Below are 56345 nucleotides of genomic sequence, written 5' to 3' on the forward strand. Positions count from 1 at the left end.
TGCCCGGGGAGGTTGCGATCGTGGTGACACGTGATTGGATGATCTTGGTGTGAGGGAGGGCCTCTGGGTTCGGTGTGGATTGCGACGTCTACCCCGCCTCACGGAGGCCCTCGTGATCCACGCTAACGCACCCCTCACCCCAACCGGCAGACTGCGCCTGGCCCGTTGTGTGGTCGAGGACGGCTGGCCGCTACGACGGGCCGCGGAACGGTTCCAGGTGTCGGTCTCCACCGCCGCCCGCTGGGCCGGCCGCTACCGCGACCTCGGCGAAGCCGGCATGGCCGACCGGTCCAGCCGCCCCCGCACCAGTCCGGCCCGGACACCGACGCGGACCGAGCGGCGAGTCATCAAGGTCCGGGTGATCCGCCGGTGGGGACCCGCGCGGATCGCCTACCTGCTCGGCCTCAACCCCTCCACGGTGCACCGAATCCTGACCCGCTACCGGCTGGCCCGGCTGACACACCTCGACCGAGCCACCGCCACCCCGATCCGCCGCTACGAACACCCCGCCCCCGGCGACCTGGTCCACGTGGACATCAAGAAGCTGGGCAACATCCCCGACGGCGGCGGCCACCGCGCCCTCGGCCGCGCCGCCGGGCGCCGCAACAGCGGTCAACGCGGCCACGGCTACGCCTACCTGCACAACGCCGTCGACGACCACAGCAGGCTGGCCTACACCGAAATCCATGCCGACGAGACCACGGAAACCGCGGTCGCCTTCTGGGCCCGCGCCCAGGCGTTTTTCGCCGGCTACGGCATCACCATCCGGCGGGTGCTGACCGACAACGGCGCCTGCTACCGCTCACACCTGTGGCGCGACACGCTGCGCGACGCGGCGATCGCACCCAAACGCACCCGGCCCTACCGGCCGCAGACCAACGGCAAAGTCGAACGCTTCAACCGCACCCTGCTCGAAGAATGGGCCTACGCCCAGCCCTACCGAACCGAGACCGAACGACGCCGCGACCTGCCACACTGGCTGCACACCTACAACCATCACCGCGGACACACCGCACTCGCAGGCCACCCACCCGCCAGCCGCGTCCCCAACCTCACAGGTCAGTACATCTAGCCCTTCACTCCAGCCATTCGGTGCTGAAGTGGTCGCTTTCGTGGATGTGCACGGCCTCGTAGACCCCGGGGCCGAGCACGGCGAACTTGTGCGGTGTGCCGGCCGGGACGACGAGCACGTCCCCGGCGCCGCCGTCGCGCTGCTCGTCGCCGACGGTGAACCGCGCCCGCCCGCGGATGATGACGAACGTTTCGGTGTAGGGGTGCCGGTGCAGCCGCGGGCCGGAGCCGACGACGTCCGTGCTTTCGCGGATGACGGAGACTCCGGACCCGACGTCGCGTCCTTCGAAATTCTCGCTGTCGCTCACCCGGCCAGGGTAGCCCTCACGGGTTGGTCACGGCCTTGCGCAGCTGCCCCAGCGCCCGGTGCTGGGCCACGCGGACCGCGCCCGGCGTCGAGCCGACGGCGGCCGCGGTTTCCTCCGCCGACAGGCCGACGACCACCCGCAGCACGACGATCTCCCGTTGCCGGCGCGGCAGCACGCCCAGCAGGTTCGCCATCCGCTCGCGCAGTTCGCGTCGCAACGCGTGGTGCTCGGGCCCCAGCGAAGAGTCGGGTTCGTCGGGCAGCTCGGCGACCGGTTCGTCCTGCCGGGCGGCCGCCTTGCGCGCGGCCGCGACCTTCATCCGCGCGATCCCGCAGACGAAGTCGGGGAACGGCCGTTCCGGCGACCGCCGCGGCAGCGCCTTGAGCAGGGCGACGCAGACGTCCTGGACGACGTCGTCGGCCGAATCGGGGTCCAGCCGGGCGCGGCAGTAGCGCACCACGAGCGGCCTGGCTTCGGCCAGCAGGTGGTCCGAGATGGTGGTCATGGCTTCCCTCCGTGCGGGGGAACTACCCCCATTCCACGGAGACGGACCCGGGCGGCGCGGATTCCCGGCTATTTCCGGGAACACCGCGACCGCGGCGACGATCCCTTGGCCGACGGGCGAAATGACCTAGTCCTGCGCGGTCGGCCGCACGACGATCTCGTTGACGTCCACCTCCGCCGGCTGGTCGATGGCGAACGCGATCGCGCCGGCGATCGCCTCCGGCGGGATGGCGACCGCGTCGCGGCTCTCCACGAGCCGGTCGCGGACCTCCGCCTCCGGGATGCCGTCGATGAAATCCGTCGCGATCAAGCCCGGCGAAACGAGCGAGACGCGCAGGTCCGGGCCCGCTTCCTGGCGCAGGCCTTCGGAGATCGTGCGGACCGCCGTCTTCGTGGCCGCGTACACCGCCATCGTCGGCACCGTGCGGTACGCCGCCGTCGAGGCCGTGTGCACGAACTGGCCGAAGCCCTGCGCGCGGAACACCGGCAGGGCCGCCGCGATGCCGTGCAGGACGCCCTTGACGTTGACGTCGATCATCGTGTCCCAGTCGTCGACGCGCAGGGAGTCCAGCGGGGAGATCGGCCCCACCCCGGCGTTGCCGACCAGGACGTCCAGCCGGCCGTGCGTCTCCCGCGCCAGCCGCACCAGCGCGGCGACGTCTTCCGGGCGCCGGACGTCCGTCGGCAGGCTGATCGCGCCCAGCCGCCCGGCCAGCGCGTCCAGCCTGTCCTTGCGCCGCGCGCCGAGCACGACCTTCGCGCCGCGCTCGGCCAGCAGGGTGGCCGTCGCCGCGCCGATCCCGCTGCTCGCCCCGGTGATCACGACGACCTTGTTCTCGATCATGACGCTCCTCGAAAGTAAGTGGACAACTGTCCGCTTCAACGTTAGCGGACAGTTGTCCGGTTGGCCAGGCGTGCTCTACCGGCACTTCCCAGCCGGGAAGCGCTCCTGACCGCGGTGTACCGCCACGAGCTCGTCGAGGCGCCGGCACTGCTCGGCGAAGATGAACCCGCCGAGGCACTCCGCCGGTGATTCGAGCGCCTGGTGCGTACTACGGGCCGGTGGTCTTCACGGCTCCTGCCGCGACCGGAACGCGTCGAGCACGCGACGCTCCCTTTTGGTCGGCCGGCCCGTGCCGCGGTCGCGGCGGGCGACCGGGATCGCCGTCTCCGGGGGTGGCTTCGGGGTGCGGTCCACGTAGCACGTCGCCGCGTCGGGGGCGCCCACGCGCTTCTGGATCACGCGGACCACGTCGAAGATCTTCGTCGTCCCGCCGACGCGCAGGCGGACCTCGTCGCCCGGGACGACCGTGGTCGCCGGCTTGGCCGGTTTGTCGTTGACGCGCACGTGGCCGCCGCGGCAGGCCGCCGCCGCGTCCGGGCGGGTCTTCGTCAGCCGGACCGCCCAGAGCCAGCGGTCCACTCGGGTGGACTCCACAGTCGTCCATCATGGCCCATTCAGCGGCACCGGCCCCCGACGCGGCCAGGTTACTCGTGGGTATATGTCGACTTGTCTGTACCGCGCGGCTATAACTTGTTCTAAAATACCTCAACGGTGAGGACAACACATGAGTGGCGAACCCGTGTGGAGAACAACTTCTGCGTCCGTATCCCGTCGTCTCTTCATTGCTGGAACTGGTTCTATCTTGGCGAGTGCCGCGCTGGCCGGCCGAGCGACGGCGGCGCCGGCGCAGGCGGCCGCCGTCACCGACGGCGCCCGCGTGTCCGCGCTGGTGATCGGGTCGGGCTACGGCGGTTCGGTCGCCGCGCTGCGGCTCGCGCAGGCCGGCGTCGACGTGCAGCTGGTCGAAATGGGCATGGCCTGGGACACCCCCGGCTCGGACGGCAAGGTCTTCTGCACCATCACCAACCCCGACCAGCGCTCGTTCTGGTTGCGCACCAAGACGAAGCAGCCGTTGTCCAACTTCCTCGGGTTCCCCATCGACAAGGACATCCCGCGCTACACGGGCATCCTCGACGCCGAGGAGTTCAGCGGGATCACCGTGTACCAGGGCCGCGGCGTCGGCGGCGGCTCGCTCGTCAACGGCGGCATGGCCGTCACGCCGAAACGGGAGAACTTCGGCGCGATCCTCCCCACGGTCGACGCGAACGAGATGTACGACGTCTACTACCCGCGGGCCAACGCCGGCCTCGGGGTCGCGAACGTCCGCCCGGCCTGGTTCGACACCACCGACTGGTACCAGTTCGCCCGCGTCGGCCGGAAACAGGCCCAGCGGTCCGGGTTCCCGTTCGTGTTCGTGCCGGACGTGTACGACTGGGACTACATGGAGCGGGAGGCGGCGGGCACCGTCCCGAAGTCGGCGCTGGCCGCGGAAATCCTGTACGGCAACAACTACGGCAAGAAGTCGCTGCAGAAGACCTACCTGCCGAAGATCGCCGCGACCGGCCGGGTCACCATCTCGCCGCTGCACCGCGTGACCCAGGTGCTCCCCGCGTCCGGCGGCGGCTACACCGTGACCATCGAGCAGCTCACCACCGCCGGTGCGGTGTCCGCGATCAAGACCGTCACGGCGGACACGGTGTTCTTCGCCGCGGGCAGCGTCGGCACGAGCAAGCTGCTGGTGAAGCTCAAGGCGACCGGCGCGCTGCCGAACCTGAACGGCGAGGTCGGCAAGGGCTGGGGCGACAACGGGAACGTGATGTGCGGGCGCGCCAACCACATCTGGGATCCGACCGGGGCCTCCCAGTCGACCATCCCGTGCGGTGGCATCGACAACTGGGCCGCGGGCGGCGCGTTCGCCGAAGTGGCGCCGCTGCCGACCGGGATCGAGACGTGGGCGTCGTTCTACCTGTCGATCACGAAGAACCCGAACCGGGGCCAGTTCAGCTGGAACCCCTCGACCCGGACCGTGGACCTGAACTGGCAGACGGCGTGGAAGCAGCCGTCGATCGACATGGCGAAGACCATCTTCGACAAGATCAACGCGACCGAGGGCACGATCTACCGGACCGACCTGTTCGGCACGTACAAGATCTGGGGCGACCATCTCACCTACCACCCGCTCGGCGGCGCGGTGCTCGGCAAGGCGACCGACAACTACGGCAGGCTCGCCGGCTACCCGGGCCTGTACGCGATCGACGGCTCGCTGATCCCGGGCAACACCAGCGTCAACCCGTTCGTCACCATCACCGCGCTGGCGGAACGCAACATCGAGAAGATCATCGCGCAGGACTTCTGAGCCCGCGGTCGTGAGGGGCGCCCGCCCCTCACGACCGGTGGGAGGGCAGGACGCAGACGGTGTCGAGGCCGAGGACGTGATTCAGTCGTCCGAACGCCAGCCAGGCGCCGAGGCTCATGCTCAGCTCGACGATCTCCTGCTGGCTGTACGACGCGGACATCCGCTTCCAGAACTCGTCGTCGAGGTGGTGGTGGTCGGTCGCGTACCGCTCGGCGTACTCGGCCGCGAGCCGCGTCCGCTCGTCGAAGCGGTCCGTGGTGCGCCACTCGAGGACGGCGTCGGCGAACTCCGCTTCGACCTTCTGCCCGTCGCGTTCGGTGCGCCAGTCCAGGCAGAAGACGCAGCCGTTGATCTGCGCGATCCGCAGCCGCGCGGCCTCGAACTCCCGCAGTCCCAGTGTCGTGTGCTCGTACACCGCCAGCGAGAACTGCGACGCGGCGATCCCGATGCCGGGCACCAGTTCGCCCCAGACGTACCCGATCGGGTCCTTGCCCGCGGGGATGTCGATGTTCACGGACGGCTCCTTCCGAGCTTGCCCGCCGCCGGGCGCAGCGGGACGTCGAGTGCGTCGTAGAGGCCGGGTTCCGCCGCGGCCAGCCAGTCGATGGCGCCGACCAGGCGGCCGACGGCGGTGGCGTTGCCGCCCGCCGACCGGTTCTCGCCTTCGTCGGTCGCCTCGACGGTGACCTCGATGCGCGGCCGGCCCTCGATGATCACGCGGTGCGCGCCATCGCCGCTGGGCGGGGCCGGCCAGTCGGGCGCGCACGACGGGTGGATGCGCGTCACGTGCTCGATGACGATCCGCGGCTCGCCGCCGACGATGCCCTGCACTTCGAACCGCACCGCGCCCTGCGTGCCCTTCTCGAACTCGCCCATGGTCCGCGTGGTGACGGTCTCGTCCAGCGGACGCCGGTCCAGGGTCTCCCGCAGCTCGGTCACCTCGACGCCGAGGCCGCGCGCGATCAGCCGGACCTGCCCGCCCCACACCATCGACGGCACGCCGGTCATCAGCATCGGCGGGTCGTAGTCCATCGGCTGGCCCATCCCGACCAGGTACCGGACGGAGTCGGGCTGCTCGTAGGTCGAGTAGTCGAAGATCTCCTGGCAGCGGACGACGTCGACGTCCGTGCCGAGCCCGCTGAGCAGCAGCGGCAGCACGTCGTTGCCCCAGCCCGGGTCGACGCCGGAGACGAACAGCGAGCCGCCGCCGTCCTCGATGGCGGCCAGCACCGGGTCCCGCAGTTCCGGGGGCGCGTTCCGCTGGTCGTAGAGGGGGTAGAGGGCCGGCGTCACGACGACCGCGCCCGCCCGGACCGCCCGCACGATGTCGGCGAGCGCGTCGTCGAACCGGACGTCGCCCGAAGCGGCGTACACGACCGCCCGCGGGCTCGCCGCCAGCACGGCCTCGATGTCGTCGGTGGCGGCGACACCCAGCGAAGAACCGAGCCCGGCCAGCTCGCCCGCGTCCTTGCCGACCTTCGCCCGGTCGTGGACGAGCACCGCGGTGAGCTCCAGCGCCGGGTGGGCGTCGACGGCCCGGATTGCCGCACGGCCGACGTTGCCCGTGCCCCACACCACTGTGGCGATCATGGCCCGAGTTTTCGCCGGTTCGCGCGGGTGCGGGTAGGACTTCGTTCCGGCCAGCGGACCGCGCGAGCGTTGGTAACATGACCAGCGCCCGAACGTCGTATCGGAGGCCCGCGATGACGATCGACCCGAAGCCCCGCAGCCGCACGGTGACCGACGGGATCGAGGCCGCGCCCGCCAGAGGCATGCTGCGCGCGGTCGGGATGGGTGACGGCGACTGGACGAAACCGATCATCGGCGTCGCCAGCTCGTGGAACGAGATCACGCCGTGCAACCTGTCGCTGGACCGGCTGGCCCAGGCGTCGAAGGAAGGCGTGCACGCGGCCGGCGGCTACCCGCTGCAGTTCGGCACCATCTCGGTGTCCGACGGCATCTCCATGGGCCACGACGGCATGCACTTCTCGCTGGTCTCGCGCGAGGTCATCGCCGACTCGGTCGAGACGGTGATGCAGGCCGAGCGGCTCGACGGCTCGATCCTGCTGGCCGGCTGCGACAAGTCGCTGCCGGGCATGCTGATGGCCGCCGCGCGCCTCGACCTGGCGTCGGTGTTCCTCTACGCGGGCACGATCGCCCCCGGCTGGGTGAAGCTCACCGACGGCACGGAAAAGGACGTCAGCATCATCGACGCCTTCGAGGCGGTCGGCGCGTGCCGGGCCGGGCGGCTCGGGACCACCGACCTCGACCGCATCGAACGCGCCATCTGCCCCGGTGAAGGCGCCTGCGGCGGCATGTACACCGCGAACACGATGGCGTCGGCGGCCGAGGCGATGGGGATGAGCATGCCGGGGTCGGCGGCGCCGCCGTCCGCGGACCGCCGCCGCGATCACTACGCGCACCTGTCCGGGGAAGCCGTCGTCGGGCTGCTCGAACGCGGCATCACCGCGCGCGACATCCTCACGCGGGAGGCGTTCGAGAACGCCATCACCGTCGTGATGGCCCTCGGTGGTTCGACCAACGCCGTGCTGCACCTGCTGGCCATCGCGCACGAAGCCAAGGTCGAGCTGACGTTGGACGACTTCAACACCATCGGCGACCGCGTCCCGCACCTGGGGGACCTCAAGCCGTTCGGCAAGTACGTGATGCAGGACATCGACCGCCACGGCGGCATCCCGGTGCTGATGAAGGCCCTGCTGGACGAGGGCCTGATCCACGGCGACGCGCTCACCGTCACCGGGCGCACGGTGGCCGAGAACCTCGCCGAGCTGGACCCGGACCCGATCGACGGCGAGGTCCTGCGGCCCCTGGACAACCCGCTGCACCCGACCGGCGGCATCACCATCCTGCGCGGCTCGCTCGCCCCCGAAGGCGCGGTCGTGAAGTCCGCGGGCTTCGACACGGCCAGCTTCGAGGGCCCGGCGCGGGTGTTCGAGCGCGAGCAGGAGGCGATGGCGGCGCTGAACGAGGGCCGCATCGAGGCCGGCGACGTCATCGTCATCCGCTACGAAGGACCCAAGGGCGGCCCGGGGATGCGGGAGATGCTGGCGATCACCGCGGCCATCAAGGGCGCCGGGCTGGGCCGTGACGTCCTGCTGCTGACCGACGGCCGGTTCTCCGGCGGCACCACCGGCCTGTGCATCGGGCACGTCGCGCCGGAGGCGGTCGACGGCGGGCCGATCGCCTTCGTCCGCACCGGCGACCGGATCGCCGTGGACATCAAGGCGCGCAGCATGGACCTGCTGGTCGACGCGGCCGAGCTGGCCCGGCGCCGCGAGGGCTGGCAGCCGCTGCCGGCCAAGTACCCGGACGGAGTGCTCGGCAAGTACGTGAAGCTGGTGCGGTCGTCGTCCTACGGGGCCGTCACGAGCTGAACGAGGGCGCGCTTGTCCACCTTGCCGACGTCGGTGAGCGGCAGCGCGTCGACGAAGTCCACGGCCGCCGGGACGTAGTGCTCCTGGCCGAAGGCGTCCCGCGCGTGGGTTTTGAGGTCGTCTTCGGTCACTTCGCCGGAGGCGACCACGACGGCGTGCAGCAACCGGCCGTCCGGGCCCGGGACGCCGAAGACGGCCGCGTTCCGCACGGCCGGGTGCGTTTCCAGCGCGTGTTCGACGACGGTGGTGGGGACCTTCGTGCCGTGCTCGCCGGCCACGACGACGTCGTCCGCGCGGTCGAGCAGGTACAGGTAGCCCTCGTCGTCGAAGCGGCCGAGGTCGCCGGTGCGCAGCCAGCCCGCGCCGATGTCCGGGCCGCCGAGATAACCATCCATCATGGCCAGTCCGCGGACCTCGACCTCGCCGCCGGTGAGGCGCGCCTCCATGCCCGGCACGATCCGGCCGACCGAGCCCAGCCGCTCCGGCCGGTCGAGCAGCTCGGCGGCGGAGATGCTCGCGATCATCGGCGCCTCGGTGAGGCCGTAGCCCTGGCCGACGACCGGCCCGAAGACGTCGAGGGCCTGCGCGAGCCGGTGCGGCGGCAGCGGCGCGGCTCCCAGGGAGAGCGAGCGGACGCTGGTGAGGTCGGTTTCCGGGCGCCTCGGGTGGTCCAGGACGGCGGCCAGCCGCGGTGGCGTCAGTGACAGCGTGTCGATGCGGTGGTCCTGGATCGCGTCGAGGACCGCCGCCGCGTCGAAACCGTCGTGGACGACCACGGTGTCCCGGCGCAGCAGCGCGCCGAGCACGGTGGCGTTGCCGGTCATGTGCGTCATCGGGGCGACCAGCAGCGTGCGGCCCGGGCCGTTCGGTGACGGCGTGAAGAGGTGCGCCATGCCGTCGTAGATGCCGCTGTGCCGGATCAGTTTCGGGGTGCCGGTGGTGCCGCCGGTGGGGAAGAGCAGGCGGACCGTTTCCGGCGGGTCGAGTGGCGCCGGTTCGGCGTCGAGGTCGTCGAGGGTGCGGACGTCGCCCGCGGGCCAGTCGCGCGGCCGGTCGGTGACGACGGTGGCCCCGCTCGCCGCGGCGAGCCGGTCCCGGACCGGCGCGGAGGCCGGGACCATGAGCACGGTCGCGCCGCGCAGGAGCGCCGCGAGCTGGACGAGGACCGTCTCGGGCCGGTTGCGCAGATCGACGGCGACGGTTCCGGTGCCGCCCAGTCCGCCGTGGAGGCGGCGCAGCCGGTCGCGGGCCTGGTGGTAGGTGGTGACGCCGTCCTGGATGAAGAGGGGGTGCGCGCCGCCGTCGTCGAGGGCGGCGAGGACCTTCGTCAGGAAGAAGCTCACCCGGGGACGGTACTCAGTCCTGGTAGGAAAGCTTCGCGAGTTCCTCGTCGAAGTCGAACCAGTCGGTCTCGCTGCCGGCCGGGATGACGTCGTAGGTGCGGTCGAGGAAGGCCGCGATCTCCTTCGCGGGTGCTTCGAGCACCGCGGCGCCGTCGGGGGAGCTGAGCTCCACGACGACCAGCGCGGGGTCGCCGGCCGGGCCGATGCGCACGTCGCCGTCGCCGCAGCGGGCGAGGAGGCCGTCGGCCAGCAGGTCGCGGCCGAAGAGCCACCGGACCGCGCTGGGGCCGGCGTGCAGCACCACGGCGACCGCGTACGGATCGCGGGTGTCGTACTCCAGCTCGGCCGGCACCGGTCGCGGCTCCGCCCCGAAGGTACGCAGGGCGAAATCGATGCGGGCATTGGTCACGCTGTACGGGTCCGTCATGGGACCGCCTTTGCTACTCGTCGGTTAACTTCGTCTGGTTCCAGGGATAACCCATAGTCAGTTCAACGCCCAGCGTTCTGAAAAACTTTCACACGCGAGGGTGATCAAGAAGTGGCCGAGGTCACCGCCGGCGTGGCCGAACGGGCAACTCCATCACGCACGGTCACCGCCGGTAACTGAGCTCCAGCCCGGCGTCTTGACTGACTCGTTCCGGACCCAGGACGTCCCGAAAGAGTCCGCCGGAACGGTCTTTCGGAGCCGCGCCGCCGCCGGATGGGTCCCGGTGCCGGATTTGCGCCGTCCGGGTGGGATGGGTCACCGGGCACCAGTCCGGGCGGCCGCCCGGCCGCGAACCCCTGGCACAAGCAGGGGTGAAGCGGAGGGTGCCGGGCATGGGTGAGCGTGGGCGGTTGCGGCTGCAACCGGATGAGGCGCCGGCGACCGCGCCGAGCGCCGACGAACTGCTCCGGCGCGTCGCGGCAGGGGACGAGACGGCGTTCGCGTCACTCTACGACCTCGTCGCCGGTCCGGTGCTCGGCCTCGCGACGCGCGTGCTGCGCAATCACGCGCAGGCCGAGGAAGTGGCGCAGGAGGTACTGGTGGAAGTGTGGCGCAAGGCCACGAGGTACGAGCCGGAGCGCGGCAGCGCGCTGTCGTGGGTGCTGACCATCGCCCACCGGCGGGCCGTGGACCGCGTGCGCTCGCACCAGGCCGGTGCCGACCGCGAGGAACGGGCCGGGCTGATGGACGTGCGGCGGCCGTTCGACGAGGTCACCGAGTCCACTTTGGCCGGTCTGGAGCAGCAGCGGGTGCGGCAGTGCCTGGCCGCGCTCACCGACCTGCAACGCGAATCGATCGTGCTGGCCTACTACAACGGCTACACCTATCCCGAGGTCGCCGAGGTGCTGCAGGTCGCCCCGGGCACGGTCAAGACCCGCATCCGCGACGGCCTGATCCGGCTGCGCGACTGCCTGGGGGTGGACCGATGACCGCCGAGCTGCACACCCTGACCGGGGCGTACGCCCTGGACGCCGTGTCCGAAGCGGACCGTTCGGAGTTCGAGCGGCACCTCGGCGAATGCGCCGCCTGCCGCCAGGAAGTGGCGGAGCTGCGGGCGACCGGAGCCCGGCTCGCCGTGGCCGCCGCGATCGCCCCGCCGCCGTCGCTGAAGGCTCTGGTGCTCGCCGACGTGGCCCGCACCCGCCAGCTGCCGCCGAAGGTGCCGGTGGTCCGCCGGCTGAACCGGGCCAAGACGTGGCAGCTGCGCATCTCGCTCTTCGGCGCGGCCGCCGCGGCCGTGGTGGCGGTCGTGCTCGGCGTCGGCCGGGCCCCCGCGCCCGTGGACTCGGTGCTGAGCGCCCCGGACGCGGCCGCGGTCCAGGGCGACGGCGAAGGGCACGCCACGCTCGTCGTCTCGCGCAGCCGGAACCAGGCCGTGCTGCTCGCGTCGGACCTGCCCGCGCTCGACGCCGGCCACGTCTACCAGGTGTGGCTCATCGGCACCGGGGGCGCCCGGTCGGCCGGGGTCATGACGTCCGAGGCGTCGCAGCGGATGCTCGTGGCCGACCTCCCGCCGGACGTCGACCGGATCGGGATCACCGTCGAGCCCGCCGGTGGTTCGCCCGGCCCGACGACCCCCGCCGTCACCCGGATCGACCTCGCCTGACCTCCGGCCCTCGGACGAGCGCTCGACGGTGAAGCCGCCGGTGCATAAATACGTCGGAGGGCGTTTGAAACCGGTTATTCCGGAAAAGTGCGCGTCGCACCCGTTCTTCTGACGGGTGACCGACAGAAACGTTCACGACGCGGTGACCCGGATCACCCGAATGGGGGCAAACCGATTTCCCGGTAGGTCCGAATCAAGGGCAAGAAGCAGTTCTCAGCCGCTTATGGGAGTGATTTTCGTGACCAAGCTCCGTGTCGCCGGAATCGGCGCCGTCGCCGTCGCCGCCCTGTCGCTGACCGCGTGCAGCAGCAGCGACACCGCTTCGTCGGGCAGTTCCAGCAGCTCGATGCCGTCGTCGTCGGTGCCCGCGCCGGCCACCAGCATGGCGTCCGGCGCCGGCAACGGCGTGACCACCAACGCCGACGTGTTCGGGCCGGCGTGTTCGCAGCTGCCGCAGGGTTCCGCGCCCGGTTCGCTGGACTCGATGGGTCCGCAGCCGGTCGCTTCGGCCGCGTCGACCAACCCGCTGCTGACCAAGCTGGTGGCGGCGGTCAAGGCCACCAACCTGGTCGACACGCTCAACAGCCAGGAGGCCATCACGGTCTTCGCGCCGGCGGACCCGGCGTTCGCCGCCCTCGGTGACGCCAAGTTCAACGAGCTGGCCGGCAAGCCCGCCGAGTTGTCGCCGATTCTGCAGTACCACGTGGTCGGCAAGCGCTACGACGCCAAGGGCCTCGCCTCGGCCGGTTCGCTGGAGTCCCTGAACACCGCGGGCGGGCCGCTGAAGATCGAGGGCTCGGGCGAGAACATGACCGTCAACGGCGCGAAGATCCTGTGCGGCAACATTCCCACGAAGAACGCCACGGTCTTCGTGATCGACAAGGTGCTGACCCCGGGCACCAACAAGTAGTCAACGGCCCAGCAGCGGCCCCAGGCGTTCCGCGATGTCGGTGAGGATCTGCACGTAATCTTCGTGCTCGAAGGTGAACGGCAGGGCGAAAGCCACCTCGTCGACTTCGCGGAACGCCGCGTGTTCGTGCAGCCGTCCGGCGATTTCCGCGGACGTGCCGACGAAGTCGGGGGAGAACAGCATCCGCGCGGGGCCCTGCGGTTCCGCGGTGCGGGGCAGCCGTTTCTCCGCGTAGGCTTCGTATTTCGCGCGCTGTTCCGGCGTCGCGCTGTCGGTGGGGATCACGACCAGGCCCTGGGAGACGCGGCCGGCGGGGTGGTGCTCGAGGAAGGTCCGGATGTGCGAGAGCTGGATCTCGGCGAAGTCCGTGGATTCGCCTTCGGCCTTGACCACGCTGCTGGTCAGGAAGTTCATCCGGTGCTCGCCCGCCCACTCCGCCGAGCGCAGGCTCGCACCGCCGTACCAGAGCCGGTCGCCGAGCCCGGGCGACTGCGGCTGGACGCGGTCGGAGAACACCTCGAAGCCCGCGGTGCCGCTGAACCCCGTCGCCGGCTCGCCGCGCACGAAATCCAGGAACCGCCGGACGCGTTCGTAGGAGAAGTCCTCGACGTCGGCGGTGTCCGGGTAGAGGGCGTGCTTGACCTCGTCCCAGCGCATCGGCGGGCCGACGCTGAGGCCCGGGTTGAGCCGCCCGCCGGAGAGCAGGTCGACGGTGGCGAGGTCCTCGGCCAGCCGCAGCGGGTTCTCCCAGCCGAGCGGGATCACGGCGGTGCCCAGCTCGATCCGGCTGGTCCGCTGGGTCGCCGCGGCCAGCACGGCGACCGGCGAGGAGATGCCGTGCTGAAGGTGCCGGTGGCGCACCCAGGCGCTGTCGAACCCGAGCCGTTCGCCCAGCTCGATGATCTCCAGCGTCGATTCGTGGCCCCGGCGTGGGTCGGCCGCGTCGAACAGGCCGATGGTCAGGAAGCCGAGCTTCCGCAGTGGTCGTGACACGCAGCCGATTCTGCCCCCGGGCGCGGGGGTGTTCCACTGGGTGGGCCAACCCTCCCGCCGCCGGTCGAGGCCGTCGAGGGTGAGGTCCAGGCCGAACTCGTACTCGGCCTGGTCGTCGCACCAGCCCAGGGTCGAGTCCGGGTGGTCGTGGGCGATTTCGCAGGCGGCCACTCGGTGTTCGCCTGCCGCCGGGTGCTCTCGCGCGACGGCAGGTTCGCCGCCGTCGGCGGCCCGGCGGGGCGCTGGGTGCAGCCGGCCGGGCACGCCGAGGGCAAGGTCGTCGTGACCCTCGGCGTGCCCGGCCGATCCGCCTAGCCGTTGTGCGGGCAGTTGCCCCGGTAGTCCGAAATGGACAGGCTGGTGCTCGGGATCGGGCAGAGGAACTGCTCGTACCGGGTGTCGTTGTCGATGAACCGTTTGAGCCAGGACAGCGTGTACTTCGCGATCGTCGTGTTCTCGGTGTTCGGCGCGAAGTGGCTGGCCCCGCGCAGTTCGAGGTACGCGCGGTCCAGTGTGGACGGAAGGCTCGTGTAGAACGGGATCGAGTGCGACGCCACCGGCGCGATCGTGTCCGACTGCGCCCCGACGACGAGCGTCGGCACCCGCAGCGTCGACCAGTTCTTCGTCAGGTTCCAGCCGGTCAGTGGCACCGCGGCCTGCAGCGACGGCCGCGAACGCGCCGCTTCGAGGGTGCCGCCGCCGCCCATGGAGTGCCCGACGACGCCGAGCCGGCTGCTGTCGATGCGTGCGCGCACCGAGCTCTGCTGCGTCAGGTAGTCCAAGGAGGCCAGCAGCTGCCTGCCGCGGCTGTCGGGCTGGTCGGAGGTGGTCAGGGTGTCGATGGTGAACACCACGAAGCCCTGCGAGGCCAGCCGCGGGCCCAGCCACGCGATGCTCGACTGGGTGGCGGTGAAGCCGGGCGCGATCGAGATGGCGCCGAACGTGCCGGCGGTCGTGGTCGTCGGGTAGTAGATCGTGCCGCCGCCGAAGCCGGAGACGGCCAGCCGCGACACCGTGACGGTGCTCGTCGCGAACGAGCCGCGGCTGGCTTCGATGCTGGACGTGGTCGGGGCGGGGCCCCGCTCGTACGGGTTTTCGGCGGCGGGCGCCGGCGCGGCGACGGCCGTGGTCACCGCCAAGGCGGCCAGCACCACGCCGGCGGCCTTGCCCCGCCACCCACGGCGGCGGGAAATTTTCCCACTCGGGCCGGACGTCGTCGGCGGGCTGATGAGTGCAGACATGGATCGCTCTCTTTCCCCGGGCAGGCGAAAGTACGCCCGGACACAGACGGGCGGATCGGTGGATCGAGTGCACGGCAACGGAAACGGGTGCCGCGGGCGGGGTGCGGGGTAACCGCTTTCCCGAGGCCTATGAAACACCTTGGCGAAATGTTCCACATCCTCCGAATGGGGGAGTGGTCTGACGAACTGTGCGGTCGCTCAGTGAACCCGGACCGGGTCCAGGGCCCCGCGCACCAGGGTGTCGACGAGCGTCGTCGCCACGGTCAGGTCCACCGAGCGGGCGGCCAGGACGTCGGAGTACAGGAACGATTCACCGAGCCGGACCACCGCGAACGCCAGGTCCGGCAGCCCGACGAGCGGGGCCAGCCCGGCGGCGTCGGCGTCGGCGCGGAACAGCTCGACGTGCGCGTCGACCAGGCCGGGCTGGACGGCGCCGCGCGGATCGGTCAGCACGCGGAGGGCGACCGCCGACTCCGCTTCGATCAGCTTGCGCATGCCTTCGCTGGCGGCGACCTCGCGGCGGTACTCCTCCATGACCCACAGGCAGCGCAGCCGGCCGTCCGGCGTGCGGACCGCGTCGCCGTGCCGGGCGCGCCAGCCGTCGAGCGCGCGCTGCCAGGTCCGGTCCGACATCAGCCGCAGCCCGGCGCCCATCAGGTCGTCGCGGTTGCCGACGCGCCGGAAGAAGGTGGTGCGCGAGATCCCGAGCTCGGCCGCCATCCGGCCGAGGTCGAGGCGGGTCCCGGTCATCAGCAGCCGGGCCGCGTGCCGGACGATGTCGTCGGTCGAGACGGTCACCGGTTCACCCTAGTGCCCAGGTGGGCGCCGGTTACCTTGAAGTGCGCGCGGTCCGTTGGGCTAGCGTGGTTTTCGTGCGCGTAGACATCTGGTCCGATCTGGTCTGTCCCTGGTGCTATCTCGGCAAACGCCGCTTCGAACGGGCGGTGGCCGAAGCCGGCGTCGACGTCGACGTCGTGCACCACTCGTTCCAGCTGGATCCTTCGTTCCCGCGCGGCACTTCCCGGCCGACGCGCGAGGTGCTGGCCGAGAAGTACGGCCGGACGCTGGAAGAAGCCGACGCGATGGAAGCGCAGATGGAGCAGCGCGCGGCCGCCGACGGCCTCGAGTACCACCTCGACGGCGTCCACATGGGCAACACGGTCGACGGCCACCGCCTGGTCCATCTGGCGGCGGAGCACGGCATCGCCGACGCCGTCGTCGACCGGTTCTACGCGGCGCACTTCACCGAGCGGCGCTCGCTGTTCGACCACGATTCGCTGGTGTCGCTCGCCGCGGAAGCGGGACTGGACGCGTCCGAGGCGCGAGCCGTGCTGGAGTCCGACGCGTACGAAGCGGAAGTGGCGGCGGACGGCGAGCAGGCTCGCGCACTCGGCGCGTCCGGCGTCCCGTTCTTCGTGATCGACCGGCGGTACGGCGTGGCGGGAGCCCAGTCGCCGGAGGTGTTCGCGCAGGTGCTGAAGCGAGTCAGCGACGACGCCGCCGCCGGGTGAACCGCGACCGGTCGGTGGCGACACCGGCCAGGTGCAGGGCAACGCACAGAAGCCCGGCGGTGGTGAGCGTCCCGGTGGTGATCACCGGGCCCAGCCCGAACCCGGCCAGCTCCATGAGCAGGGCGAGCCCGAAGAGGACGGCGGCGAGAATGGCGAGCATGACGGCCTCGTTTCCGTGGGTGGAGCCGAATGGTCCACGCCACTGCGACGTTCGCGGTACCGGGACTTCCGGCTTGGTGGCCGGTAATTCCCCCGTGCCCGCGCCCTGAAACGCGCCATCTCCCCGTCTCGCCCCGCTTCGCTCGCGGCCCGCGCACCCACCCGGCCGGCTCGCGCCGCTGCCCAGCCCCGGGTACCGGCAAGCTCGGCTCGATCGGCACGGGCCACGACGAAGCCGGCTAAGCCCGCAGACCCGCGGGGGCGCCCCCCGTCTTCCACGCTACCGGCAAGCACCGACAAAACCGCTCCGCCGCCGCGTGCGCAAAGCGGCATCACCCGTGATTGGAACGCCATCACCCGTGATTGGAGAGGCATCATTCGTGACTGGAGGGGCATCACGCGTGATTGGAGGGGCATCGCGCTGATGCCTGCCCAGTCACGTGTGATGCCTGCCCAGTCACGTGTGATGCCTGCGCAGTCACGGGTGATGCCTGCCCAGTCACGGGTGATGCCTGCGCAGTCACGTGTGATGCCTGCGCGGACACGGGTGAGGGGCGGGCTTTAGGCGGGGGGTGGGGCGGTGCTGGAACGGATGACCAGTTCCGTTGGGAGCAGGACCGGTTCGCCGGCCTCCGTGCCCGTCTCGATCTCCGTCAGGAGGGCCTTCACCGCGTGGCGGCCGACCGCCTCGAACGACTGGCGGATCGTGGTGAGCGGGGGCCAGAAGTGGGCCGACTCCTCCATGTCGTCGAAGCCGACCACGCTCACCTCGGCCGGCACCCGCCTGCCCGTCTCGTGCAGTGCGCGCAGCAAGCCCAGCGCCATCTGGTCGTTGGCCGCGAACACCGCCGTCACCGCCGGGTCCGCCGCCAGGCGCAAGCCCGCCTGGTAGCCCGATTCCGGTGACCAGTCGCCGGTCAGCACCGGTGGTACCGCGCGGTCCGCGCGCTCCAAAGTGGCCTGCCACGACTTTCGGCGCCGCTCCGCGGAGTAGGACTGCGGCGGCCCCGCGATGTGCCAGACCGTGGCGTGCCCGAGCGAGAGCAGGTGGCTGGTCGCCCGGGCCGCGCCGTCGGCCTGGTCGTTGTCCACCACCGGGTAGTCGTAGCGGGCGCTCGAGTCGATCACCACCACCGGGAGCCCGTGGGGCAGCTCGATCTCGCTCTGGTCGAGCTGGTGCTGCTCGATGAGGATGATGACGCCGTCGACGGCCTGCTCGTTCAACGTGCTGAACGCGCCCGTCACCTCGCCCTGGGTCGGCCGCGTCACGGGCATCAGGATGATCGAGAACCCCTCCGGGACGACCGCCGCCGCGATGGCGTCGAGGGTGCGGCTGTTGCCGAACGTCGGCAGCGCCGAAATGATCACGCCGATGCTGCGGAACTGGCCGTTGCGCAGGGCGCGGGCCGCGCTGTTGGGCCGGTAGCCGACCCGGCGCATCGCGGCCAGGACCCGCTCGCGCGTGGCGTCGTCCACATTGGTCTTGCCGTTGGCCACCCGGGAGACCGTCTGGCCCGACACGCCCGCCTCGCGGGCCACGTCCGCCATCGACGGTCCCCGCCGCCGTCCGGCGCGACCGGAAGCGGACGGGGTCACTGAGTGGGGTGGCACGGTCACTCCTGGATGTCCTGGACATGTTTACGTCAACAAGTTACTCTGCGGCCGTCCATGTTGACGTAAACATGAGGCCGGGTCCAGCATCCGGCTCAGGTGACCACTCGGAGAGACGATGACGTCCACAGCGGCTCCGCCCGCGCCGGTGCCGGCGCGCCGGGCACCCGCGGCCCGCCGGCCGCGGCGGAAATGGCGGGGCTGGCTCTTCGTCGCCCCGTTCATGCTGGTGTTCGCGCTGACCTTCATCGCGCCGGTCGTGTACGCGTTCGTGCTGAGCCTCTTCCGCGACCAGGCCTTCTTCGGCGGCACCGTCTTCGTCGGCGCCGACAACTACGTGCAGGTCTTCGGCGACCCGAAGTTCTGGGAGGCCTTCCGGCGGGTGCTGGTGTTCCTCGCCGTGCAGGTGCCGATCATGCTGGTGCTCGCGCTGGTCGCGGCCCTGGCGATCGACAGCGCCCGGCTGCACGCCGCCGGGTTCTTCCGGATCGTGATCTTCCTGCCGTACGCGGTCCCCGCCGTGGTCGCCGCCCTGATGTGGGGCTTCATCTACGGTGACCACTTCGGGCTCGCCGCCGACCTGAACCACCTGCTCGGCACCGACTCCATCAAGCCGCTGTCGCCGAACTGGCTGCTCACGTCGATCGGGAACATCGTCACGTGGGAGTTCGTGGGCTACAACATGCTCATCTTCTACTCCGCGCTGAAGGTGATCCCCAAGGAACTGTTCGAGGCCGCCGCGATCGACGGCGCCGGCACGTTCCGCACGATCCTGTCCGTCAAGCTCCCCGCGATCCGGGGCGCCATCGTGGTCGCCACGATCTTCTCGATCATCGGCAGCTTCCAGCTGTTCAACGAGCCGAACATCATGCGCAACCTGGTGCCGAACACGATCGGGACGTTCTACACGCCGAACATGTACGCCTACAACCTCTCCTTCAACGGGCAGCAGTACAACTACTCCGCCACCGTCGCGATCGTGATGGGCGTGATCACCGCGGTCATCGCCTACGTCGTGCAGCTGCGCGGCTCCCGGAAGGAGATGTGACGTGGCTGCCTTTTCCGTGACCAAGCCCCGCAAGTCCCGTGTCCTCACCGGCTTCATGGCGCTGTACCTGATCTACACCCTGGTTCCCCTGGTGTGGCTGGTGATCAACGCGTCCAAGACCCAGCCGTCCCTGTTCTCGACCTCAGGGCTGTCCTTCGGCGACACGTTCGCGCTGTTCGACAACATCGGCCAGACGTTCACCTACAACGGCGGCATCTTCTTCCGCTGGCTCGGCAACACCCTGCTGTACGTCGTGGTCGGCGCCGGTGGCGCGACGATCCTCGCCACGGCGGCGGGCTACGGGCTGGCCAAGTACCGCTTCCCGGGCCGCCGCGCGGTGTTCGCCGTCGTCCTCGGGGCGGTGGCCGTGCCGCCGACGGCGCTGGCCGTGCCGACGTTCCTGATGTTCAGCAAGCTCGGGCTGACGAACACGCCGCTGGCGGTCATCATCCCGTCGCTGATCAGCCCGTTCGGCCTGTACCTGATCTGGGTCTACGCCGCCGACGCCATCCCCGACGAGCTGCTGGAAGCGGCGCGGATCGACGGCGCGGGCGAGCTCCGGATCTTCCTCACCGTGACCCTGCGCCAGCTGGTCCCCGGGATCATCACGGTCACGCTGTTCACGATGGTGCAGACGTGGAACAACTACTTCCTGCCGCTGATCATGCTCAGCGAACCGAAGTGGTACCCGCTGACCGTCGGGCTCAACCAGTGGAGCGCGCAGGCCAACGGGGCAGGCGCCCAGCCGATCTTCAACCTGGTCCTCACCGGGTCGTTGCTCACCATCATTCCCCTCGTCGTCGCTTTCCTGCTCATGCAACGGTTCTGGCAGTCCGGGCTGAGCGCCGGAAGCGTTAAGCAGTAACCCGCCGTCACACCGCCGTGAAGGGACACCCGATGTCAAGATTCCGCACCCGCGCCAAGGCGGCCGCCGCCGTCGCGCTGGCCGCCGCGCTCGCGGTCGGCTGCTCGTCCGGGGGCACGCCGTCCGCCCCCGCCGCCGCCACCGGCACCCAGGACTCCGTCGACGCCGCGCTGAAGGCCGGCGGCGAGATCACGTACTGGAGCTGGACGCCGTCGGCCAAGGACCAGGTGGCCGCGTTCCAGAAGGAATACCCGAACGTCAAGGTCAACTACGTCAACGCGGGCACGAACAAGGAGGAGTACACCAAGCTGCAGAACGCGATCAAGGCCGGCTCGGGTGCCCCCGACGTCGCCCAGATCGAGTACTACGCCCTCCCGCAGTTCGCGCTGACCGACTCGCTGGCCGACCTCAACCAGTTCGGGTTCGGTTCCTTCGAAAAGGACTACAGCGCCTCGACGTGGGCGCAGGTGAAGAACGGCAACGGGATCTACGGCCTGCCGCAGGACTCCGGCCCGATGGCCCTGTTCTACAACAAGGAGGTCTTCGACAAAAACGGCATCGCCGTGCCGAAGACCTGGGCCGAGTACGTCGACGCGGCCAAGAAGCTGCACACCGCCGACCCCACAAAGTACATCACCTCGGACACCGGTGACGCCGGGTTCGTGCTGAGCATGATCTGGCAGGCCGGTGGGCGCCCGTTCACCGTCGACGGCCGGAACGTGAAGGTCAACTTCGGCGACGCGGGCACCAAGAAGTGGACCGCGATGTGGGACCAGCTGATCCAGGGCAAGCTGCTCGCCCCGGTCAAGGAGTGGTCCGACGACTGGTTCCGCGCCCTCGGCGACGGCACCATCTCCTCCCTGGTCACCGGCGCCTGGATGCCGGGCAACTTCATCTCGTCGGTGCCCGGTGGCGCCGGCAAGTGGGCGGTGGCCCCGATGCCGACCTACGACGGCAAGCCGGTGACCGCGGAGAACGGCGGCAGCGCCCAGTCCGTGGTCAAGCAGAGCAAGAACCCGGCGCTGGCCGCGGGGTTCGTGCGCTGGCTCAACCACGCCGGCGGCGTGCAGCCCTTCATCAAGAGCGGCGGCTTCCCGTCCACCACGGCCGACCTGACCTCGCCCGCGTTCGTCGACGAGGCCGTGCCGTACTTCGCCGGCCAGAAGATCAACCAGGTGCTGACGAGTGCGTCGAAGGACGTCGCGCCGGGCTGGACCTACCTGCCGTACCAGACCTACGCCAACAGCGTCTTCAGCGACACCGCCGGCAAGGCCTACGTGAACGCCACCGGGCTCGACGCCGGGCTGGCGGCCTGGCAACAGGCCATCGTCGACTACGGCAACCAGCAGGGCTTCACGGTCAGCGCCGGATGACCGTCCACATCGAAGGCGACGTCGGTGACCCCGCCCAGGTCATCGGCCCGGTCCCGCGCCGCCTCTTCGGCTCCTTCGTCGAGCACATGGGCCGGTCCGTCTACACCGGGATCTACGAACCCGGACACTCCACAGCGGACGACCGCGGGTTCCGCGGCGACGTGCTCGAGCTGGTCCGCGAGCTCGGCCCGACCGTGCTCCGCTACCCCGGTGGCAACTTCGTCTCCGGCTACCGCTGGGAAGACGGCGTCGGACCGGCCGAAACCCGGCCGGTCCGGTTGGACCCGGCGTGGCACAGCGTCGAGTCCAACCGCTTCGGCCTGCACGAATTCGCCGCGTGGGCCGAAGCCGCGGGTGCCGAGGTGATGTACGCGGTCAACCTCGGCACCCGCGGCGTCCAGGAGGCCGCCGACGTCCTCGAGTACTGCAACCACGCCGGCGGCACGGAGCTCAGCGAGCGGCGGCGCGCCAACGGCGCCGACCGCCCGTTCGGCTTCAAGCTCTGGTGCCTGGGCAACGAGATGGACGGCCCGTGGCAGATCGGCCACAAGACGGCCGAGGAGTACGGCCGCCTGGCCGCGGAGACCGCCCGGCTCATGCGGATGATCGACCCGGACGTCGAGCTCGTCGTCGCGGGCAGCTCGCACGCCGACATGCCGACGTTCGGCTCGTGGGAGCGCACGGTGCTGCGCCACACGGCCGAGCTGGCCGACCACATCTCGCTGCACGCCTACTACCAGGAACTGCACGGCGACACCGACAGCTACCTGGCCAGCGCGGCCGCGCTGGACCGCTACATCACCACGACGGCCGGGGTCATCGACGAAACACTGGCGGAGCTGGGTCTCGACAAGACGATCGGGATCAGCGTCGACGAGTGGAACGTCTGGGACCTGCGCCGCTGGAACGAGGTCGACCAGGCGAAACTCGCCGAGGGCGGCTGGCGGCAGCACCCGCGGATCATCGAGGACACCTACACCGTCACCGACGCGGTCGTCGTCGGCTCGCTGCTGAGTTCCCTGCTGCGCAACGTCGACCGCGTCACCATGGCGAACCAGGCGCAGCTGGTGAACGTCATCGCGCCGATCCGCTCCGAGCCCGGCGGCCCGGCGTGGCGGCAGACGACGTTCCACCCGTTCCGGCAGGTCGCCGCGCTGGCCGGCGGGGCGAGCCTGCGCCTGGCCGTCGAAGGCGAGCGGCTTCGCACCGCCCAGCACGGCGAAGTCGACCTGGTCGACGCCGCCGCGACGGTCGAGGACGGCGGGCGCGGCGCGGTGTTCCTGACCAACCGCGCGACGGCGTCCCCGACCGAGGTCCGCATCCGCCTGCGTGGCGCCCGGTTCGGCGTGTACGCCGCCGAGACCCTGACCACGCCCGACGGCGAGACGCGGCACGCCGTCAACACCGCCGACGCACAACCGGTCCGGCCGGTGCCGCTGCCCGGCGCCGTCGCGACGTCCGATCCCGGGGGGACCACCATCACCGTGACACTGCCACCGTTGTCCTGGACCGTGCTGCAGCTGACCCCGCAGGCGGGCCCGGATGCCTGAGTTCGCCATCGGGGAGCACGACTTCCTGCTCGACGGCCGCCCGTTCCGCATCCTGTCCGGCGCCCTGCACTACTTCCGGGTGCACCCGGACCTGTGGGCCGACCGGATCGACAAGGCCCGGCGGATGGGGCTCAACACCATCGAGACGTACGTGGCGTGGAACGCGCACGCCCCCGAGCCCGGCGCGTTCGACCTGTCGGGCGGCCTCGACCTGGACCGCTTCCTGCGGCTCGTCGCCGAGGCCGGGATGTACGCGATCGTCCGGCCCGGCCCGTACATCTGCGCCGAGTGGGACAACGGCGGGCTGCCGGCGTGGCTGTTCCGCGACCCCTCGGTCGGGGTGCGCCGGTACGAGCCGAAGTACCTGGCCGCGGTCCGCGAGTACCTGACGAAGGTGTACGAGGTCGTCGTCCCGCACCAGATCGACCGCGGCGGTCCGGTGCTGCTGGTCCAGGTGGAGAACGAATACGGCGCGTTCGGCGACGACAAGCGCTACCTGGCGGCGCTCGCCGAGCACACGCGCGAATCCGGCGTCACCGTGCCACTGACCACAGTGGACCAGCCGACACCGGAGATGCTGGCCGCCGGCAGCCTCGACGGGCTGCACCGGACCGCGTCGTTCGGGTCCGGCGCCGAGGCGCGGCTGGCGATCCTGCGCGCGCACCAGCCGACCGGGCCGCTGATGTGCAGCGAGTTCTGGAACGGCTGGTTCGACCACTGGGGTGCCCACCACCACACGACGTCGGCCGCGGATTCGGCGGCGGAGCTCGACGCGCTGCTCGCCGCCGGCGCCTCGGTCAACCTGTACATGTTCCACGGCGGCACCAACTTCGGGCTCACCAGCGGTGCCAACGACAAGGGCGTCTACCAGCCGCTGATCACCTCCTACGACTACGACGCGCCGCTGGACGAAGCCGGCGACCCGACACCGAAGTACCACGCCTTCCGCGACGTGATCGCCCGCTACCACAAGGTGCCCGACACGGTCCCGCCGCCGGCCCGGCCCGCGCCGACGCCGCGGGGGATCCTGCGCGACCCCGTCCGGCTGCTCGACGCCCCGGACCGCTTCGGCACCTGGGAGTTCCACGAAGAGCTGCCCGCGTTCGACGACCTCACGCCGATGCCGCGGCTCGCCCTGCTGCGCACGTCGGTGGCGGGCGACCGGCCCGGCGTGCTGACCTTCGGCGAGGTCCGCGACCGCGCCACGGTGTTCTTCGACGGCAACCTCGTGGGCACGCTCTCCCGGGAGCACCACGACCGCGCGATCCCCCTGCCGCGCGCGGCAGGCGAACTGCTGGTGCTGGTCGAGGACCAGGGCCGCGTCGACTACGGCCCGCGCATCGGCGAGGCGAAGGGCATCATCGGCGGGGCGGAGCTGCACGGTGAGCCGCTGACCGGCTGGGACGTGCTGCCGCTCGACCTGGCCGCGGTGCCTTCGCTGCGTCCTTCGGCGCCCGAGTCCGTGTCGGGACCGGTGGCCGGTCCGGTGGTGCTGCGCGCCGACATCGATGTCGACGAGCCCGCCGACCTGTTCCTCGACACGGGGGAGTGGGGCAAGGGCGTCGCGTGGCTCAACGGGTTCCCGCTGGGCCGGTACTGGCGGCGCGGTCCGCAACGGACGCTGTACGTGCCGCGCCCGGTGGTCCGGGCCGGCGCCAACGAACTCGTCGTGCTCGAACTCGGCACGATGCTCGACCCCGCGGCCCGGTTCGTGCCGCGGCCGCTGCTCGGCCACACCGAAGCCTGAGAAAGTCCCCACCGCACCGAAGGGCAGTTCGACGATGAACTTGCGGCGTTTGCTCACCGTCCTTTGTGTACCGATCGTGGCGACCGGGTTGGCCGCCGCACCGGCGGAAGCGGCCACCGCCGTCACGGTGAAGCCGGATCCGGCCTACCGGCAGCAGCCGTTCGACGGCTGGGGCGCCAGCCTGGCGTGGATGGCCGAGGCGACCGGCGGCTACCCCGACGCGATCCGGACCAAGCTGGCGGACATGGTGTTCGGCCCGGACGGGCTGAACCTGAACATCGCCCGGTTCAACGTCGGCGGCGGCAACGCTCCCGACGTCCCGCCGTACCTGCGCGCGGGCGGCGCGGTGCCGGGCTGGTGGAAGGCGCCGGCCGGCACCACCCGCGCCGACAAGGACTGGTGGACCCCCGGCGACCCGGCCGAGTTCGACGCGAAGGCCGACCCGAACCAGCGCTGGTGGGTCGACAAGATCAAGAACAGCGTCACGAAGTGGGAGGCGTTCAGCAACTCGCCGCCGTACTTCCAGACCGTCTCCGGGTACGTCTCGGGCGGCTTCAACGCCACCGACGAGCAGCTGCGCTCCGACAAGATCGGCGACTTCACCGCGTACCTGACGCAGGTCGTGCGCACCCTCGAGCGCGCGCACGGCATCAAGTTCGCGTCGGTGAACCCGCTGAACGAGCCGAACACGAACTACTGGAAGACCACACTCGGCGCCGACGGCAACCCGACCGGCGGGCGGCAGGAAGGCGCGCACATCGGCCCCGCCGTCCAGTCGCAGCTGATCCCGGCGATGGCCGCGGCCCTGAAGTCGGCCGGGTCGCGGGCGATCGTCTCCGCGCCCGACGAGACCAACCCGGACACCTTCGCCGCGGACTGGGCCGGCTGGTCGGCCGACGCCCGCGCGGCCGCGGGCCGGCTCAACGTGCACACCTACGGCACCGGCAACCGGCCGGTCCCGCGCGACCTGGCCAAGGGCGCGGACAAGCCGCTGTGGATGAGCGAGGTCGGCGGCAGCTGGCTGGACCGGCAGGACTTCACGAGCATGGACCCCGGTCTCGGCATGGCCAAGCAGATCACCGACGACCTGCGCCTGCTCGAGCCGAGCGCGTGGGTCAGCTGGCAGCCGATCGAGGACTACAACAACATGAAGCCGGGCGGGGAGTCCGCGGCCGGGATGAACTGGGGCGAGATCCAGGTCCCGTTCGACTGCCCCGCGAACGCCACGCTGCAGACCTGCCGGATCAGGACGAACACGAAGTACGACACGATGCGCAACTTCACCCACTACATCAAGCCGGGTGACCGGCTGATCGGGGTGAACGACACCGCGTCGACGGCCGCGATGCGCGGCGAGGACCTGGCCGCGGTCGTGCACACCAACGCGGGCACGGACGAGCAGGACGTCACGCTCGACCTGTCGGGCTTCCGGAACGTGCGGCCGGGCTCGTCGGTGACGCCGGTCGTCACCGACGTCACCGGGGCCCTGCGGCGGGGCAAGCCGGTGCGGGTCACCTCTTCGCACGCCACGCTGCGAGTGCCGGCGCGGTCGGTGACGACCTTCCTCGTCAACGGCGTCTCCGCGACGGCGGCCGGCACGGGCATCGGCTCGGGCAAGCCGTTCACCTTCACCGGCGTGCAGAGCGGCAAGTCGCTGTCGGCGGAGAACGGCTCGCTGGTCCAGCGCACGACGGACGCCGCGGCGCCGGCGCAGCGCTGGACGCTCACCGACCGCACGGGCCGCTACGGCAACCGCGACCGGTTCACCATCACCAACGCCGGTACGGGCCAGGTGCTCAGCACGTCCGGCGGCGCGGTGACGCTGGCCGCGGCGGGCACGTGCGACCTGGCGGCGCAGTGGGTGCTGTCCACCACGGGTGACGGCACCTGGACGTTCGTCAACGCGGCGAGCGGCCAGCTGCTCGACGTGGTCGGCGAGTCCCGCGAGGACGGCGCCCGGATCGGCTTGTACAAGCCGACCAACGGGCCCAACCAGCGCTGGCAGGCCATCCCGGCCTGACCCGGGTCCCGGGTCGTGCGTGGTGAGGCGGGTTCCCACCCGCCTCACCACGGACGACGGTTTCGGTCAGGCGGGTTTGAGCGGGTCGTGGCCGATCGACATCAGCCGGTGCCGCCAGTGGGCCTCGCCGGCGGTGGGCTCGAGGTCGTCGCGGCGCTGGGCGTGCACCCGATCGACGACCTTGCGCATCACGTCGGCGTCGCGGGAGTCCACGTCGGACTTGCGCTTGCGCAGGATGGCCAGCACCTCGCTGCCGGTCGGCGGACCCGCCTCGTCGGGGAGCGGCTCGGTCTCCGGGCCCGCGTCGCGGGTGCGGAGCCAGTCCTCCAGCTCGCGCGAGGTCATGTTCACCACCCGGTGGAACTCCGTCCACAGCTCGTCGTCAACAGCCGGATTGTCCATGTTCGGCGGCTACCCGGCGCGGCCGACGTCAAACCGGGGCCCGTGGCCGGTAGAATTCGTCCGGACCCGTTGAAACGCCAGCGGTGGTCTCTGTTGACGCTGCTGGCGAGCTCATCCCGTGCTCGCCGCTTTACGCATGGGAGGGGTGGGCCTTGCCGACCACTGGCGACGGCATGGCGGAGCGGGTCGACGAGCTGAACGCCGTGCTGGCGGACCTCGTCGGGGTCCTCGAATCGATGTCCGACACACCCGGTCTGCTCGACGCGGTCTGCGGCGAGGCGGTCCGGGTGGTCCCGGACGCGGACCTGGCCAGCATCCTGGTCGTCCGTGACGGCGTGACCCAGACCGCGGCCTTCACCGACGAACGAGCCCGCCGCATCGACCAGGTCCAGTACGCGGCGGGCGACGGTCCGGGCCTGTTCGCGGCGCTGACGGGCGAGGTGGTCCGGGTGGCCGTCGCCGATACGGGCGAGCAGTGGCCCGAGTTCGTGGCCGCGGCCAAGGAACTGGGTGTGGGCAGTTACCTGGCGGTCCCGCTGCGGGTGGACGACACCCTGGTGGGTGCGATCACGCTGTGCGGCTTCGAGACGCACGGCTACCACGAGTTCGACACGAAGGTCCTGCGGCTGTTCACGTTGTGCGTGGAGACGGTGCTGCGGCTGACCCGCCGGTACCGCGAGGCCCGCCTGCTGGCCGACGAGCTGCGCAACGCGATGGAGACGCGGGCGGTGATCGAGCAGGCCAAGGGCATGCTGATGCTGATCCACCGGGTCAACGAGGACGCGGCGATGCACCGGCTGATCGTCGAGTCCCAGCACACGAACATCAAGCTCAGGGACGTGGCGGCCCGCTTCACGAAGCGGATGAGCTCCGCGGAGGGCGGCCGGGCGCGGAACTGAGCGGCCTCCCTCGGTCTTTCCGGACCTTCCGGGCCGGAAAGACCGAGGGAACCGGGCCGTGTGTGCCGCGGGGAGGCCGGCACACACGGCGCGGGGCTCAGCGGCAGCGGTAGCTCGACGCCGTGGCCGGGTCGCCGCCGGTGTAGCGCGACACCCGCGGGTATGGGCACAGGTCGCGCGTCTTGCCGTCCGCGGACTTCGCCGCGAGCGTGGCCGGTGCCTTGCCGTGCTCGACCCAGTCGACCAGCGCGCCCAGCGCGTTCGTCGGCTCCGGGCCGCCCCCGCCGAAGCAGTGCTCGACGCCCGGGGCCGGGAACAGCCGGTAGAAGTCGTTGACCCGCTGCGGGCCGCCCATCGTCCGGTCCACCCGCTTGCGGTACGACAGCGTGCCGCCCGGCGGGATGAGCTGGTCGTTCGCACCCACGAACGTGATCAGCTTGCCACCGGCGCGGCGGAACGCCGACAGTTCCGGGTCGGACGTGCCGATGACGGCGTCGTACTCACGCACCGACTGGTGGAACAGGTCCGTGAACTGCGCGTAGGTGAGCTTCGAGGTGTCGAAGCCGGCCTGCTTTTCCAGGAACGACTGCACCCACTTGACGGCGACCGGGAAGCCCGGCGCGGTCAGCGTGCCGTCGGGACCGGGCTGGGTGCCGGCGAGCCAGGTGAAGTCCGCGCCCTTCGGCAGCCCGGCCCAGAGCCGTCGGCCGCGCTCGTCGGTCGGGCCCGCCCAGATCTTGCGCACGACCTCGGCGTCGGCGGCGGTGACCGTGAACTCGTGGCCGTCGCAGACCACCTTCGTCCCGACAAGGGTGCGGGGGTCGTAGCCGCACTCGTCCGGGCGGTCGACGATGCCGTTCGTCACGCCATCCTCCGCGTCGCACGCCTGGACCGCGGCCGTGCGGAACGCCGAAAGCACACAGGTGCCGGGGAAGTCGTGGCTCTGGTTCAGCACGGTCTGCGGCCAGAGGGTCGCGACCGCGAACCGCGTCCAGTCGACGGCGGGGGCGTTGGCCAGGATGCCGTCGAAGTCGCCCGGGTGGTGCTGGGCCTCGGCGTAGCCCTGGCGGCCGCCCGTCGAGCAGCCGGTCCAGTAGGAGTACGAGAACGGGCGCTGGTAGTACCGCTGGGTGACGGCCTTGCCGATCACGGCCTCTTCGTGCACCGATCGGGTGGCGAAGTTGGTGAGGAGCGTCTGGTCGACCTTGCCGTCCTCGAGCGCCCAAGACGTGTCGAGGCCGTCGAGGGACACACCCGCGTCGGTGGTGACGGCGGCGTAACCGGCCTTGGCCGCCTGCGGGAGCGCGGCGAAGTCGCCGGCGGCGTAGGCGCTGCCGCCGAGGGCCTGCAGCCGGCCGTTCCACCCGGTGTCCGGCAGGGCCACGGCGACCTTGACGTGGTCCGCGCCGGTGTGGGTGAGCGTCACGGTGATCCGGCAGTACGACGGCTGGGCCGCGGCCTGCACCGATTCGATCTTCGCGCCGGGCGGCGCGGGCACGGCGACGGCGGCGCAGGGCGCCGGGGTTGCTGCCGAGGCGGCCGGCTGCGTGACGGTGGTCAGCAGCAGCGGCACGGCGGCAGCGAGAAGGAGGCGTTTCATCGGGTCTCTCCGGTCGCGTTCGTCCGTGGCGGACATTGCGCCGGAACGGTAGGGGCGGCGCCCGGGGTCCCGCGCCCGTCGGATGACGCTGCCCGCGTACGTCACTCGGCCACGAGCTGCGGAAACGTGGTTGGGTAGGGTCGTTTCCATGGCGCTGAGCGGACGGGAAGCCGAGCTGAAGGAGCTGGGCGAGCTCGTCGACGGCCCGGAGGACCGCAGCGGCGTCCTCATCCGCGGCGAGGCGGGCATCGGGAAGTCGGCCCTGGTCGCCTCGACGGCCGCGGCGGCGTCGGTCGCCGGGCTGCACCAGCTGCTGCACCCGGTCCGGGCCGGCGCCGCGGAGCTCCCCGCGCCGCAGCGCGACGCCCTGCGGACGGCGCTGGGGCTCGCGGCGGGGCCGGAGCCGAGCGCGTACCTGGTCGGGCTGGCGGCGCTGACGCTGCTGGCCGACGAGGCGGCGGCCAAGCCGCTGCTGCTGGTGGCGGAGGACGTGCACTGGCTGGACCGGGCGAGTGCGGACGTCCTGGCGTTCGTGGCCCGGCGGATCGAGACCGAGCCGATCGTCCTGGTGGCGACCCTGCGGGACGGCGCGGACTCCCCGCTGCTCGACGCGGGCCTGACGTCGATGGTGCCGGCCCGCCTCCCACCCGACGCGGCGGCCGAGCTGCTGGACGCGGTGGCGCCGCGGCTGGCACCGGCGCTCCGGACGAGGTTGCTGGCGGAGGCGGCGGGGTTGCCGCTGGCGCTGACGGAGCTGCCCTCGGCGGTGGCCGAGTTCGACGGGGTGGACCCGGTGCTGCCGCTGACGGAACGCCTGGAGCGCACGTTCACGGCGAGGGTGGCGGCGCTGCCCGAAGTGACGCGCACGGCGCTGCTGGTGGCCGCGCTGAACGAGACGACATCGCTGGCCGAGACCCTCGAAGCGACCGGTGCGCTGCTGGGGAGAGCCGCCGAGGCAGGGGAGCGGGTGGGCGCTCGGCCGGGTGTTGGGGCAGAACATGTGGCTCGGCCCGGCGTTGAGGCCGGCACCAGCGTCCCCGCGTTCTCCGCGGATCCCGAAGTCCTCGCTCCCGCCGTCGAAGCCCGGCTGGTCGAGCTCTCCGTCGGGGCCGTCACCTTCCGGCACCCGCTCATGCGGTCCGCCATCCCCGCCTCCGCCACCGCTCTCGACCGCCGGAACGTCCACCTGGCGCTCGTCGGCGCCCTGCGCGACCAGCCCGATCGGCGCGCCTGGCACCAGGCCGCCGCCAGTGCCGGGCCCGATGAAACCGTGGCCGCCGCGCTCGAACGGACCGCCGAGCGGGCGCGCTTCCGGGGTGGTGCCGCCGCCGCCATCGCCGCTCTCGAACAGGCGGCCCGGCTGAGTCCCGATGACCGGGCCAGAACCGACCGGCTGCTGCTGGCCGCCGAACTGGCCGTCGAGTCCGGGCGGCGGGAGACCGCCGAACGGCTCGTGCACGCCGCCAACCCCGCCGATCCCCGCCGCCGGGCCACCGCCGGGCGGCTGCTCAGCGAGTTCGAAGACGGCGTCCGCGAAGACCCCGCCCGCGTCGCCGAACTGGCCCGGACCGCCGCCTCCGTCGCCGGCGACGGGCAGCACGACGCCGCCGTGCGGATCCTCTGGAGCGCCGCCATGCGCTGCTTCTGGACCGAACCCGGGCCGGACGCGAGAAAAGCCCTGCTGGAAGTCGCCGATCGGCTGCCCATCGCCGAAGACGACCCGCGGATCGTCGCCGTCACCGCCTATGTCGCTCCCTTCGAACGCGGCGCGGCCGTCCTCGGGCACCTTCGCGAGCTGGTTGCCCGGACCGGCGCGATCCCGAGGTCGACCGGTACCTGGGCAGCGCCGCGCTGCAGGTCGGCGCCTTCGACCTGGCCGCCCGGTTCTCCGCCGCCGCCGCGCCCGGGCTGCGCGCCCAGGGGCGGCTCGGGCTGCTGCCGCGGGCGCTGGCCGTCCAGGCGTGGAGCCGCGTCCGGCTCGGCGATCTGGCCGGGGCCGTGCCCGCCGCGGCGGAGGCGGCCCGGTTCGCCCGCGAGACCGGCCAGCCGTTCATGGCCGGGCTCGCGACGGCGGTCCAGGCCGAAATCGCCGCCCTGCGCGGCGAGCACAAGCAAGCGAAGACGCTGGCCGACGAGGCCGAACGCGCCGGGCTCGCGGCCGGCGCCCGGCCCGTGCTGGCCACCGTGCAGCTCACGCGCGGGCTGACCAGCCTCAGCGAAGGCCGGTTCGAGGACGCCTTCGCCGACCTCCGCCGGCTGCTCGACCCGGCCGATCCCGCCTACCAGCTGGCGTTGCGCACCTACTGCGTCGCGGAACTCACCGAGGCCGCGGTCCGGGCCGGGCGGACCGGCGAACTGCGCGACATCCTGGCCGAGCTGGAGTGCCTTGGCACGCCGTCACCCGCCCTGCGCATCGGCCTCCGGTACGCGCGGGCCGTGCTCGACCCGAGCGACGAACGCTTCGCCGAGGCGCTCGACGCCGACCTCGCCGGCTGGCCCGCCGAACGTGGCCGCGTCCACCTGGCCTTCGGCGAGTGGCTGCGGCGGCAGCGGCGGGTCGTCGAATCGCGGTCGCACCTGCGCACCGCCCGCAAGACGTTCGACGCGCTCGGCATGGCCGCCTGGGCCGACCGGGCCCGCCGCGAGCTGCGCAGCGCGGGCGAGTCGAGCCCTCACCGCGGCCCGGACGCCCGGGACAAGCTCACCCCGCACGAGCTGAGCATCGCGCAGCTGGCCGCGGAGGGGCTGACGAACCGGGAGATCGGGCAGCGGCTGTACCTTTCGCACCGGACGGTCGGCACCCACCTGCACCGGATCTTCCCCAAGCTCGGCGTCAGCTCGCGCGCCGACCTCGCCGGGAAGCTGAAGACCCTCGAAGGGTGACGTACACCCGCTGCGTCACCTGACGGGCGCGAAGGTCACCAAGTGGCTCCTAACGTCGTGAAAGTCCCACGGTCTTTCGCACAGGAGCAGCAGATGATCAGCAGGAGAAGGTTCGGGCAGGCGTTCGCGGCCGGGCTCGCGGCGACGTCACTGGCGGCCTGCTCGCCGGGCGCTCCCGCGGCCGCCCCCGCCGCGGCGCCGGACCTGCGGGCCGGATCCGGGGAGCACACCTCGCTCGGCCCGGTCAAGCAGGCCGACGCCGGGCTGCTCACCATGGCCTACCACGAGTTCGGGCCGGCCGGCGGGCCGCCGGTGGTGCTGCTGCACGGCTGGCCGTACGACCCGTACAGCTACGTCGACGTCGCGCCGATCCTGGCCGGCGCCGGCTACCGGGTGATCGTCCCCTACCTGCGTGGCTACGGCCCGACGGCGTTCAAGTCCGCCGCGACCGTCCGCAACGGCCAGCAGACGGCCGTGGCGCTCGACGTCGTCGCCCTGCTGGACGCGCTCAAGATCGACAAGGCCGTCTTCGGCGGCTACGACTGGGGTGGCCGGACCGTCGACATCATCGCCGCGCTGTGGCCGGAACGCTGCACGGCGATCGTGGCGGTGAGCGGGTACCTCGTCACGAACCTCGAGGCGAACCAGCAGCCGCTGGCCCCGGCGGCCGAGCTCGGCTGGTGGTACCAGTACTACTTCGCGACCGAGCGCGGCCGCGTCGGCTACGCGGCGAACCGCCACGACTTCAACAAGCTGATCTGGAAGAACGCGTCCCCGGCGTGGCACTTCGACGACGCGACCTACGACCGCAGCGCGGCGGCGTTCGACAACCCGGACCACGTCGCCGTCGTCATCCACAACTACCGCTGGCGCCTGGGCCTCGCCCCGGGCGAGCCGCAGTACGAGCCGTACGAACGGAAACTGGCCGCGGGCGCGGCCATCGGCGTCCCGTCGATCACGATCGGCAGCGACTTCGACGGCGCGGCCAAGGACGGCAAGGCCTACCGCGCGAAGTTCACCGGCAAGTACGAGCACCGCGTCTTCGACGGCATCGGCCACAACGTGCCGCAGGAGGCGCCCCGGCCGTTCGCCCAGGCGATCATCGACGCCGACCGCCTCTGACGTCACCGGAGCCGGCCGTCCTCGAGGCGCAGCCACCGGTCGATCCCGATCTCCGCGAGGAAGCGTTCGTCGTGGCTGACGACGACGAACGCGCCGCGGAACGCCGCCAGCGCGCTCTCCAGCTGCCCGGTGCCGACCAGGTCCAGGTTGTTCGTCGGCTCGTCCAGCAACAGCAGCTGCGGCGCCGGTTCGGCGAACAGGACGCAGGCCAGCGTGGCGCGGAGCCGCTCCCCGCCGGAGAGGGCACCGACCGGCAGGTGCACCCGGGAACCGCGGAACAGGAAGCGGGCCAGCAGGTTCATCCGCCGGTCGGCCGGCAGCGCCGGGGCGGCCGCGGCCAGGTTCTCGGCGACGCTGCGGTCGTCGGCCAGCAGGTCCAGGCGCTGGGACAGGAAGGCGATCCGGCCGTCGGCGCGGGTCAGGGTGCCGCTGTCGGGCTCGAGGTCGCCCTTGACCAGCCGCAGCAGCGTCGACTTCCCGGCGCCGTTGGGGCCGGTGAGCGCGATCCGCTCGGGCCCGCGGATCGCCAGGTCGGCGCCGTCGCCGAAGAGGCCCCGCACGCGCAGGCCCTCGCCGAGGAAGAGCGTCCGGCCCGCCGGGACCACCGTCTGCGGCAGCTCCAAGCTGATCTTCTGGTCCGTGCGCAGTTCGCGTTCGGCCTGGTCGAGCTTGGCCTTCGCGGCGCCGACGCGGGCGGCGTGCGTGCCGTCGGCCTTGGCCGCCGACTCCTGCGCGGTGCGCTTCATCGTGCCCGCGAAGATCTTGGGCAGCCCGGCGTTGCCGAGGTTGCGCGACGCGGTGCTCGCGCGGCGGGCGGCGCGTTCGCGGGCCTGCTGCATCTCCCGCTTCTCGCGCTTGACCTCCTGCTCGGCGTTGCGGATGTTCTTTTCGGCGACCTCGCGCGCGGCTCGGACGGCTTCTTCGTAAGCGGTGAAGTTGCCGCCGTGGAACCGGATTTCGCCGCGGTACAGCTCGGCGATCCGGTCCATCCGGTCGAGCAACGCGCGGTCGTGGCTGACCACGAGCAGGCAGCCGGACCAGTCGTCGAGCACGGCGTAGAGCTTGCGGCGCGCTTCGGCGTCCAGGTTGTTGGTGGGTTCGTCGAGCAGCAGCACGTCCGGGCGCTTCAGCAGTTGCGCGGCGAGGCCCAGTGAAACGATCTGGCCGCCGCTGAGGGTGCTCAGCGTGCGGTCGAGCGCCAGGCCGGCGAGGCCGAGCCGGTCGAGCTGGGCGCGGGTGCGTTCCTCGATGTCCCAGTCGGTGCCGATGGTGGTGAAGTGCGCTTCGGCGGCGTCGCCGGATTCGACGGCGGCGAGCGCGCGCAGCACCGGGGCGACACCGAGGATCTCGGCGACGGACGGTTCCCCGCTCAGCGGCAGGTCCTGCGGGAGGTAGCCGGGCACGCCGTCCACGGCGACGCTGCCGTCGGACGGGGTGAGCACGCCGGCGACCAGCTTGAGCAGGGTCGTCTTGCCGGAGCCGTTCGGGGCGACGAGGCCCGTGCGGCCGTTCGCGAAGGTGGCGGACAGGCCGTCGAAGACGGGGGTGTCGTCCGGCCAGGAGAAGGACAGACCGGACAGCACGATTTCGGACATGGCGAAGACCTCGGGGTGGTGAAGGAAAAGGGGACGTCGAAAGCGGCCCGCGCCGGCACTGCCGGGGGCCTGCGCACTCCGGGGCTACCCGGAGATGTCGACGTCACCTGCCACGACTGGTCTCCTCGAGTCGATCTTCGCTTCCGAAGATAGCAGGATTGGCGGCCCGGGCGCCGGGTAACCGGCCCGGATGCGCATCGTGGTGACCGGGGCGACCGGCAACATCGGGACCGGGGTCGTGCGTGCGTTGCGCGCCGATCCGCAGGTCGAGACCATCGTCGGGCTGGCCAGGCGGCCGGCGGAGGGCGTGGTGACGGCCGACGTCGAACGCGACGACCTCGTGCCGCTCCTGCGCGGCGCCGACGCGGTGGTGCACCTGGCGTGGCTGTTCCAGCCGACCCGGCGTCCCGAACGCACGTGGCGCGCGAACGTCCTCGGCTCGATGCGGGTGTTCGAGGCGGCGGCCACCGCGGGAGTGCCGAAGCTGGTCTACACGTCGTCGATCGGGGCGTACTCGCCGCGGCAGGACGACGAGCCGGTGACCGAGGACTGGCCGACGCACGGCTGGCCCGGAGCCGCGTACACGCGGGAAAAGGCTTATCTGGAGCGGTATCTGGACGCGTTCGAAGCCCGGCACCCGAAGCTGGACGTGGTCCGGATGCGGCCGGGGTTCGTGTTCCAGCGCAGTGCCGCGACGGAGCAGCGCCGGCTGTTCGCCGGGCCGTTCGTGCCGGGTTCGCTGGTGCGCCCGGGGCTGATCCCGGTGGTGCCGGACATCCCGGGGCTGCGGTTCCAGATCGTGCACACGGACGACCTGGCCGACGCCGTCCGCCGCGCGGTGACGCGCCCGGTGCGCGGGGCGTTCAACATCGCGACCGGCCCGGTCGTGACCCCCCGGTTCGCGGCGGACCTGCTGGGCGCCCGCACGATCCCGGTACCGGCGGCGGCGGTCCGCGCGGCGGTGGACGCGGCCTGGCGCCTGCACGCGATCCCGGCGAGCCCGGGCCTCTTCGACGCCGTCATGCGGCTGCCCGTGATGGACACGAGCCGCGCGGAGTCCGCATTGGACTGGCGGCCCGAGCGGGACGCCGCGGAGACGTTGCGGGAGTTCCTGGCCGGGCTGCGGGAAGGGGCGGGCGCGGACACGGCCCCGCTGGCGCCGGACCGCCACCGGCTGCACGAGATCTCGACGGGTGTGGGCCGCGAGCCCTGAGTGCAGTGGCCCTGCTTCGCGGGGCCGCCGCCGCTAGGCCAGCTCGGCCGAGACGACGGACGGCAGCGCGCGCAGCCGATCGAGCAGGGGGCCGGTTTCCTCGGCCGCCAGCAGGACGGCGCAGACCATGCTGCTCTCGCGGACACCATCTTTGACGTCGACGGACAGTTCGTGGACGAGCCGCCCTTCGAGGGCGCCGACCAGGGCGGCGATCTCTTCGGCACCACCGACGAAGTAGGTGGCGATCCGGCGGCGCAGCAGCATGGCCGAGCGGGGCGCGGGGACGGCGAAGGAGGTGGACATGGCGGATCTCCCTTGTGGGTGGAACGAGATCGGGGCCAGGTCCCGGAAAAGAGCGATCGCCAACGCAGCGCGCCGGCGACCTGGGTTCAGCCGGCGCGCCGGGTTACGAGCCGCAAGAACGGCAGGGGGCGCAGCACGGCGACAGGCTAACACGACCCCGCGACGACCCGCACGCCTCGCCGAGTCCCGCACCCGAGGGCCCTCCGGCCGGGCCGCTGGGACGCCTCAAGCCCCAAGGGTGGCTCGGGTGGGTGCGTTGGGCGCAGCGAAGACCACCCCAAGCGCTCGGTCAGCTCGCGCGGATGATCCCCAGCCCCAGCGGGGTGATCTCGTGGATCTGCGACTTCCCCGACCGGTTGCTGCTGATCAGCCCGCTGGCCCGCAACACCGACGCGTGCTGGCTCGCCGTCGCGGGGGAGATGCCCGTCAAGTCCGCCAGCTCGCTCGTGTTGCACCTCGTCGTCGCGATCGTCACCAGGACCCGCGCGCGGGTCTGGCCGAGCAGGGCCGCCAGTGAAGGGCCTGGTTCCGCGTCGCTGTCGAACTTCGGGTGGCTGATCGAATAGACCAGGGCCGGGGGGAGGGCCGGGTCCTTGTACGTCGTCGGCATGCCGTGGGCGAAGAACGCCGGGATCAGCCGGAGACCGCGGCCGTCGAGGTGCAGTTCCTGGTCGACCGGGAAGCGCACGCGCAGCACCGGCGGGGACCACGTCACCTCCGGGTGCAACGTCGAGAGCAGCAGCTGCGGCCCGCCGCGCTCCAGGGCGGCCTGCAGCCGGTGGCGGTCGCGGGCCACCGCCCGGCGGATCGTCGCCCAGTCCGGGGCCACGCACCGGCGGTAGTAGTCGTGCAGGGCCGCGCCCAGCCGCCGCAGCTCGCCCGGTTCGCCGTCGCCCACCCGGCGCAGCCACGCCGGGACGTGGGTGCCCTGCGCCGCCAGTTCGGCGACGTCGGCGGCCAGCGCCGGCGCGGGCGTCTCGAGCACCGCCGAGACCCCGTCGCCGATCGTGCGGGCGCCGGCCGGGGTGAGGAAGTCCGGGCAGTACCCGTACGGCGGGACGGCGGACATCAGCAGCCGGCCGGACTGCGGGACCGCGGAGCGCGAGCCCCGGCGCCAGCGGCCGAAGAACGGCTCACCCTCCGGCCGCCGGATGCGGTAACTGCTCATCAGCAGCTCCCACATCGGGTCGGCGTCCTCGGCGATGGTCACCTTCGCCAGGTCCGCTTCGGTGAAGTGGACTTTCAACATCGACGGCGGCACCCCTTTCCCGGCTTTCCGGCCGAGGGTAACGGGCCGCGCCGCGAACCCGGACACCGGTCACGCGGCCGCCGGAAAATCACGCACCCGGGCCGGAATTCCCCACGGTCCGGCGAGCGGTCTTCACCCTCCGCAAGGGTAAAAAGCCGTCGCGTGGCAGTTCACGCTGTGTGATTGGTGCGTACGGGGGAAACGACTGGTATTCCTTGACAGCGCTGCGGTCGCCGGGGTTATGTCGTCGGCTGAATTCCGCGGAAAAGGAACCGTAAATCGTTCTCGGGCCACCGGTACGAATCGAGCCACGCCACCGATGAAAGAAGACGAACCCTCGTCCCGTCGTTCCGTCGCCTCCTGGAATCCCGGGAGCTGGCGGTTGCGCACCAAGATCTCCGTAGTGCTGTTGCTGCCCGTCCTGGTCGCCCTGCTGCTGGCGGGCGGCCGGGTGCAGGCCGAGCTCGCCCGGGCCGGCGGGCTCAGCGCCGTCCGCGACCAAATGCCGGTCATGCAAGGGATTTCCGAACTCGCCGGACTGGTCGACGACGAGATGATCCACGACGGCGGCGCCGCGCAGACCGCCGCGGTCGACGAGAAAGCCGCCGTCGTCCGCCACGACGCCGCATTTTCCCAGCTCACCCCCGCGCTCTCGCGGTCATTGGAAGATCAGCTTGGGAAATTGGCCGATCTGCGGCAGCAGACCGGTTCGCCGGCCGCGAAAACCGCGGCGTACCACGACTTCACGGTCGCGCTGAGCGAGATGATCGCCCGCGTCGTCCAGCAGGCCGGGAATGGTGATCTCGGCACGCTGGCCTCGATCGCCGAATCATTGGTGCAGCTGAGGACCAGTCTCGCCGGTCAACAGGCGTTGGCCGGCCGGGCCGAAGGCACTTCCGCGGCGGCCGCGGAGCGCGCCGCGGCCGAGGAAACCGTGCTCACCGGACAGATCCGGCGCGCCCTGCCCGCCGGTGCCGCGGCCGCCCGGTTCGCCGCGGCGACCAGCTCCGGTGCCGGGGGCGCCGAGGCCAAGCGCACGATGCTCGGCACCATCCTCGCCGAGCAGGTGAAAACGCTTTCGGACGCGGTCGGCGTGCAGACCAACACCGCCCGCTCCGACGCGCTGCGCGACGCCGCACTGGTGATCGCCTCGCTCCTCGGCGCCCTCGCCATCGCGCTCGCCGTGGCCCGGTCGGTGGTCGCCCCGATCCGGCGGCTGCACGCCGCCGCGCTCGACACCGCGCGCCGCCGCCTGCCCGGCACGATCGAACGCATCCGCGAGGGCGAGGCCGTCGACTGGCGGGCGACCCCGCCGCTGCCGGTCGACTCCGAAGAGGAGATCGGGCAGCTCGCGCGGGCCTTCGACGACATGCACCGGCAGGCGGTGCGCCTGGCCGTCGGCGAGCAGGCCGAGATGCGGATCCAGGTCAGCGAGATGTTCATGACGCTGTCCCGGCGCAGCCAGTCGCTGGTCGAGCTGCAGCTGTCGGTGATCGAGGACCTCGAGGCCGACGAGCAGGACCCGCAGCGGCTGGCCGAGCTGTTCCAGATCGACCACATCGCCACCCGGCTGCGGCGCAACGGCGAAAACCTGCAGGTCCTCGCGGGCGGCAAGCCGGTGCGCCGCGACGTCGGGCCGGTCGCGACGGTCGAGCTGCTGCGGGCGGCGACCTCGGAGGTCAAGGACTACCAGCGTGTCTCGCTCGGCAACGCGCCACGCGGATCGGTGCAGGCCGAAGCCGCCGCGGACGTCGTGCACATCCTCGCCGAGCTGCTGGAGAACGCCATCCGGTCGTCCCCGCCGGACGAGCAGGTGGTGCTCACCGCCGACCGGGGCTTCGACGGCGGCCTGCTGATCGAGGTCGTCGACGTCGGGCTCGGCATGACCCGCGAAGACCTCGAGGCGGCGAACGCCCGGTTGGCCGCCGGCGCCGCGGTCAGCCCGGAAACCACCCGCCGGATGGGCCTGTTCGTGGTGAGCAGGCTGGCCGCGTCGCACGGGATCACCGTCCGGCTGCGGCCGACGACCACGCGGACCGCGAGCGCCGGGATCACCGCGAGCGTGCACGTCCCGGGCGTGCTGATCCTGGTCGACCTGCCGCCCCGGGCCCTTCCGCCCGCTCCGGCGGTCAACGGCTCGCTCAACGGCACGGCCCGGCACGAGCTCGAGCCGCGGTGGCCCGCCGAGGAACCGCCGCCGGTGGCCGTCGCGGACCCGCCGACGCCGATCTTCGACCACATGCTGTCGCACTGGTTCGCCGAAGCCCCGGCGACCCCGGCGCGGCCCGGCGGCTGGGCGACCCCGGCCGACCAGGTCCGCCAGGCCGCGGAAGCCGCGGTCGGCACCCTCGACGAGCTCGAGTTCACCGACTCGGGTCTGCCCGCCCGCACGCCGGGCGCGCAACTCGCGCCCGGCGCGGTCGCCCCGCGTCCGCAGCAGCCGCCGGACACGTCCTTCCGCGACCCGGCCGCGGTGCGGAACAACCTTTCCCGGCACTACAGCGGCATGCGCGCGGCCCGGCACCGGGTCGCGGGCGAACCGGAGGCGGAGCAGCGATGAGCACCCGGCAGGAAGGAGCGGAAGTGGCCGAGAGGTCCCGGAACTGGCTGGTTTCGGCGTTCACCCAGGAGGTCCCCGGCGTCGCGCACGCCGCGCTGGTTTCGGCGGACGGGCTGCTCGTGGCGGCGAACGAAACCCTGCCGCGCGACCGCGCGGACCAGCTCTCGGCGATCGCGTCCGGCCTCTCGAGCCTCGCGCTGGGCACCGCGGACCTGTTCACCGCGGGGCGGGTGGTGCAGTCGGTGATCGAGATGGAGCAGGGCTTCCTGCTGCTGATGAACGTCGGCGACGGCTCGAACCTGGTGGTGCTGGCCAACCCGGGCTGCGACATCGGGCTGGTGGGCTACGAGATGACGTTGCTGGTGGACCGGGTCGGGAAGGTGGTCGAGACCCCGGCTCGGCCCGCGGCCGCTCCGGGGGCGGCCCGGTGACCGAAGGCCGGCGACGCGAGGGCGGGCGGCACGCGGCGTCGCTGGCCCGCCCCTACGCCTGGACCGCCGGTCGCACCCGGCCGACGGTCGACCTGGCGGTGGAAGCCCTGGTGGAGACGACGCCGGAGGGCCGCACGGCGCCCTTCAGCCCCACCAACCCCCTGGCCGTGGTGACGCAGTTCTGCCTGCACCAGCGGTCGGTGGCCGAGGTCGGCGCCCACCTGGGCGTGCCGCTCGGGGTGGCCAGGGTGCTCATCGGCGACCTGCTCATCGCCGGCCAGGTGTCGATCCGCGAAACGCTCACCGCGGACGCCTCCTGGGACGAACGGAACGACCTGCTCGAAAGGGTCCTCAGTGGACTACGTGCGCTCTGACAGCGTCTCTCAGACAAGTGTTCCCCCGAGAAGTGCTCCTCAGGGGGGTGCTCTCCCACGAAGTGCGTCCCCGAGCGGCCGGATCACCTCGGCGAAGATCGTCGTGGCCGGGGGGTTCGGGGCCGGCAAGACGACGTTCGTCGGTGCCGTCTCGGAAATCGACCCGTTGCGGACCGAAGCCTTGATGACGACCGCGTCCGTCGGGGTGGACCGGGCCGAAGCGGTGCCGGGGAAGTTCGCCACCACGGTGGCGATGGACTTCGGCCGGCTCACCCTGGCCGACGACCTGGTGCTCTACGTCTTCGGCACGCCCGGCCAGCACCGGTTCTGGTTCATGTGGGACGACCTGGTCTGCGGTGCGGTCGCGGCGATCGTCCTGGTGGACACGCGCCGGCTGGCGGACTCCTTCGCCTCGATCGACTTCTTCGAGTCGCGCGGCCTGCCGTTCCTGGTCGCCATCAACCAGTTCCAGGACACCCACCAGCACGGGCCCGAGCAGGTGCGCGAGGCCCTCAAGATCCCGCCCGCGGTGGAGGTCGTCACCTGCGACGCGCGCTCGCCGGAGTCGACGAAGCACACCCTCATCGCCGCGGCCGAGCACGCACTCGCCGAGCACCACGCCCCCCGAACACGGAAAGCCTGAGGAGCCCGGAATGCCCATGGACCACGAAGACTTCGCGATGGGCAACTGGCTCATCGTGCTCGCCTACCTCACCTCGGTGGTCGGCTGTGCCCTCGGGCTCGCCTGCACGCTGCAGGCGCGGTCCACCGACAGCCCGCGGGCCCGGCTGACCTGGCTGGTGCTCGCGGCGGTGTCCATCGGCGGCGTCGGCATCTGGGTCATGCACTTCATCGCGATGCTCGGGTTCTCCACGCCCGGCCTGCCGGTGCGGTACGACATCCTGCGCACGGCGCTGTCGGCGATCCTGTCGGTGGCGGCGGTGTTCTGCGGGCTGCTGGTGTTCGGCGTCCGCAACCGGTTCGCGTGGCGGCGGCTGCTGCTCGGCGGGCTGCTGACCGGGCTCGCGGTGGCCGTCATGCACTACACGGGGATGTGGGCGGTGCAGGTCAAGGGCAAGATCGGCTACGACCCGACGCTGGTGGTGCTGTCGGTGGTCATCGCCGTGGTCGCGGCCACCGCGGCGCTGTGGTTCACGGTCGGGCTGGACAAGCTCCTGCCCCGGCTGGCGGCGGGCCTGGTGATGGGCGCGGCCGTCACCGGCATGCACTACACCGGCATGGCGGCGGTGCGCGTGCACCTGGACCCGGGCGCGGCCGACCCGTCCGGCACGGAGGTGTTCTCGTTCCTGTTCCCGGTGTTCGTCCTGGCGGCGCTGGCGATGGCGGTCCCGATCTGCGCGGTCCTGATGGCGACGTCGAGTTCGGAGGCGCCCCGGCACACGACGGTCGTGTCCTAGTCCGTCGTGGACTTCGCGGCCACCGGGAACCGATCGGCGCCGAAGTGGACCAGGATCGCCGTCGCCGTGGCGCAGACGACGTCGCCCGCCTTGAGCTCGGCGGCGGCGTGGAGCTTGCGCCCGTCGCGGCGGACGAGCCGCCCTTCGGCGGTGAGCGGCACCGCGTACGGCGTCCCCTGGTGGTAGTCGACGGTCAGGGACGCCGTCATGCCCGGGAAGCCGGCCGCGGCGGTGGCGCGGCCGAGCACGTGGTCCAGGACCGCCGCGACCCAGCCGCCGTGCACGCGCCCGGGCGGCCCCTCGTGCGCGGCGCCGAGGAGGACGTCGGCGCGGACCGACTCCGGGCCCACGCGCACCCACGACAGCGGCGGGGCCAGCGGGTTGCCCGGACCTTCCAGCGGGTTGTTGACGCTGAGGTGCCCCCCGCCTTCGAGGGCGGCGAGCAGCAGGGGGTTCGCGCCGCCGGCCGCCCGCAGCGCCTCGGTGACGGCTTCCACCCGGCGGGCCGCGGCGGCGAGATCGGCTTCGTCGTCGCGCACGCGGACGGAGGCTTCGATCAGCTCGCGGATCCGGGCGCCGAGCAGCGCCCGCCCGGGTGGCACGCCGTCGACGATCGGAAACCGTGCGGGGGTTCCGGGTGGCGGAGCCCCCGGCCCGGGCCGGAGGCCCGGTGGTGACGGATTCTCGGACATCGCGCTCCCCGGGGCCCGGAACTAGAACACGTTTCACTCTAGCACCCGGTCCCGGGCGGCACTTTCACGTGAAAGTGCCCCTCCGACGGCGGCACTTTCACGTGAAAGTGCCGCTTTGCGCTGCAAAGCGGAGCTTTCACGTGAAAGTGCCGCTTGGGCGAACGCCGGGCGTGGGCCCGGGATCGGCGACGGTCAGAGCTTGCCGCCGGCGACCGGCGGCATGTCGGGGGCGTCCCCGACCTCCGCGCCCGCCTCCCGGAACAGGTGGTTCTCCACCTCGAACAGGTTGCCGCCGGCCCGCTCGACCACGGTGAGCAGCGTGGACATCTGCGCCACCTCCTCGACCTGTTCCTTGAGGAACCAGTGCACGAACTGCTCGCCGAGGTAGTCCTCCTCCGCCCGGGCGGCCTTCGCCATCGCCTCGATGTCGGCGGTCACCTCGCGTTCCTGGGTCAACGCCAGCTCGATCGCTTCGTGCGCGCTCGAGAAGTCGTTCCGCACTTCGCCGGAGCCGGGGATGGCCACCGGCTCGTCGCGGTCGAGCAGGTAGCGCACCATCGCCAGCGCGTGGTTGCGCTCCTCGATCGCCTGCCGGTAGAAGCGCTTGGCCAGCCGCGGCAGGTCGCGGGCGTCGAACCAGACGGCCAGGGCGATGTACTGCTGGGCGGCGGTGAACTCGTGGCGGATCTGCGTCTGCAGCAGTTCGGCGAACTTCCGGGTCTTGGCCATGCCCCACAACTTACGACGGACGGGGCCGCGCAGCTACGATCGGCGCGGTGACCGCCCTGCCCGACCTGTCCGGCACGATCGCCTGCGTCACCGGTGCGTCCGGGGTGATCGGCCGCGGGATCGCGCTCCGGTTCGCCGAAGCCGGCGCGGCCGTGGCGGTGCACCACCGCCGCCCCGGCGCGGCCGACGACGTCGTCGCGGCGATCGAAGCCGGGGGCGGCCGGGCCCGCGCGTTCACCGCCGAACTCACCGACGACGACGCCTGCCACGCCCTGCTCGCGGCCGTCGCGGACTGGGGTGGCCGGCTCGACGCGCTGGTCGACAACGCCGGCATCCAGCCGGTCGAAGCGCTCGGCGAGCTGACCGTCCAGCGCTGGCGGGCGATGCTCGACGCGAACCTGACCAGCGCGTTCTCCTGCACCCAGGCCGCGGCTCGGCTGATGGGCGACGGCGGGAGCATCACGCACATCGCGTCGATCGAGGCCCGGCAGCCGGCCCCCGGTCACGTCCACTACAGCGCGGCCAAGGCGGCGCTGGTGATGCACGCCCGCGGCGCGGCGCTGGAGTACGGGTCACGCGGGATCCGCGTCAACACGGTGTCGCCCGGGCTGATCGCGCGGCCGGGCCTGGCCGAGGACTGGCCGGAGGGGATCCAGCGCTGGCACCGGGCGGCACCGCTGGGCCGGCTGGGCGCGCCCGCCGACGTCGGCAACGCGTGCGTGTTCCTGGCCTCGCCGCTGGCGTCCTGGATCACCGGCCACGACCTGGTCGTCGACGGCGGGGTCACGGCGCACCCGACCTGGTGACGGCCGCGTCCGCGATGGCGGGAAAGCGCCGCGGCGGGTGACGGGCCGGTCATCCACCGTTGTCATTCGGCGGCGCGCGGGTTTAAGCTGGCTCCACATCGAATGTTATCGCTAACAATACTGGCGAAAGTTTCGAGAATTCGTCGAATTTCGGATCCGATGGCGAAAGTTTCGGTCGCCACCGGCGCACTGCTCCTTGCCCCCCAGGAGGTTCTGTGAAATCCCGGATCCGGTACCTGACCACCCTTGCCGGCGTGCTGCTCACCGCCTTGCTGAACGTGCCCGCGGCCGACGCCGCCGCGTTGCCGGGCAGCTTCCGGTGGAGCTCCAGCGGGGTGCTGATCAGCCCGAAGTCCGATGCCACGCACGACATCGCGGGCATCAAGGACCCGACGGTCGTCTATTCGGGCGGCAAGTACCACGTGTTCGCCAGCACCGCGAACGCCGCGGGCTACAACCTGGTGTACCTCAATTTCTCCGACTGGTCGCAGGCCGCTTCCGCCCCGCAGTACTACCTCGACAAAACCGCGATCGGCTCCGGTTACCGGGCCGCGCCGCAGGTCTTCTACTTCGCGCCGCAGAAAAAGTGGTACCTCGTCTACCAGAACGGCAACGCCGCCTACTCCACCAACAGCGACATCGGCGATCCGAACGGCTGGAGCGCGCCGAAGACCTTCTACGACGCGATGCCCGACATCATCAAGCAGAACATCGGCAACGGCTACTGGGTCGACATGTGGGTCATCTGCGACGCGGCCGACTGCTACCTGTTCTCCTCCGACGACAACGGGCACCTCTACCGGTCGCAGACCACCGTGGCGAACTTCCCCAACGGCTTCGGCAACACGGTGATCGCGATGGCGGACCCGAACCGGTACAACCTGTTCGAAGCCAGCAACGTCTACAAGATCGCCGGCCGGAACCAGTACCTGCTGCTGGTGGAGGCGATCGGCTCCGACGGGCGCCGCTGGTTCCGTTCTTGGACGTCGTCGAGCATCGCCGGCACCTGGCGTCCGCTCGCGGACACCGAAAGCAACCCGTTCGCCCGCGCGAACAACGTGACTTTCCCCGGCGGGCAGTGGACGAAGGACATCAGCCACGGCGAAATGCTCCGGTCGGGCAACGACCAGACCCTGCCGATCAACCCCTGCCGGCTGCGGTACCTCTACCAGGGCATGGACCCGAACGCGGGTGGCGACTACAACAGCCTGCCCTGGCGGCTCGGCTTGCTCACCCAGACGAATTCGCACTGCTGGTGGAAGGAAGGACGGCGATGAAGAGGTTACTGGCCGCCGCGGCGGCACTGGCGATCGCGTTCACCGGCTTGACCGGCGTCGCGAACGCGGAGTCGAACGGCGGGGTGCGGATCATGCCGCTGGGTGACTCGATCACCTACGGCACGGGCGTGCCCGGCGGGTACCGGATCGGCCTGTGGCAACGCCTGGCCGCGGCCCGCTACACCAACGACTTCGTCGGCTCGCAGTTCAACGGCCCCGGCAGTCTCTGGGACCACGACCACGAAGGGCACCCCGGCTGGCGCATCGACCAGATCGACGCGAACGCCACCGCCTGGATGCGCACCTACAACCCGCGTTCGGTGCTGCTGCACATCGGCACCAACGACGTGCTGCAGAACTACAACGTCGCCGGCGCGCCCGGCCGGCTGTCCACGCTGCTCGACCACCTGACCGCCGCCGCGCCCAACGCCGACGTGTTCGTCGCCCAGCTCATCCCGATCGGCTGGGCGAGCGGGGACGCCGCCGTGCGGACGTTCAACAGCGCGCTGCCGGGGATCGTGCAGAGCAAGGTGAACGCGGGCAAGCGCGTGCACCTGGTGGACATGCACAGCGCGGTGTCCGCGGCCGACCTCCCCGACGGCGTCCACCCGAACGCCGCCGGCTACGACAAGATGGCCGCCGTCTGGTACAACGCCCTGCGGTCGGTCCCGGGCAGCATCGGCAACCCGCGCGCCGCCGCGGCCGCGGCGACGCCGGCCACCGGGGAACTCGCCGCGGCGACCCTCGGATCGGCGGCCGGCGCGAAGGGCCGGACGTTCGGCGCCGCCGTCGCCAACGGCCACCTCGGCGAATCGGCGTACACCACCACCCTGGTCCGCGAGTTCACCGGCGTCACCCCGGAGAACGAGATGAAGTGGGACGCGACCGAGCCGGCCCGCGGTTCGTTCCGCTTCGGCGCCGCCGTCGCCATCGTGAACCACGCGCAGAGCCACGGCCAGAAGGTCCGCGGCCACACGCTGGTGTGGCACGCCCAGGTGCCGGCCTGGGCGACCGCCATCGGCTCCGGTTCGGACCTGCTCGCCGCGATGCGCAACCACATCAACGGCGTGGCCGGGCACTACCGCGGGAAGATCGTCTACTGGGACGTCGTCAACGAGGCGTTCAACGAGGACGGCACCCGGCGCCCGTCGATTTTCCAGCAGCGCATCGGCAACAGCTACATCGAGGAGGCGTTCCGGGCCGCCCGCGCGGCCGACGGCTCCGCGAAGCTCTGCTACAACGACTACAACACCGACAACCAGAACGCCAAGAGCAACGGCGTCTACACCATGGTGCGCGACTTCAAGGCCCGTGGCGTGCCCATCGACTGCGTCGGGTTCCAGGCCCACCTGTCGGCCGGGCAGAACCTCTCGACGCTGCAGGCCAACCTCCAGCGGTTCGCCGCCCTCGGCGTCGACGTGAACATCACCGAGCTCGACGTCACCGGGTCCGGCAGCGCCCAGGCGAACACCTACGGCCAGGTCGTGCGGGCCTGCCTGGCGGTCTCGCGCTGCACGAGCATCACCACGTGGGGCGTCACGGACAAGTACTCCTGGCGCAGCAGCGGCACCCCGCTGCTGTTCGACGGCAACTACACCAAGAAGCAGGCCTACACCGCCGTGCTGCAGGCCTTCGGTGCGGCGTGAGGGGAGACGCGATGAAACGCATGCTCGGTGTCCTGGTGGCGCTGCTGGTCATGGTCACCGGCCTGGCCGCGCCCGCCCACGCGGCGGCGTTGACCAGGGTGACGAACTTCGGGAACAACCCGACCAACCTGAACATGTACGTCTACGCGCCCGACCGGGTCGCGGCCAAGCCGGCGCTGCTGGTGCTGGTGCACTACTGCGGCGGCTCGGCGAGCTCGGTCTTCGGCTGGAACGGCAAGGACTACGCCACCGCGGCCGACCGCTACGGGTACGTCATGGTGCTGCCGGAAGCGACCCGCAGCGAAAAGTGCTTCGACGTCTCGACGCCGAACGCGTTGCGGCGCAACGGTGGTGGTGACTCGACCGGGATCATGTCGATGGTCGCCTGGGCCAAGTCGCGCTACAACGTCGACCCGGCGCGGGTCGTCGTCAGCGGGTTCTCCTCCGGCGCGATGATGACGAACGTGCTGGCCGCCCAGTACCCCGACGTCTTCGCGGCGGCTTCGGCGTTCTCCGGCGTGCCCGCCGGGTGCTTCGCCACCACGAACGGCTCGCTGTGGAACAGCACCTGCTCGGGCGGGAAGTCGATCAAGACCGCCCAGCAGTGGGGCGACCTGGCCCGGTCGATGTACCCCGGCTACACCGGCCGCTACCCGCGGATGCAGCTGTGGCACGGCACCACCGACACGACGCTGGCGTACCCGAACTTCGGGGAAGAGATCAAGCAGTGGACCAACCTGAACGGGTTGGGCCAGACCCCGGCGTTCACCGACCACCCGCAGTCGTCGTGGACGCGGACCCGGTACGGCACCACGAGCACCCAGGCCACGGTGGAGGGCGTCAGCATCGCCGGGGTCGGGCACTCCCTGCCGATGACCGGGCAGCTGGCCTACGCCATTTCGTTCCTCGGCCTCGACCACTGACGAACCGGGGAGGCGGCACCCCCAGTGCCGCCTCCCCGGTTTCAGCGGCAGAACGAGACTTCCGGATAGCCCGGCTGATCGAGCACCGGCCGCGCCTCACCCCGCAGGTGCTGGTCGAAGAACGCGTGCACGTACGCCCGGGTGATCTCGCTCGCCCGCGCCGCCGCGTTCGGGCCGCCGATCGGGACACCGAACTCCTCGGCCAGCAGCCCGACGTCGGTGAAGGACGCGTGCTGCGTGCCCGCCACCTCGACCCAGCGTTTTCACCCGGTCATCTGCGCGTAGTCCCGCTCCCACTCCACGTTCCCCGGCGCGCACTTCGGCACCTGCTCGTGGTTGACGAACAGGAACGGCCGCGACAGGCCCGGCGCGGTGAGCGGGAGCTCGGTCTTCCCGTCGATGTCGATCCCGGCCTTGATCCGGCTGTCGGCGACCATCGCGGGGATGGTGCTCGCCCCGCCCATGGAGTGCCCGGCCATGCCGATCCGGTTCGCGTCGATCAGCGGCGCCCACTTCGAGTGCGTCAGCGAGTCCAGGACGAACGACACGTCCTTCGCCCGGCCCAGTTCGAGCTTCTGCCAGAACTCGCTCTGGTGCGGGACTTCGCAGGACGCGCACCCCGCGAAGTGGCCGTCCGGGAAGCTCTGGCCGGAGTTTTCGTACGTGTGGCCGACCACCGCGACGGCGTACCCGTGGCTCGCCAGGTCCTCGGCCAGCGTGGAGAGCGTGGCGCGGGGCTTGGTGTAGCCCGGCGACAGCACGATCAGCGGCAGCCCGTGCCCGGCGGGCCGCGCGTCGGCCACCGAGTTGGTCACCATCGTCGTGAGCAGGTCCGCGGGCACGTCGAGGCCGCTGCCCCGCAGCAACGCCGCCGACTCCGCCGGGGTCAGGTACTGCGTCTTCGGGCCCTTCGCCGACGCGGCCGGGTAGAAGAGCGTGACCATCAGCTCCCGGTAGGGGACCGACGGCACCCACGGGTCGGGGCGCGAAGTGTCCTTCAGGTACACCGCCGTGCTGCCCACCGGCCGGTCCCCGGTCGGGGCGGGCAGGTACGGCGTCGACGTCCGGGCGAAGGCGACCTCCGGGTACCGCGGGGACGGCTGGTCCAGCAGGGGCTGCGGTTTGCCGCGCAGGTGCCGGTCGAAGAACGCCCGGACGTACGCCGCGGTGATCGCCTGGCCGCGCGCGGCCGGGGTCGTCGCGCCGAAGTCGAGGCCCAGCTGTTCCCCCACCAGGCCGATGTCGGTGAACGACGGGTGCTGCATCCCGGCCACGGTGAGCCAGCGCTTCCAGCCCGTCAGCTGCGCCCAGTCCCGCTCCCAGGACCCGGCTTCGTCGCCGGTACCGGGCGTGTACGTGTTCGCGCGGCCCAGGAACAGGAACGGCCGGTCGAGGCCGGGGGCGAGCAGCGGGTCGTCCGTGGTGCCGTCGATGTCGATCCCGGCCTTGATCCGCGGATCGGCCACCATGGTGCCGATCGAACTCGCGCCGCCGACGGAGTGCCCGGCCATGCCGATCCGGTTGCCGTCGAGCAGCGAAGCCCACTTCGAGTGCGCCAGCGAGTCCAGGACGAACGACACGTCCTTCGCCCGGCCGCGTTGCAGCTTCTGCCAGAACTCGAGGTCGTAGCTGCCGCAGGCCGCGCAGCCGGTGACCCGGCCGTCCGGGAAGGTGGTGGCCACGTTCTCGTAGGTGTGGTCGACCAGGACGACCAGGTAGCCGTGGCTCGCCAGGTCTTCGGACAGCGACGTCAGCTCGGCGCGGGGCCGCTTGAAGCCGGGGGACAGGACGACGGCCGGCAGACCGCGCCCGGCCGGCCTCGCGTCGACGACGGCGTCGGTGCGGACCGTCGTCAGCACCGACGGCGGGATGCCCTTGATGCCGGCTTCGTCGAAGACGGCCTTCGCCTCGGCCTCGGTCATGAACTGCTTCTTCGGCCCCGGTGTGGGAACCGCCGGGTAGAAGAGGGAGACCATCAGTTCCCGGTAGGGCACGGACGGCATCCACGGATCGGGCCGCGAAGTGTCCTTGAGGTACAGCGAAGTCGTGCCGACCGGCCGGTCGCCGGTCGGTTTCGCCAGCGCGAGCGCCGGGTCCGCCGAGGCTGTCGACGAGGTCAGGGCGAGGGTGAGTGCGGTGACGGCCATGAGGCTCTTCAGGTTCATCCGATGAAGGTCACTTCCGGGTAAGCGGGCGAGGGCGCGGACAGCAGCGGTTGCGGACGGCAGCGCAGGTGCAGGTCGAAGAAGGCGCTTACGTAGGTCCGCGTGATGGTCAGCGCGCGGTACGGGTCGATCGAGTCGCCGAGGTCGACACCCAGCTGGTCGGCGAGCACGCCGAGGTCGGTGAACGACGCGTGCACCGTGCCGGAGACCATCAGCCAGCGCTTCCAGCCGGTCAGGTGAGTCCAGTCCGTTTCCCAGTCGTCGTACGGACCCGGCGCCCCCGGGGTGTAGTTGTCCATGCTGCCCACGAACATGAAGGGCCGCGAGAGCCCCGACGCCGGGATCGGGACGTGGATGCTCCCGTCCAGGTCGGCCCCGGCCCGGATGCGCGGGTCGGCCAGCATGGCCTGGGTGGTGATCGCCCCGCCCGCGGAGTGCCCGGTCATGCCGATCCGATGCGGGTCGATCAGCGCGCCCCACTTCGACGACAACAGGGAATCGAGCACGAACGACGTGTCCTTCGTCCGGACCTGCGCGAACTTCTCCCAGAACCCGGGCTGGTCGTCGACGTCGCAGGCGGCGCAGCCGGTGACGTGCCCGTCGGGGAACGTCGTCGCGCGGTTCTCGTAGGTGTGGTCGATCGCGGCGACGGCGTACCCGCGGCTGGCCAAGTCCTCGGCCAGCGCGGTGAGCGTCGCCCGCGGCTGCGTCCAGCCCGGGGACAGCACGACCAGCGGCAGGCTGTGCCACCGCCCGGCCGGCTTCGCGTCGACGACGGCGTTCGTCCGGACCGTGCTGAAGACGTCCAGCGGGAGGTCCGGGACGTTCTGCCGCTCGAGGTTGAGCTTCGATTCGAGCGGGGTCATGTACTGCTTCTTGGGCCCGTCGGCCGAGGTCGCCGGGTAGAAGACGGAGACGATCAGCTCCCGGTACGGCACCGCCGGTACCCAGGGATCCGGGCGTGAAGTGTCCTTGAGGGACAGTGAAGTGACACCGACGGGCGAGTGCCCGGTCGGGCGGGGCAGGTAAGGCGTCGTGGCCGCCGAAGCGGGCGACGCGGACAGCGTGAGGATGAGTGCGGTGGCTACCGCGAGAGTGCGCATGATTCCCCCAGTCGGAATTGGTCAGGACAGGTGGCGGAGACGGCGGTAGCAGAACCAGGTGAGCAGGGCGGTCAGCGCGAGGTAGAGCCCGAGTTCGAGCCACTGCAGCGGCCAGAACCGGGAGCCGGGCTGGAAGGTCACGCGCTGGTGGTAGCCGTGGGCGCCCAGCTGCGCCAGGCACACCTCGAAGCTTTCCCGAGGTGGCGGCGGGGGCGTGGGCGTCTGGCGGTCCGGCCGCGGGACGCAGGTCTGCACGAAGTCCGGCAGCGGGGAGACGACGATGCCGGCCGGGTCCAGGGTTTCGTTCGCCAGCTCCCACGCGCCGGCCGGCTTGCGCACGCCGATCTCCAGGATCCCGTGGGTGTCGTCGCCGGTGATGTTCGTGATGTTCTCCCCGGTGATCGCGACCGTCTGCGTCTGCGGCGGCAGCAGGTACGGCCGCACGAAGCTCGGCACCAGCAGCAGCACGGCGGCGAGCACGGCGAGGGTCACGGCCATGGCGGCCACGGTCCGCTTCAGCAGCATCCCGACCGCGACGCCGAGCGCAAGGGCGAAGGCCGCGTAACCGATCGGGACGATCCCGCGCGCGCCGAACACCACCGGGGAGATGCGGGCCAGCATCCCGCGATCGGTCTGCTGGGCCGAAAGCGCGTCGATCGGGCTCGCCCACCAGGACACCGCGACGCTCAGCAGGCCGCCCGCCACCATCGCGGCGAGGAGGCCGAAGCCGAGCTTGGTCGTGAGCCACCGCTTGCGGGTGATGGTTTGGTTCCACACCAGGCTGTGCGTGCCGCTCTCCAGCTCGCGCGTGATCATCGGGACGCCCCAGAACACGCCGATGACCGCGGGCAGCAGGTACAGCACCAGGATGGTGCCGCCGAAGAGGGTGTCCTGGTCGGAAAAGTCCGTGCGGCTCAGCAGATCCGGCCTGGTGACCGCGAGCACGACGGCGATCGCGATCAGGCCCGCGAACACGGACAGCGCGGGGAGGCGGAACTGGCGCCAGGTCAGCCAGGTCATCGGAGGACCTCCAGGGCGGGGCGGGCGGCGGTGGGGTTGCTCATGTACTCGAGGACGAGGTCCTCCAGGCCGAGCTGCCCGACCGTCCACGACGGGTCGAGGATCGGGGCCTCGGTGCGGACGAGGACGGTGGTCTGGCGGTCGGTGTGCTTCGCCGAGACGACGTGCTGGTCCGCGGGCAGCGTGTCGAGGTCGCGGCGCGGCCCGGACAGCCGGTGGTGCGTGGCGAGCAGCGTCTCCACCTCGCCGATCACCCGGACCTGCGAAGCCACCAGCACGACGAGGTGGTCGCAGACCCGCTCGAGGTCGTTGACCAGGTGCGAGGACATCACGACGGAAAGCCCGTGCTCGGCGACGGCTTCCATGAGGTCCTGCAGGAACTCGCGGCGGGCCAGTGGGTCCAGCGCCGCGACCGGCTCGTCGAGCAGCAGCAGTTCGGGGCGCTTGGCGATGCCGATGGTGAGCGCGAGCTGGGCGCGCTGGCCGCCGGAGAGCCTGCCCGCGGGCTGCTTCGGGTCCAGCCCGAGCCGTTCGATGCGCTTTTCGGCGAGCGAGGCGTCCCAGCCCGGGTTGAGGTGGGCGCCGAGCCGCAGGTGGTCCTCGATGGACAGTCCACTGTAGACCGGCGTGTTCTGGGCGACGTACCCGACCTTGGCCAGCTGCTCCGGACCGCTGCCCGGCACCCCGCCGCACACCTCGATCGTGCCGGTCGTCGGCTCCAGCATGCCGGCCGCGATGTTCAGCAGCGTCGACTTGCCTGCCCCGTTCGGCCCGACGAGCCCGGTCACGTGGCCGGCCTCGATCTCCAGTGTGCAGCCGGTAAGCGCTTCCTTGCGCTTGTACCTCTTGCCCAGTCCCTGGGCACGCAGGACGGTCACGCTATTCCCTCTCTGGCGGAGTCGCGAAACGTGGACATCAACAGGGCCTCGATGCTCTCTTCGTCGAGGCCGGCCTTGCGGGCCTTGCCCAGCCAGCGGCGCAGCTCCTGCCGCAACGGGCCCATCACGGCGAACGAGGCGCCGCCGTTCAGCGTCGCCGTCACGAAGGTGCCGACGCCGGGGCGGGCGCCGACCAGGCCGTCGTGCTCCAGTTCGCGGTAGGCCTTGAGCACGGTGTTCGGGTTGATCGCGAGGCTCGCGACGACGTCCTTGACCTTCGGGAGCTGGTCTCCCTCGTTCAGCAGGCCGAGGCGCAGCGCGTGCCGCACCTGCTGGACCAGCTGCTGGTACGGCGACAAGCCGGACCTGGCGTCCAGGTGGAACTCGATCATCGGCAACTCCATTTATCTAGTTGCCTAGTACTATAGCTAAGCGGTGCCGGTGGCCGCCAGTGATCTTTTTCGGCCGCCGGGGCCAACCTCGGTACCCCCTCGCCCGTCTGTGGAGGCGAAGTACTCAATTCCTCTGCGAAGGGACTTTTCGTGCGTCGATTTTCTGGGGGAGGCATCGTGCGCGGCGTGGTCGTCGCGCTCGGTGTCTCGATGGCCGTCGCGGCGGGACCGGCGGTCGCGTCCGCGGCACCGGTCTCCACGGACAAGGTGCCGACGCCGCAGCTGAGCTGGACCGACTGCGCCGACGGCTTCCAGTGCGCCAAGGCTTCGGTGCCGCTGGACTACGACCGGCCGTCCGGCGCGAAGATCGATCTCGCGCTGATCAAGCTGCCCGCCGCCGATCCAGAGCACCGGATCGGTTCGCTGTTCGTCAACTTCGGCGGCCCCGGCTCGACCGGCATGCTGCGGCTGCGGGAGCGCGGCAAGTGGCCGTGGCTGTTCTCCGACGAGCTGCGCGCGCGGTTCGACCTGGTCTCGTGGGATCCGCGCGGGATCGCCAACAGCACGGCGGTCCGCTGCTTCGACACCCTGGCCGAGCAGCAGGACTTCTTCGGCTCGTTCCCGGAGATGCCGGGCGATCCGAGCGGCAACGCGGCCTTCTACGCCAAGTCGAAGGAGCTCGCCGACCGCTGCGCGGCGAAGGCGGGGCCGATCCTCGAGCACGTCTCCACGGCGAACACGGCCCGCGACCTCGAGCTGCTGCGCCGCGCGGTCGGCGACCCGAAGCTGAACTACCACGGCATTTCCTACGGGACGTACCTCGGGGCGACCTACGCCAACCTGTTCCCGAACCGGATCCGGGCCATGGTGTTCGACGGCAGCATGGACTTCGCCGGCAACTCGACCGGCCAGAACGGCAACGGCAAGAGCGTTCCGCTGGACACCCGGCAGGACGTCGCGACCGGCATCGCGCAGACCTTCGAGCAGTTCCTGCGGCTGTGCACCGAAGCGGGCCCGAAGTGCGCGTTCTCTTCGGGTGACCCGAAGGCGAAGTGGGCGGCGCTGACGGCTCGCGCGAAGCAGGCCCCGATCGTCAGCAACGGCGAGACGTGGACGTACTCCGGCATCATCAACGCGGCGGGCGACCTGTCGGTCTCGTGGGGCTGGGCGGACATCGCCGCGCTGCTGCAGCGGCTCTACGACGCCCCGGCCACGCCGGCGCTGCGTTCGGCCGCCGTCAAGGGTGAGCCGTACACCTCGAACCGGAGCGAGTCGTTCAACGCCATCCAGTGCTCCGACAGTGACGTGCCCACCGACCCGGCGGTCTACAGCTCCTACGCCGAGTCGGAAGACCAGCGCGTGCCGTACTTCGGCCGGATCGCGGTGCTGGACATGATGAGCTGCGCGTTCTGGAAGGCCAAGGACACCGACCGCTACACGGGCCCGTGGAACCGCCCGACGTCGGCGGAGATCCTCGTGCTGAACAACCGCTACGACCCGTCCACCCCGCTGCACGGCGCCCGCGACGGCGCCGCGGAACTGGCGCGGGCGCGCGTGTTCGTGACCGAGGGCTACGGGCACTCGTCGATGCTCGTGCGGAGCACGTGCACCGAAAAGGTCAAGCGGGACTACCTGATCTCGGGGACCTTCCCGGCCGCGGGCGCGACCTGCGGGATCGACGCCAGCCCCTTCGCGGGCTGATCGCTCCGGCGGGCCGCACCGA

The 56345-nt window shown here is 71.4% G+C and carries 53 protein-coding genes and 1 pseudogene; 28 read left to right on the forward strand and 26 right to left on the reverse strand.

Going from position 1 to position 56345, the window contains the following annotated elements:
* Positions 1-112: 112 nt before the first annotated feature.
* Positions 113-1072 (forward strand): IS481 family transposase, encoded by a 960-nt coding sequence (locus DV20_RS03935; RefSeq protein ID WP_043776491.1) that lies wholly within the window; start codon positions 113-115, stop codon positions 1070-1072.
* 4 nt (positions 1073-1076) lie between these two features.
* Here DV20_RS03935 and DV20_RS03940 read toward each other — a convergent pair whose 3' ends face one another.
* The 4 genes from DV20_RS03940 to DV20_RS03955 form a co-directional block, all read right to left on the reverse strand.
* Positions 1077-1379 carry a cupin domain-containing protein gene (locus DV20_RS03940; RefSeq protein ID WP_043776492.1) on the reverse strand — a complete coding sequence of 101 codons (303 nt, stop codon included), beginning with the start codon at positions 1377-1379 and terminating at the stop codon, positions 1077-1079.
* Positions 1380-1395: 16 nt separating this feature from the next.
* Positions 1396-1884 carry a sigma-70 family RNA polymerase sigma factor gene (locus DV20_RS03945; RefSeq protein ID WP_043776493.1) on the reverse strand — a complete coding sequence of 163 codons (489 nt, stop codon included), beginning with the start codon at positions 1882-1884 and terminating at the stop codon, positions 1396-1398.
* A gap of 126 nt (positions 1885-2010) precedes the next feature.
* Positions 2011-2727, reverse strand: a complete 717-nt coding sequence (locus tag DV20_RS03950) for an SDR family oxidoreductase (RefSeq protein ID WP_043776494.1) — start codon at positions 2725-2727, stop codon at positions 2011-2013.
* A 225-nt stretch (positions 2728-2952) separates the two neighbouring features.
* The gene (locus DV20_RS03955; protein WP_235190696.1) at positions 2953-3321 is read right to left on the reverse strand and encodes an RNA-binding S4 domain-containing protein; all 369 of its coding nucleotides are present in this window, start codon (positions 3319-3321) and stop codon (positions 2953-2955) included.
* 208 nt (positions 3322-3529) lie between these two features.
* Between DV20_RS03955 and DV20_RS03960 the strand changes: the two genes are divergently transcribed.
* Positions 3530-5083: a GMC oxidoreductase gene (locus tag DV20_RS03960; protein ID WP_043776496.1), complete on the forward strand. Its 1554-nt coding sequence runs from the start codon at positions 3530-3532 to the stop codon at positions 5081-5083.
* 28 nt (positions 5084-5111) lie between these two features.
* On the opposite strand, the gene DV20_RS03965 is transcribed toward DV20_RS03960, so the two are convergent.
* Together DV20_RS03965 and DV20_RS03970 are read right to left on the reverse strand one after the other, a co-directional pair.
* A complete protein-coding gene (locus DV20_RS03965) occupies positions 5112-5597 on the reverse strand; it encodes a carboxymuconolactone decarboxylase family protein (protein ID WP_043776497.1) in 486 nt (161 codons plus the stop codon).
* Positions 5594-6673 carry an NAD(P)H-dependent amine dehydrogenase family protein gene (locus DV20_RS03970; protein WP_043776498.1) on the reverse strand — a complete coding sequence of 360 codons (1080 nt, stop codon included), beginning with the start codon at positions 6671-6673 and terminating at the stop codon, positions 5594-5596. Before DV20_RS03970 ends, DV20_RS03965 begins: the two co-directional genes overlap by 4 nt.
* Positions 6674-6786: 113 nt before the next feature.
* On the opposite strand from DV20_RS03970, the gene ilvD reads away from it, so the two are divergent.
* On the forward strand, positions 6787-8478 hold the full coding sequence (gene ilvD, locus DV20_RS03975; RefSeq protein WP_043776499.1) for a dihydroxy-acid dehydratase: 1692 nt from the start codon (positions 6787-6789) through the stop codon (positions 8476-8478).
* Here ilvD and DV20_RS03980 read toward each other — a convergent pair.
* A complete protein-coding gene (locus DV20_RS03980; protein WP_043776500.1) occupies positions 8457-9821 on the reverse strand; it encodes a class I adenylate-forming enzyme family protein in 1365 nt (454 codons plus the stop codon). The two genes, ilvD and DV20_RS03980, sit on opposite strands and share 22 nt — an antisense overlap.
* 13 nt (positions 9822-9834) lie before the next feature.
* Positions 9835-10248, reverse strand: a complete 414-nt coding sequence (locus tag DV20_RS03985; RefSeq protein ID WP_043776501.1) for an SsgA family sporulation/cell division regulator — start codon at positions 10246-10248, stop codon at positions 9835-9837.
* A gap of 392 nt (positions 10249-10640) precedes the next feature.
* Here DV20_RS03985 and sigK point away from each other — a divergent pair, with 392 nt between their 5' ends.
* From sigK to DV20_RS04000, 3 genes are all read left to right on the forward strand, one after another.
* Positions 10641-11237: an ECF RNA polymerase sigma factor SigK gene (gene sigK / locus DV20_RS03990; RefSeq protein ID WP_043776502.1), complete on the forward strand. Its 597-nt coding sequence runs from the start codon at positions 10641-10643 to the stop codon at positions 11235-11237.
* The gene (locus tag DV20_RS03995) at positions 11234-11914 is read left to right on the forward strand and encodes an anti-sigma factor (protein WP_043776503.1); all 681 of its coding nucleotides are present in this window, start codon (positions 11234-11236) and stop codon (positions 11912-11914) included. Before sigK ends, DV20_RS03995 begins: the two co-directional genes overlap by 4 nt.
* Before the next feature lie 238 nt (positions 11915-12152).
* Positions 12153-12824, forward strand: coding sequence for a fasciclin domain-containing protein (locus DV20_RS04000; protein ID WP_043776533.1), 672 nt, complete (start codon positions 12153-12155; stop codon positions 12822-12824).
* On the opposite strand, the gene DV20_RS04005 is transcribed toward DV20_RS04000, so the two are convergent.
* Positions 12825-13817 carry an LLM class flavin-dependent oxidoreductase gene (locus DV20_RS04005; protein WP_043776534.1) on the reverse strand — a complete coding sequence of 331 codons (993 nt, stop codon included), beginning with the start codon at positions 13815-13817 and terminating at the stop codon, positions 12825-12827. It abuts the gene before it with no gap.
* Positions 13818-13964: 147 nt separating this feature from the next.
* Here DV20_RS04005 and DV20_RS44670 point away from each other — a divergent pair, with 147 nt between their 5' ends.
* Positions 13965-14132 carry a hypothetical protein gene (locus tag DV20_RS44670; protein ID WP_235190697.1) on the forward strand — a complete coding sequence of 56 codons (168 nt, stop codon included), beginning with the start codon at positions 13965-13967 and terminating at the stop codon, positions 14130-14132.
* Here DV20_RS44670 and bdeA read toward each other — a convergent pair.
* Together bdeA and DV20_RS04015 are read right to left on the reverse strand one after the other, a co-directional pair.
* Positions 14129-15058, reverse strand: a complete 930-nt coding sequence (bdeA, locus tag DV20_RS04010) for a bis(hydroxyethyl) terephthalate hydrolase (RefSeq protein WP_043776504.1) — start codon at positions 15056-15058, stop codon at positions 14129-14131. The two genes, DV20_RS44670 and bdeA, sit on opposite strands and share 4 nt — an antisense overlap.
* A 198-nt stretch (positions 15059-15256) precedes the next feature.
* Complete coding sequence (locus DV20_RS04015; RefSeq protein ID WP_043776505.1) at positions 15257-15856, reverse strand: QsdR family transcriptional regulator; 600 nt, start codon at positions 15854-15856, stop codon at positions 15257-15259.
* A 74-nt stretch (positions 15857-15930) separates the two neighbouring features.
* On the opposite strand from DV20_RS04015, the gene DV20_RS04020 reads away from it, so the two are divergent.
* The gene (locus tag DV20_RS04020; protein ID WP_200876347.1) at positions 15931-16569 is read left to right on the forward strand and encodes a DsbA family oxidoreductase; all 639 of its coding nucleotides are present in this window, start codon (positions 15931-15933) and stop codon (positions 16567-16569) included.
* Here DV20_RS04020 and DV20_RS04025 read toward each other — a convergent pair.
* Positions 16544-16729 (reverse strand): hypothetical protein, encoded by a 186-nt coding sequence (locus DV20_RS04025; protein ID WP_013229246.1) that lies wholly within the window; start codon positions 16727-16729, stop codon positions 16544-16546. The two genes, DV20_RS04020 and DV20_RS04025, sit on opposite strands and share 26 nt — an antisense overlap.
* Before the next feature lie 560 nt (positions 16730-17289).
* A complete protein-coding gene (locus DV20_RS04030) occupies positions 17290-18276 on the reverse strand; it encodes a LacI family DNA-binding transcriptional regulator (protein WP_051735786.1) in 987 nt (328 codons plus the stop codon).
* Between the two features lie 181 nt (positions 18277-18457).
* Between DV20_RS04030 and DV20_RS04035 the strand changes: the two genes are divergently transcribed.
* The 6 genes from DV20_RS04035 to DV20_RS04060 all read left to right on the forward strand — a co-directional run bounded on the left by DV20_RS04035 (position 18458) and on the right by DV20_RS04060 (position 26942).
* The gene (locus DV20_RS04035) at positions 18458-19387 is read left to right on the forward strand and encodes a carbohydrate ABC transporter permease (protein WP_200876348.1); all 930 of its coding nucleotides are present in this window, start codon (positions 18458-18460) and stop codon (positions 19385-19387) included.
* Between the two features lies 1 nt (position 19388).
* Complete coding sequence (locus tag DV20_RS04040) at positions 19389-20252, forward strand: carbohydrate ABC transporter permease (protein WP_043776508.1); 864 nt, start codon at positions 19389-19391, stop codon at positions 20250-20252.
* A gap of 32 nt (positions 20253-20284) precedes the next feature.
* Complete coding sequence (locus DV20_RS04045; protein ID WP_051735787.1) at positions 20285-21625, forward strand: ABC transporter substrate-binding protein; 1341 nt, start codon at positions 20285-20287, stop codon at positions 21623-21625.
* Entirely contained in the window at positions 21622-23175 is a 1554-nt protein-coding gene (gene arfA / locus DV20_RS04050; RefSeq protein ID WP_043776509.1) for an arabinosylfuranosidase ArfA, read from the forward strand. Before DV20_RS04045 ends, arfA begins: the two co-directional genes overlap by 4 nt.
* Positions 23168-24922 (forward strand): glycoside hydrolase family 35 protein, encoded by a 1755-nt coding sequence (locus tag DV20_RS04055; RefSeq protein ID WP_043776510.1) that lies wholly within the window; start codon positions 23168-23170, stop codon positions 24920-24922. Before arfA ends, DV20_RS04055 begins: the two co-directional genes overlap by 8 nt.
* 76 nt (positions 24923-24998) lie before the next feature.
* Entirely contained in the window at positions 24999-26942 is a 1944-nt protein-coding gene (locus DV20_RS04060) for an RICIN domain-containing protein (protein ID WP_235190698.1), read from the forward strand.
* A 66-nt stretch (positions 26943-27008) separates the two neighbouring features.
* Here the strand turns inward: DV20_RS04060 and DV20_RS04065 are convergent, their stop codons facing one another.
* Positions 27009-27344: a DUF3140 domain-containing protein gene (locus tag DV20_RS04065; protein WP_043776512.1), complete on the reverse strand. Its 336-nt coding sequence runs from the start codon at positions 27342-27344 to the stop codon at positions 27009-27011.
* 173 nt (positions 27345-27517) lie between these two features.
* On the opposite strand from DV20_RS04065, the gene DV20_RS04070 reads away from it, so the two are divergent.
* The gene (locus tag DV20_RS04070; RefSeq protein WP_043776513.1) at positions 27518-28243 is read left to right on the forward strand and encodes an ANTAR domain-containing response regulator; all 726 of its coding nucleotides are present in this window, start codon (positions 27518-27520) and stop codon (positions 28241-28243) included.
* A gap of 97 nt (positions 28244-28340) precedes the next feature.
* Here DV20_RS04070 and DV20_RS04075 read toward each other — a convergent pair whose 3' ends face one another.
* On the reverse strand, positions 28341-29843 hold the full coding sequence (locus tag DV20_RS04075) for a tannase/feruloyl esterase family alpha/beta hydrolase (RefSeq protein WP_043776514.1): 1503 nt from the start codon (positions 29841-29843) through the stop codon (positions 28341-28343).
* A 148-nt stretch (positions 29844-29991) separates the two neighbouring features.
* Between DV20_RS04075 and DV20_RS04080 the strand changes: the two are divergent.
* Both DV20_RS04080 and DV20_RS04085 read left to right on the forward strand, forming a co-directional pair.
* A pseudogene (locus DV20_RS04080) lies at positions 29992-32726 on the forward strand (AAA family ATPase).
* 93 nt (positions 32727-32819) lie between these two features.
* A complete protein-coding gene (locus tag DV20_RS04085) occupies positions 32820-33848 on the forward strand; it encodes an alpha/beta fold hydrolase (RefSeq protein ID WP_043776515.1) in 1029 nt (342 codons plus the stop codon).
* Between the two features lie 2 nt (positions 33849-33850).
* On the opposite strand, the gene DV20_RS04090 is transcribed toward DV20_RS04085, so the two are convergent.
* Positions 33851-35443, reverse strand: a complete 1593-nt coding sequence (locus DV20_RS04090; protein ID WP_043776516.1) for an ABC-F family ATP-binding cassette domain-containing protein — start codon at positions 35441-35443, stop codon at positions 33851-33853.
* A 190-nt stretch (positions 35444-35633) separates the two neighbouring features.
* Between DV20_RS04090 and DV20_RS04095 the strand changes: the two genes are divergently transcribed.
* Positions 35634-36656, forward strand: coding sequence for an NAD-dependent epimerase/dehydratase family protein (locus tag DV20_RS04095; protein WP_043776517.1), 1023 nt, complete (start codon positions 35634-35636; stop codon positions 36654-36656).
* A 33-nt stretch (positions 36657-36689) separates the two neighbouring features.
* On the opposite strand, the gene DV20_RS04100 is transcribed toward DV20_RS04095, so the two are convergent.
* Positions 36690-36959 carry a hypothetical protein gene (locus DV20_RS04100; RefSeq protein WP_043776518.1) on the reverse strand — a complete coding sequence of 90 codons (270 nt, stop codon included), beginning with the start codon at positions 36957-36959 and terminating at the stop codon, positions 36690-36692.
* 289 nt (positions 36960-37248) lie between these two features.
* Positions 37249-38208, reverse strand: coding sequence for an ArsR/SmtB family transcription factor (locus tag DV20_RS04105; protein ID WP_043776540.1), 960 nt, complete (start codon positions 38206-38208; stop codon positions 37249-37251).
* A gap of 403 nt (positions 38209-38611) precedes the next feature.
* Between DV20_RS04105 and DV20_RS04110 the strand changes: the two genes are divergently transcribed.
* From DV20_RS04110 to DV20_RS04130, 5 genes are all read left to right on the forward strand, one after another.
* Complete coding sequence (locus DV20_RS04110; protein WP_235190699.1) at positions 38612-40768, forward strand: HAMP domain-containing sensor histidine kinase; 2157 nt, start codon at positions 38612-38614, stop codon at positions 40766-40768.
* Positions 40765-41199: a roadblock/LC7 domain-containing protein gene (locus tag DV20_RS04115; RefSeq protein WP_043776520.1), complete on the forward strand. Its 435-nt coding sequence runs from the start codon at positions 40765-40767 to the stop codon at positions 41197-41199. The genes DV20_RS04110 and DV20_RS04115 overlap by 4 nt, the downstream gene beginning before the upstream one ends.
* On the forward strand, positions 41196-41573 hold the full coding sequence (locus DV20_RS04120; protein WP_043776522.1) for a DUF742 domain-containing protein: 378 nt from the start codon (positions 41196-41198) through the stop codon (positions 41571-41573). Before DV20_RS04115 ends, DV20_RS04120 begins: the two co-directional genes overlap by 4 nt.
* Positions 41574-41676: 103 nt before the next feature.
* On the forward strand, positions 41677-42216 hold the full coding sequence (locus DV20_RS04125) for a GTP-binding protein (protein WP_084093308.1): 540 nt from the start codon (positions 41677-41679) through the stop codon (positions 42214-42216).
* A gap of 16 nt (positions 42217-42232) precedes the next feature.
* A complete protein-coding gene (locus DV20_RS04130) occupies positions 42233-42991 on the forward strand; it encodes an MHYT domain-containing protein (protein ID WP_043776523.1) in 759 nt (252 codons plus the stop codon).
* On the opposite strand, the gene DV20_RS04135 is transcribed toward DV20_RS04130, so the two are convergent.
* Positions 42988-43593 carry a PaaI family thioesterase gene (locus tag DV20_RS04135; RefSeq protein WP_268747385.1) on the reverse strand — a complete coding sequence of 202 codons (606 nt, stop codon included), beginning with the start codon at positions 43591-43593 and terminating at the stop codon, positions 42988-42990. The genes DV20_RS04130 and DV20_RS04135 overlap by 4 nt on opposite strands.
* A 282-nt stretch (positions 43594-43875) precedes the next feature.
* Entirely contained in the window at positions 43876-44412 is a 537-nt protein-coding gene (locus DV20_RS04140) for a ferritin (protein ID WP_043776524.1), read from the reverse strand.
* Between the two features lie 56 nt (positions 44413-44468).
* Between DV20_RS04140 and DV20_RS04145 the strand changes: the two genes are divergently transcribed.
* From DV20_RS04145 to DV20_RS04165, 4 genes are all read left to right on the forward strand, one after another.
* Positions 44469-45218 (forward strand): SDR family NAD(P)-dependent oxidoreductase, encoded by a 750-nt coding sequence (locus tag DV20_RS04145; protein WP_043776544.1) that lies wholly within the window; start codon positions 44469-44471, stop codon positions 45216-45218.
* Between the two features lie 215 nt (positions 45219-45433).
* On the forward strand, positions 45434-46495 hold the full coding sequence (locus DV20_RS04150; RefSeq protein ID WP_043776525.1) for a non-reducing end alpha-L-arabinofuranosidase family hydrolase: 1062 nt from the start codon (positions 45434-45436) through the stop codon (positions 46493-46495).
* On the forward strand, positions 46492-48141 hold the full coding sequence (locus DV20_RS47165; RefSeq protein WP_084093311.1) for an endo-1,4-beta-xylanase: 1650 nt from the start codon (positions 46492-46494) through the stop codon (positions 48139-48141). The genes DV20_RS04150 and DV20_RS47165 overlap by 4 nt, the downstream gene beginning before the upstream one ends.
* Positions 48142-48152: 11 nt before the next feature.
* Positions 48153-49064 (forward strand): extracellular catalytic domain type 1 short-chain-length polyhydroxyalkanoate depolymerase, encoded by a 912-nt coding sequence (locus DV20_RS04165; RefSeq protein ID WP_043776526.1) that lies wholly within the window; start codon positions 48153-48155, stop codon positions 49062-49064.
* 41 nt (positions 49065-49105) lie between these two features.
* On the opposite strand, the gene DV20_RS46380 is transcribed toward DV20_RS04165, so the two are convergent.
* Genes DV20_RS46380 through DV20_RS04195 form a run of 6 tightly spaced genes read right to left on the reverse strand, consistent with a single transcriptional unit; the run spans position 49106 to position 54622 of the window.
* On the reverse strand, positions 49106-49312 hold the full coding sequence (locus DV20_RS46380; RefSeq protein ID WP_235190700.1) for a hypothetical protein: 207 nt from the start codon (positions 49310-49312) through the stop codon (positions 49106-49108).
* A 15-nt stretch (positions 49313-49327) separates the two neighbouring features.
* Complete coding sequence (locus DV20_RS47170) at positions 49328-51229, reverse strand: alpha/beta hydrolase family protein (protein ID WP_326938467.1); 1902 nt, start codon at positions 51227-51229, stop codon at positions 49328-49330.
* Positions 51226-52332, reverse strand: a complete 1107-nt coding sequence (locus DV20_RS04180; RefSeq protein WP_043776527.1) for an alpha/beta hydrolase family protein — start codon at positions 52330-52332, stop codon at positions 51226-51228. Before DV20_RS04180 ends, DV20_RS47170 begins: the two co-directional genes overlap by 4 nt.
* A gap of 21 nt (positions 52333-52353) precedes the next feature.
* The gene (locus DV20_RS04185) at positions 52354-53352 is read right to left on the reverse strand and encodes a transporter (protein ID WP_043776529.1); all 999 of its coding nucleotides are present in this window, start codon (positions 53350-53352) and stop codon (positions 52354-52356) included.
* Complete coding sequence (locus DV20_RS04190; protein WP_043776530.1) at positions 53349-54230, reverse strand: ABC transporter ATP-binding protein; 882 nt, start codon at positions 54228-54230, stop codon at positions 53349-53351. Before DV20_RS04190 ends, DV20_RS04185 begins: the two co-directional genes overlap by 4 nt.
* Positions 54227-54622, reverse strand: a complete 396-nt coding sequence (locus DV20_RS04195) for a GntR family transcriptional regulator (RefSeq protein WP_043776531.1) — start codon at positions 54620-54622, stop codon at positions 54227-54229. Before DV20_RS04195 ends, DV20_RS04190 begins: the two co-directional genes overlap by 4 nt.
* A gap of 177 nt (positions 54623-54799) precedes the next feature.
* On the opposite strand from DV20_RS04195, the gene DV20_RS04200 reads away from it, so the two are divergent.
* Positions 54800-56323, forward strand: a complete 1524-nt coding sequence (locus tag DV20_RS04200) for an alpha/beta hydrolase (protein ID WP_043776532.1) — start codon at positions 54800-54802, stop codon at positions 56321-56323.
* Positions 56324-56345: the final 22 nt, after the last annotated feature.

This window comes from Amycolatopsis rifamycinica (genome assembly GCF_000695625.1).
GTDB lineage: Bacteria > Actinomycetota > Actinomycetes > Mycobacteriales > Pseudonocardiaceae > Amycolatopsis > Amycolatopsis rifamycinica.

Excerpts from the sequence above, each read along its gene's own strand:
- DV20_RS03945 (WP_043776493.1), bottom strand. The coding sequence starts at position 1,884 with ATGACCACCATCTCGGACCACCTGCTGGCCGAAGCCAGGCCGCTCGTG.
- DV20_RS03950 (WP_043776494.1), bottom strand. The coding sequence starts at position 2,727 with ATGATCGAGAACAAGGTCGTCGTGATCACCGGGGCGAGCAGCGGGATC.
- DV20_RS03970 (WP_043776498.1), bottom strand. The coding sequence starts at position 6,673 with ATGATCGCCACAGTGGTGTGGGGCACGGGCAACGTCGGCCGTGCGGCA.
- ilvD (WP_043776499.1), top strand. The coding sequence starts at position 6,787 with ATGACGATCGACCCGAAGCCCCGCAGCCGCACGGTGACCGACGGGATC.
- DV20_RS03985 (WP_043776501.1), bottom strand. The coding sequence starts at position 10,248 with ATGACGGACCCGTACAGCGTGACCAATGCCCGCATCGATTTCGCCCTG.
- sigK (WP_043776502.1), top strand. The coding sequence starts at position 10,641 with ATGGGTGAGCGTGGGCGGTTGCGGCTGCAACCGGATGAGGCGCCGGCG.
- DV20_RS03995 (WP_043776503.1), top strand. The coding sequence starts at position 11,234 with ATGACCGCCGAGCTGCACACCCTGACCGGGGCGTACGCCCTGGACGCC.
- bdeA (WP_043776504.1), bottom strand. The coding sequence starts at position 15,058 with ATGTCTGCACTCATCAGCCCGCCGACGACGTCCGGCCCGAGTGGGAAA.
- DV20_RS04025 (WP_013229246.1), bottom strand. The coding sequence starts at position 16,729 with ATGCTCGCCATTCTCGCCGCCGTCCTCTTCGGGCTCGCCCTGCTCATG.
- DV20_RS04030 (WP_051735786.1), bottom strand. The coding sequence starts at position 18,276 with ATGGCGGACGTGGCCCGCGAGGCGGGCGTGTCGGGCCAGACGGTCTCC.
- DV20_RS04035 (WP_200876348.1), top strand. The coding sequence starts at position 18,458 with ATGACGTCCACAGCGGCTCCGCCCGCGCCGGTGCCGGCGCGCCGGGCA.
- DV20_RS04045 (WP_051735787.1), top strand. The coding sequence starts at position 20,285 with ATGTCAAGATTCCGCACCCGCGCCAAGGCGGCCGCCGCCGTCGCGCTG.
- arfA (WP_043776509.1), top strand. The coding sequence starts at position 21,622 with ATGACCGTCCACATCGAAGGCGACGTCGGTGACCCCGCCCAGGTCATC.
- DV20_RS04055 (WP_043776510.1), top strand. The coding sequence starts at position 23,168 with ATGCCTGAGTTCGCCATCGGGGAGCACGACTTCCTGCTCGACGGCCGC.
- DV20_RS04065 (WP_043776512.1), bottom strand. The coding sequence starts at position 27,344 with ATGGACAATCCGGCTGTTGACGACGAGCTGTGGACGGAGTTCCACCGG.
- DV20_RS04070 (WP_043776513.1), top strand. The coding sequence starts at position 27,518 with ATGGCGGAGCGGGTCGACGAGCTGAACGCCGTGCTGGCGGACCTCGTC.
- DV20_RS04075 (WP_043776514.1), bottom strand. The coding sequence starts at position 29,843 with ATGAAACGCCTCCTTCTCGCTGCCGCCGTGCCGCTGCTGCTGACCACC.
- DV20_RS04085 (WP_043776515.1), top strand. The coding sequence starts at position 32,820 with ATGATCAGCAGGAGAAGGTTCGGGCAGGCGTTCGCGGCCGGGCTCGCG.
- DV20_RS04090 (WP_043776516.1), bottom strand. The coding sequence starts at position 35,443 with ATGTCCGAAATCGTGCTGTCCGGTCTGTCCTTCTCCTGGCCGGACGAC.
- DV20_RS04095 (WP_043776517.1), top strand. The coding sequence starts at position 35,634 with ATGCGCATCGTGGTGACCGGGGCGACCGGCAACATCGGGACCGGGGTC.
- DV20_RS04100 (WP_043776518.1), bottom strand. The coding sequence starts at position 36,959 with ATGTCCACCTCCTTCGCCGTCCCCGCGCCCCGCTCGGCCATGCTGCTG.
- DV20_RS04105 (WP_043776540.1), bottom strand. The coding sequence starts at position 38,208 with ATGTTGAAAGTCCACTTCACCGAAGCGGACCTGGCGAAGGTGACCATC.
- DV20_RS04115 (WP_043776520.1), top strand. The coding sequence starts at position 40,765 with ATGAGCACCCGGCAGGAAGGAGCGGAAGTGGCCGAGAGGTCCCGGAAC.
- DV20_RS04130 (WP_043776523.1), top strand. The coding sequence starts at position 42,233 with ATGGACCACGAAGACTTCGCGATGGGCAACTGGCTCATCGTGCTCGCC.
- DV20_RS04140 (WP_043776524.1), bottom strand. The coding sequence starts at position 44,412 with ATGGCCAAGACCCGGAAGTTCGCCGAACTGCTGCAGACGCAGATCCGC.
- DV20_RS47165 (WP_084093311.1), top strand. The coding sequence starts at position 46,492 with ATGAAGAGGTTACTGGCCGCCGCGGCGGCACTGGCGATCGCGTTCACC.
- DV20_RS04165 (WP_043776526.1), top strand. The coding sequence starts at position 48,153 with ATGAAACGCATGCTCGGTGTCCTGGTGGCGCTGCTGGTCATGGTCACC.
- DV20_RS47170 (WP_326938467.1), bottom strand. The coding sequence starts at position 51,229 with ATGAACCTGAAGAGCCTCATGGCCGTCACCGCACTCACCCTCGCCCTG.
- DV20_RS04180 (WP_043776527.1), bottom strand. The coding sequence starts at position 52,332 with ATGCGCACTCTCGCGGTAGCCACCGCACTCATCCTCACGCTGTCCGCG.
- DV20_RS04185 (WP_043776529.1), bottom strand. The coding sequence starts at position 53,352 with ATGACCTGGCTGACCTGGCGCCAGTTCCGCCTCCCCGCGCTGTCCGTG.
- DV20_RS04195 (WP_043776531.1), bottom strand. The coding sequence starts at position 54,622 with ATGATCGAGTTCCACCTGGACGCCAGGTCCGGCTTGTCGCCGTACCAG.